Annotated in this window: 49 protein-coding genes and 3 tRNA genes (2 of these 52 only partly in view); 24 read left to right on the plus strand and 28 right to left on the minus strand. The window is 70.8% G+C overall.

From position 1 onward, the window contains the following. The 6 genes from ACWD4G_RS10910 to ACWD4G_RS10935 form a co-directional block, all read right to left on the minus strand. A protein-coding gene (locus tag ACWD4G_RS10910) for an ArnT family glycosyltransferase (RefSeq protein ID WP_451292365.1) crosses the window boundary here: on the minus strand, window positions 1-220 show its beginning. It extends 2,129 nt beyond the left edge of the window; 220 of the gene's 2,349 nt are visible here — the first part of the coding sequence; it begins with the start codon at window positions 218-220; its stop codon lies beyond the left edge, outside the window. Further along, window positions 217-1,767: a glycosyltransferase gene (locus ACWD4G_RS10915; protein ID WP_451292366.1), complete on the minus strand. Its 1,551-nt coding sequence runs from the start codon at window positions 1,765-1,767 to the stop codon at window positions 217-219. Before ACWD4G_RS10915 ends, ACWD4G_RS10910 begins: the two co-directional genes overlap by 4 nt. A gap of 26 nt (window positions 1,768-1,793) precedes the next feature. Continuing rightward, window positions 1,794-3,509 carry a sensor histidine kinase gene (locus ACWD4G_RS10920; RefSeq protein WP_451292367.1) on the minus strand — a complete coding sequence of 572 codons (1,716 nt, stop codon included), beginning with the start codon at window positions 3,507-3,509 and terminating at the stop codon, window positions 1,794-1,796. Beyond that, window positions 3,506-4,246, minus strand: a complete 741-nt coding sequence (locus tag ACWD4G_RS10925; protein WP_257543427.1) for a response regulator transcription factor — start codon at window positions 4,244-4,246, stop codon at window positions 3,506-3,508. Before ACWD4G_RS10925 ends, ACWD4G_RS10920 begins: the two co-directional genes overlap by 4 nt. 277 nt (window positions 4,247-4,523) lie before the next feature. Then, entirely contained in the window at window positions 4,524-4,913 is a 390-nt protein-coding gene (locus ACWD4G_RS10930; RefSeq protein ID WP_451292368.1) for an antibiotic biosynthesis monooxygenase family protein, read from the minus strand. Window positions 4,914-4,940: 27 nt separating this feature from the next. Next, entirely contained in the window at window positions 4,941-5,822 is an 882-nt protein-coding gene (locus tag ACWD4G_RS10935; RefSeq protein ID WP_451292369.1) for a DUF2797 domain-containing protein, read from the minus strand. Between the two features lie 179 nt (window positions 5,823-6,001). On the opposite strand from ACWD4G_RS10935, the gene ACWD4G_RS10940 reads away from it, so the two are divergent. Together ACWD4G_RS10940 and ACWD4G_RS10945 are read left to right on the plus strand one after the other, a co-directional pair. Then, window positions 6,002-6,160 carry a hypothetical protein gene (locus tag ACWD4G_RS10940; RefSeq protein WP_451292370.1) on the plus strand — a complete coding sequence of 53 codons (159 nt, stop codon included), beginning with the start codon at window positions 6,002-6,004 and terminating at the stop codon, window positions 6,158-6,160. Between the two features lie 238 nt (window positions 6,161-6,398). Continuing rightward, window positions 6,399-7,187 (plus strand): calcium-binding protein, encoded by a 789-nt coding sequence (locus ACWD4G_RS10945; RefSeq protein WP_451292371.1) that lies wholly within the window; start codon window positions 6,399-6,401, stop codon window positions 7,185-7,187. A gap of 83 nt (window positions 7,188-7,270) precedes the next feature. On the opposite strand, the gene ACWD4G_RS10950 is transcribed toward ACWD4G_RS10945, so the two are convergent. Both ACWD4G_RS10950 and ACWD4G_RS10955 read right to left on the minus strand, forming a co-directional pair. Beyond that, a tRNA-Arg gene (locus ACWD4G_RS10950) sits at window positions 7,271-7,343 on the minus strand. A 195-nt stretch (window positions 7,344-7,538) separates the two neighbouring features. Beyond that, window positions 7,539-7,629, minus strand: a tRNA-Ser gene (locus tag ACWD4G_RS10955). A 192-nt stretch (window positions 7,630-7,821) separates the two neighbouring features. Here ACWD4G_RS10955 and ACWD4G_RS10960 point away from each other — a divergent pair. Both ACWD4G_RS10960 and ACWD4G_RS10965 read left to right on the plus strand, forming a co-directional pair. Further along, complete coding sequence (locus ACWD4G_RS10960) at window positions 7,822-8,277, plus strand: SSI family serine proteinase inhibitor (RefSeq protein WP_451292372.1); 456 nt, start codon at window positions 7,822-7,824, stop codon at window positions 8,275-8,277. A gap of 401 nt (window positions 8,278-8,678) precedes the next feature. Then, a complete protein-coding gene (locus tag ACWD4G_RS10965) occupies window positions 8,679-14,141 on the plus strand; it encodes a PAS domain-containing protein (protein ID WP_451292373.1) in 5,463 nt (1,820 codons plus the stop codon). 154 nt (window positions 14,142-14,295) lie between these two features. On the opposite strand, the gene ACWD4G_RS10970 is transcribed toward ACWD4G_RS10965, so the two are convergent. The 5 genes from ACWD4G_RS10970 to ACWD4G_RS10990 all read right to left on the minus strand — a co-directional run bounded on the left by ACWD4G_RS10970 (window position 14,296) and on the right by ACWD4G_RS10990 (window position 20,219). Continuing rightward, the gene (locus ACWD4G_RS10970; protein WP_451292374.1) at window positions 14,296-15,957 is read right to left on the minus strand and encodes a long-chain fatty acid--CoA ligase; all 1,662 of its coding nucleotides are present in this window, start codon (window positions 15,955-15,957) and stop codon (window positions 14,296-14,298) included. Window positions 15,958-16,167: 210 nt separating this feature from the next. Continuing rightward, a complete protein-coding gene (locus ACWD4G_RS10975) occupies window positions 16,168-16,764 on the minus strand; it encodes a SigE family RNA polymerase sigma factor (protein ID WP_451292375.1) in 597 nt (198 codons plus the stop codon). Window positions 16,765-16,965: 201 nt separating this feature from the next. After that, on the minus strand, window positions 16,966-18,132 hold the full coding sequence (locus ACWD4G_RS10980; protein WP_451292376.1) for a lipid-transfer protein: 1,167 nt from the start codon (window positions 18,130-18,132) through the stop codon (window positions 16,966-16,968). Continuing rightward, complete coding sequence (locus ACWD4G_RS10985; RefSeq protein ID WP_451292636.1) at window positions 18,129-19,691, minus strand: OB-fold domain-containing protein; 1,563 nt, start codon at window positions 19,689-19,691, stop codon at window positions 18,129-18,131. Before ACWD4G_RS10985 ends, ACWD4G_RS10980 begins: the two co-directional genes overlap by 4 nt. A 216-nt stretch (window positions 19,692-19,907) precedes the next feature. After that, window positions 19,908-20,219, minus strand: a complete 312-nt coding sequence (locus tag ACWD4G_RS10990) for a hypothetical protein (RefSeq protein ID WP_451292377.1) — start codon at window positions 20,217-20,219, stop codon at window positions 19,908-19,910. Between the two features lie 365 nt (window positions 20,220-20,584). On the opposite strand from ACWD4G_RS10990, the gene ACWD4G_RS10995 reads away from it, so the two are divergent. Next, on the plus strand, window positions 20,585-21,511 hold the full coding sequence (locus ACWD4G_RS10995) for a bifunctional DNA primase/polymerase (RefSeq protein WP_451292378.1): 927 nt from the start codon (window positions 20,585-20,587) through the stop codon (window positions 21,509-21,511). A gap of 57 nt (window positions 21,512-21,568) precedes the next feature. On the opposite strand, the gene ACWD4G_RS11000 is transcribed toward ACWD4G_RS10995, so the two are convergent. Then, window positions 21,569-21,784, minus strand: coding sequence for an antitoxin (locus ACWD4G_RS11000; RefSeq protein WP_451292379.1), 216 nt, complete (start codon window positions 21,782-21,784; stop codon window positions 21,569-21,571). A gap of 282 nt (window positions 21,785-22,066) precedes the next feature. Between ACWD4G_RS11000 and ACWD4G_RS11005 the strand changes: the two genes are divergently transcribed. Beyond that, the gene (locus ACWD4G_RS11005) at window positions 22,067-22,327 is read left to right on the plus strand and encodes a DUF7660 family protein (RefSeq protein WP_451292380.1); all 261 of its coding nucleotides are present in this window, start codon (window positions 22,067-22,069) and stop codon (window positions 22,325-22,327) included. Between the two features lie 168 nt (window positions 22,328-22,495). Here the strand turns inward: ACWD4G_RS11005 and ACWD4G_RS11010 are convergent. After that, a tRNA-Ser gene (locus tag ACWD4G_RS11010) sits at window positions 22,496-22,582 on the minus strand. Between the two features lie 110 nt (window positions 22,583-22,692). Continuing rightward, window positions 22,693-24,621: a S1C family serine protease gene (locus tag ACWD4G_RS11015; protein ID WP_451292381.1), complete on the minus strand. Its 1,929-nt coding sequence runs from the start codon at window positions 24,619-24,621 to the stop codon at window positions 22,693-22,695. A gap of 286 nt (window positions 24,622-24,907) precedes the next feature. Between ACWD4G_RS11015 and ACWD4G_RS11020 the strand changes: the two genes are divergently transcribed. The 3 genes from ACWD4G_RS11020 to ACWD4G_RS11030 all read left to right on the plus strand — a co-directional run bounded on the left by ACWD4G_RS11020 (window position 24,908) and on the right by ACWD4G_RS11030 (window position 27,894). Then, a complete protein-coding gene (locus ACWD4G_RS11020; protein ID WP_451292382.1) occupies window positions 24,908-25,717 on the plus strand; it encodes a glycerophosphodiester phosphodiesterase in 810 nt (269 codons plus the stop codon). A gap of 361 nt (window positions 25,718-26,078) precedes the next feature. Further along, window positions 26,079-26,621: an ATP-binding protein gene (locus ACWD4G_RS11025; RefSeq protein WP_451292383.1), complete on the plus strand. Its 543-nt coding sequence runs from the start codon at window positions 26,079-26,081 to the stop codon at window positions 26,619-26,621. Window positions 26,622-26,904: 283 nt separating this feature from the next. Then, window positions 26,905-27,894: a DUF5926 family protein gene (locus tag ACWD4G_RS11030; RefSeq protein ID WP_451292384.1), complete on the plus strand. Its 990-nt coding sequence runs from the start codon at window positions 26,905-26,907 to the stop codon at window positions 27,892-27,894. Between the two features lie 275 nt (window positions 27,895-28,169). On the opposite strand, the gene ACWD4G_RS11035 is transcribed toward ACWD4G_RS11030, so the two are convergent. Together ACWD4G_RS11035 and ACWD4G_RS11040 are read right to left on the minus strand one after the other, a co-directional pair. Continuing rightward, the gene (locus ACWD4G_RS11035; protein ID WP_451292385.1) at window positions 28,170-28,904 is read right to left on the minus strand and encodes a hypothetical protein; all 735 of its coding nucleotides are present in this window, start codon (window positions 28,902-28,904) and stop codon (window positions 28,170-28,172) included. 55 nt (window positions 28,905-28,959) lie between these two features. After that, window positions 28,960-29,625, minus strand: a complete 666-nt coding sequence (locus ACWD4G_RS11040) for a bifunctional DNA primase/polymerase (RefSeq protein WP_451292386.1) — start codon at window positions 29,623-29,625, stop codon at window positions 28,960-28,962. Window positions 29,626-30,256: 631 nt separating this feature from the next. Between ACWD4G_RS11040 and ACWD4G_RS11045 the strand changes: the two genes are divergently transcribed. Together ACWD4G_RS11045 and ACWD4G_RS11050 are read left to right on the plus strand one after the other, a co-directional pair. Then, complete coding sequence (locus tag ACWD4G_RS11045) at window positions 30,257-31,687, plus strand: PP2C family protein-serine/threonine phosphatase (RefSeq protein ID WP_451292387.1); 1,431 nt, start codon at window positions 30,257-30,259, stop codon at window positions 31,685-31,687. A 140-nt stretch (window positions 31,688-31,827) separates the two neighbouring features. Next, a complete protein-coding gene (locus tag ACWD4G_RS11050) occupies window positions 31,828-33,300 on the plus strand; it encodes an aminopeptidase P family protein (protein ID WP_451292388.1) in 1,473 nt (490 codons plus the stop codon). Window positions 33,301-33,602: 302 nt separating this feature from the next. Here the strand turns inward: ACWD4G_RS11050 and ACWD4G_RS11055 are convergent, their stop codons facing one another. From ACWD4G_RS11055 to ACWD4G_RS11075, 5 genes are all read right to left on the minus strand, one after another. After that, window positions 33,603-34,415: a triphosphoribosyl-dephospho-CoA synthase gene (locus ACWD4G_RS11055; protein WP_451292389.1), complete on the minus strand. Its 813-nt coding sequence runs from the start codon at window positions 34,413-34,415 to the stop codon at window positions 33,603-33,605. A gap of 9 nt (window positions 34,416-34,424) precedes the next feature. Then, window positions 34,425-35,390 (minus strand): intradiol ring-cleavage dioxygenase, encoded by a 966-nt coding sequence (locus tag ACWD4G_RS11060; RefSeq protein WP_451292390.1) that lies wholly within the window; start codon window positions 35,388-35,390, stop codon window positions 34,425-34,427. Between the two features lie 394 nt (window positions 35,391-35,784). Next, window positions 35,785-36,234, minus strand: coding sequence for a hypothetical protein (locus ACWD4G_RS11065; protein ID WP_451292391.1), 450 nt, complete (start codon window positions 36,232-36,234; stop codon window positions 35,785-35,787). Further along, entirely contained in the window at window positions 36,173-36,481 is a 309-nt protein-coding gene (locus ACWD4G_RS11070; RefSeq protein ID WP_451292392.1) for an alpha/beta fold hydrolase, read from the minus strand. The genes ACWD4G_RS11065 and ACWD4G_RS11070 overlap by 62 nt, the downstream gene beginning before the upstream one ends. Window positions 36,482-37,184: 703 nt before the next feature. Continuing rightward, window positions 37,185-37,628 carry an ATP-binding protein gene (locus ACWD4G_RS11075; RefSeq protein WP_451292393.1) on the minus strand — a complete coding sequence of 148 codons (444 nt, stop codon included), beginning with the start codon at window positions 37,626-37,628 and terminating at the stop codon, window positions 37,185-37,187. Between the two features lie 440 nt (window positions 37,629-38,068). On the opposite strand from ACWD4G_RS11075, the gene ACWD4G_RS11080 reads away from it, so the two are divergent. The 9 genes from ACWD4G_RS11080 (at window position 38,069) to ACWD4G_RS11120 (ending at window position 48,948) form a co-directional block, all read left to right on the plus strand. Then, window positions 38,069-38,902, plus strand: coding sequence for a hypothetical protein (locus ACWD4G_RS11080; protein ID WP_451292394.1), 834 nt, complete (start codon window positions 38,069-38,071; stop codon window positions 38,900-38,902). Window positions 38,903-39,125: 223 nt separating this feature from the next. Continuing rightward, window positions 39,126-39,899, plus strand: a complete 774-nt coding sequence (locus ACWD4G_RS11085; protein WP_451292395.1) for a YcnI family copper-binding membrane protein — start codon at window positions 39,126-39,128, stop codon at window positions 39,897-39,899. A 177-nt stretch (window positions 39,900-40,076) separates the two neighbouring features. Beyond that, entirely contained in the window at window positions 40,077-40,751 is a 675-nt protein-coding gene (locus ACWD4G_RS11090; RefSeq protein ID WP_451292396.1) for an SCO family protein, read from the plus strand. After that, window positions 40,748-41,230 (plus strand): copper chaperone PCu(A)C, encoded by a 483-nt coding sequence (locus ACWD4G_RS11095; RefSeq protein ID WP_451292397.1) that lies wholly within the window; start codon window positions 40,748-40,750, stop codon window positions 41,228-41,230. Before ACWD4G_RS11090 ends, ACWD4G_RS11095 begins: the two co-directional genes overlap by 4 nt. Before the next feature lie 50 nt (window positions 41,231-41,280). Further along, a complete protein-coding gene (locus ACWD4G_RS11100) occupies window positions 41,281-43,479 on the plus strand; it encodes a copper resistance CopC/CopD family protein (RefSeq protein WP_451292637.1) in 2,199 nt (732 codons plus the stop codon). Between the two features lie 80 nt (window positions 43,480-43,559). After that, window positions 43,560-44,945 carry an iron uptake transporter deferrochelatase/peroxidase subunit gene (efeB, locus tag ACWD4G_RS11105; RefSeq protein ID WP_451292398.1) on the plus strand — a complete coding sequence of 462 codons (1,386 nt, stop codon included), beginning with the start codon at window positions 43,560-43,562 and terminating at the stop codon, window positions 44,943-44,945. A 199-nt stretch (window positions 44,946-45,144) separates the two neighbouring features. After that, a complete protein-coding gene (gene pheA, locus ACWD4G_RS11110) occupies window positions 45,145-46,080 on the plus strand; it encodes a prephenate dehydratase (protein WP_451292399.1) in 936 nt (311 codons plus the stop codon). A gap of 697 nt (window positions 46,081-46,777) precedes the next feature. Next, window positions 46,778-48,106, plus strand: coding sequence for a serine--tRNA ligase (gene serS, locus ACWD4G_RS11115; RefSeq protein ID WP_451292400.1), 1,329 nt, complete (start codon window positions 46,778-46,780; stop codon window positions 48,104-48,106). Beyond that, complete coding sequence (locus ACWD4G_RS11120) at window positions 48,103-48,948, plus strand: HAD family hydrolase (protein WP_451292401.1); 846 nt, start codon at window positions 48,103-48,105, stop codon at window positions 48,946-48,948. The genes serS and ACWD4G_RS11120 overlap by 4 nt, the downstream gene beginning before the upstream one ends. A 488-nt stretch (window positions 48,949-49,436) precedes the next feature. On the opposite strand, the gene ACWD4G_RS11125 is transcribed toward ACWD4G_RS11120, so the two are convergent. The 5 genes from ACWD4G_RS11125 to ACWD4G_RS11145 all read right to left on the minus strand — a co-directional run bounded on the left by ACWD4G_RS11125 (window position 49,437) and on the right by ACWD4G_RS11145 (window position 53,424). Further along, window positions 49,437-49,712, minus strand: a complete 276-nt coding sequence (locus tag ACWD4G_RS11125) for an SGM_3592 family protein (RefSeq protein WP_451292402.1) — start codon at window positions 49,710-49,712, stop codon at window positions 49,437-49,439. A gap of 156 nt (window positions 49,713-49,868) precedes the next feature. Then, on the minus strand, window positions 49,869-50,588 hold the full coding sequence (locus ACWD4G_RS11130) for an ABC transporter permease subunit (RefSeq protein ID WP_451292403.1): 720 nt from the start codon (window positions 50,586-50,588) through the stop codon (window positions 49,869-49,871). 10 nt (window positions 50,589-50,598) lie between these two features. Further along, window positions 50,599-51,510: an ABC transporter ATP-binding protein gene (locus ACWD4G_RS11135; protein WP_451292404.1), complete on the minus strand. Its 912-nt coding sequence runs from the start codon at window positions 51,508-51,510 to the stop codon at window positions 50,599-50,601. Further along, window positions 51,507-52,445, minus strand: a complete 939-nt coding sequence (locus ACWD4G_RS11140; RefSeq protein WP_451292405.1) for an ABC transporter permease — start codon at window positions 52,443-52,445, stop codon at window positions 51,507-51,509. The genes ACWD4G_RS11135 and ACWD4G_RS11140 overlap by 4 nt, the downstream gene beginning before the upstream one ends. Further along, window positions 52,435-53,424: an ABC transporter ATP-binding protein gene (locus ACWD4G_RS11145; RefSeq protein ID WP_451292638.1), complete on the minus strand. Its 990-nt coding sequence runs from the start codon at window positions 53,422-53,424 to the stop codon at window positions 52,435-52,437. Before ACWD4G_RS11145 ends, ACWD4G_RS11140 begins: the two co-directional genes overlap by 11 nt. Before the next feature lie 388 nt (window positions 53,425-53,812). Between ACWD4G_RS11145 and ACWD4G_RS11150 the strand changes: the two genes are divergently transcribed. The 4 genes from ACWD4G_RS11150 to ACWD4G_RS11165 form a co-directional block, all read left to right on the plus strand. Then, the gene (locus ACWD4G_RS11150; protein WP_451292406.1) at window positions 53,813-55,579 is read left to right on the plus strand and encodes an SDR family oxidoreductase; all 1,767 of its coding nucleotides are present in this window, start codon (window positions 53,813-53,815) and stop codon (window positions 55,577-55,579) included. 337 nt (window positions 55,580-55,916) lie between these two features. Then, entirely contained in the window at window positions 55,917-56,465 is a 549-nt protein-coding gene (locus ACWD4G_RS11155) for an RNA 2'-phosphotransferase (RefSeq protein ID WP_451292407.1), read from the plus strand. A gap of 140 nt (window positions 56,466-56,605) precedes the next feature. After that, window positions 56,606-57,508, plus strand: a complete 903-nt coding sequence (locus ACWD4G_RS11160) for an LLM class flavin-dependent oxidoreductase (protein WP_451292408.1) — start codon at window positions 56,606-56,608, stop codon at window positions 57,506-57,508. A 115-nt stretch (window positions 57,509-57,623) separates the two neighbouring features. Then, on the plus strand, window positions 57,624-57,671 hold the start of the coding sequence (locus tag ACWD4G_RS11165; protein WP_451292409.1) for an HAD hydrolase family protein. Its footprint extends 846 nt past the window's final position; only the first 48 of its 894 coding nucleotides appear in the window; its start codon is at window positions 57,624-57,626; the stop codon falls past the right edge of the window.

Raw genomic sequence — 57,671 nt, forward strand, 5'->3', positions numbered from 1 at the left:
GCCGGGCGAAGGGCTGCTTGGGCTCACCGGAGCCGGGGGCGGTGTCGGGGGTGCCGGGGGTGCCGGGGGTGCCGGGGGTGCCGGGGGTGCCGTAACCGTCGAGGGTCTCCTGAACGACCGGCTCCTGAACGGCGGTTCTGTTGCTCGCGGGCGATCCCCCACTGGGACCCGTGGGGCTCGCACCCCCCTGATAGCTGGTCGTCTCGAACTGCGTGGTCATCGTGCGTTCCTCGAATCCTGATCGTGCGGGCGCACCGGCCGCATCCGCATGGTCGGCTCCCCCCAGGTGCGGTCCGCGACTTCACCGGCGCGGAACTGGGTCGTGGTGGCCGAAGTGGCCGTGGTGGCCGTGGTGGAGTACGGGCCCGTCGGCTGGAACCGGTCCTGGTGTCCGTACGGCCCCGGCTGTCCCGGCCGTACCGCCGCCGCGGTCGTGTAGACGGGCGAGGCGGGGTGGTGGGACGTGGGGTGGTGCGGGGCGGGGTGGTGCGAGGCGACGACGGTCGACCCCTCGGCGGGGGAGCCGTCACGCCGGTCGGGGAACACCCACGCCCGGAAGAGCAGGAACCGCAGCACCGTCGCCGCGAGGTTGGCGGCGATGAGTACCGCCAGTTCCGTGGAGTGCGCGGGGTCGGTGGTCGCCGCGTTGAGGGCGGCCAGCGAACCGCTGGTGAGGGCGAGGCCGATGCCGAACACCACCAGGCCCTGCGCCTGATGCTTGACGACTCCGCCCCGGCCCCGGACCCCGAAGGTCAGCCTCCGGTTGGCGGCCGTGTTGGCGATCGCCGAGACCAGCAGGGCGAGCGCGTTGGCGATCTGCGACCCGGCGAACGTACGGAAGCCGCTGTACAGAAGCAGGTAGAACAGCGTGGACAGGCCACCCACCACACAGAACCCGAGAAGCTGTCGGGCGAGCCCGCGCGGTACGTCCTGGATCTCGCGGTCCCTCGGATCGTCCCCGAACGGCCGTGCGAGCCGGTCGAGTGTGATCGATCCCGTGGCCAGCGCCTTCCCGACCCGCCAGACGCCCTTGAGGTCGTCCGTCGCCGTCTTCACGATGTGCACGGTCGAGTTGGGGTCGTCGACCCAGTCCACCGGCACCTCGTGAATCCTGAGCCCGGCCCGCTCGGCCAGCACCAGCATCTCGGTGTCGAAGAACCACCCGGTGTCCTCGACCAGCGGCAGCAGCACCTGGGCCACATCCCGGCGTATCGCCTTGAACCCGCACTGCGCGTCCGAGAACCGGGCCTGCAGCGAGCCCCGCAGAATCAGGTTGTAGGCCCGGCTGATGAACTCGCGCTTGGGGCCGCGCACCACCCGGGAGGACCGGGCCAGCCGGGAGCCGATCGCGAGGTCGGAGTGGCCGGAGATCAGCGGGGCCACCAGCGGCAGCAGGGCGTTCAGGTCGGTGGAGAGGTCCACGTCCATATAGGCGAGGACCGGCGCGTCGGACGCGGACCACACGGTCCTGAGCGCCCGACCGCGCCCCTTCTGCTCCAGCCGGAAGGACCTGACCTCGGGGAGTTCCGTCTCCAGCCGCCGCGCCACCTGCGGGGTGGTGTCCGTGGACGCGTTGTCCGCGATCGTGATGCGGAACGCGTACGGGAACGTGCGCGCGAGGTGCTCGTGCAGTCTGAGCACGCACGGCTGGAGGTCCTTCTCCTCGTTGTAGACGGGGATCACTACGTCCAGGACAGGCGTACCGGCGTTTCCGGCCGGGAGGTGCTCCCGCGCCGGCAGGGTGCCGGGAGAAGAGTCGGTTCGCATGACAACTACATTCGCGAGCCGCTCTGTTATGCCCGTGTGCTCACACTGTGCTGTGCCTGTGAGTCCGATTGCCAGTTTGTTGCGTCGGTTACGTCCTGGTCGACGCCGTAGTCCATGTCGTCGAGCTGCCAGTTGGCGGCGTCGTCGAGCAGGGGCACGACTCCGCCCAGAGCGGGCAGATGCACGGTGAAGACGGTCCTGCCGGGCACGCTGTCGACGGTCACGGCACCGCCGTGCGCGTCGGCGACGGCCTGCACGATGGCGAGCCCGAGCCCGGTGGACCCGGAGGCCCTGGACCGGGACGAGTCCCCTCGCGCGAACCGCTCGAACACATGCGGCAGCAACTCCGGAGGAATCCCCTGCCCGTCGTCCTCGACGTCCACACACATCCAGGCCCCGCGCCGCTGCACCCGCGCGGTGACCGTGGTCCCCGGCGGTGTGTGGGTACGGGCGTTGGCCAGCAGATTGACGAGCACCTGCTGCAGCCGCGCCGCGTCGGCCGACACCAGCGCCGGCATGTCCGGCAGATCGAGCCGCCACTGATGGTTCCGCCCGGCGGCGCGGGCGTCGCTGACGGTGTCCACGACGAGAGGGATGAGATCGGTCTGCTCGAACTGAAGCGGCCGCCCGGCATCGAGCCTCGCCAGCAGCAGCAGATCCTCGACGAGTAGCGTCATCCGCCCGGACTCGGACTCGATCCGACCCAGCGCGTGCCGCGTATCGGGCCCGATCTCCTCCCGCCCTCGACGGGTCAGCTCCGCATACCCCCTGATGGAGGCCAGCGGCGTACGCAGCTCATGACTGGCGTCCGCCACGAACTGCCGTACCCGCATCTCGCTCTCCTGCCGCGAGTGCAGGGCGCTGTGAATGTGGTCGAGCATCCGGTTGAGCGCGGCCCCGACCTGCCCCACCTCGGTGTGCTGATCGGTCTCGGCCGCGGGCACCCGCTCGTTGAGCGTCACCTCACCGGTGTGCAAGGGCAGCTCGGAGACCCGGGTGGCGGTGGCCGCCACCTTCCGCAGCGGGCGCAGGGCGACACCGACGAGCACGGACCCGGCGATCCCGGCGGCGATGAGGCCGGCGCCGGTGACGCTGAGTTCCACGACGATGAGGGTGTTGAGGGTGTTGGTGACATCGGTGGTCGGCAGGGCGACGTAGTAGTCGCCGTTGTCACCGCTGCGGTACTCCACGCGGTACTCGCCGAGCCCGGTGATGGTGATGGTGTGCGCCTTGTCGTCCCTGGGGACGTCGTTGATCTCGGCGAGCTGGGTCTTGTCGAGCGCGTAGGCGGTGGCACCGGTGACGCCGTTGTCGGACGTCGACTTCTTGCCGACCATGCCCTCGGCGGCCGTGCCGTTCTCGACCTTGGCCGCGATGGTGCCGATCATCTGCTGCGGGCCCCTGGTGACGAAGTCCTCCAGGTCCGGCGGGCCGGTGACCTTCTTGTTGGGGTCCTCCTCGCCGGGCTGGCCCTCGCCGGGCTTCGCGGTCGCCGGGGGCGCGTCGTTGGGACCCTTGCCCGCGGCACGCCCCAGCACCTCGCTCACCGAGTCGTCGAGCTGCTCATACAGATGCGAGCGCAGCGCGACCGTCGTCACCGTCCCGATGACGGCACACACCACCGCGATCAACGCCACCGCGGAGACGACGAGCCGCGTACGCAGCGTGCGCGGCTGCCGCTTTCCTCGCCTCAGCTTCAGCTGGGGCTGCCTCTGCGTACGCGTCCGTCGTCGTCCGCTCATGACGCGGCGGGCTTGATCAGGTAACCGGCGCCACGCCGGGTGTGGATCATCGGCTCCCGCCCGGCGTCGATCTTCCGCCGCAGATAGGAGATGTACAGCTCGACCACGTTCGCCTGCCCACCGAAGTCGTACGACCAAACACGGTCAAGTATCTGCGCTTTGCTGAGCACCCGTCGGGGGTTTCGCATCAGAAACCGCAGCAGTTCGAACTCGGTGGCGGTGAGGTGGATGTTGTCCCCGCCCCGCGAGACCTCGTGGCTGTCCTCGTCGAGCATGAGGTCACCCACGACCAGCACGGAATCCGACCGCCGATCGGCGGCACCGGACCGTCGGATCAGCCCGCGCAGCCGCGCGACGACCTCTTCGAGGCTGAACGGCTTGGTGACGTAGTCGTCACCGCCGGCGGTGAGCCCGGCGATACGGTCCTCCACCGCGTCCTTCGCGGTCAGGAAGAGAACCGGCACATCCGGCAGCTCACGCCGCAGCCGCCCGAGGACGGTGAGGCCGTCCATGTCCGGGAGCATCATGTCCAGGACGACGGCGTCAGGGCGGAAGTCGCGGGCGGTCTGGATGGCACCCGTGCCATCGCCCGCACTCCGGATCTGCCATCCCTCATAGCGCAGGGCCATGGACAGCAGTTCGGTGATCGACAGCTCGTCGTCCACCACAAGCACTCGGACGGGGCTCCCGTCCGGCCTCAGCAGTTCGGTGCGCCCCTGGGGCGAGGTCGTGGTCATGCTGGACACCTTGTCGGGACGCCCTGAGAACACCCTTTCGGGAACCTGTGATTTTTCTAAGAAACGCACAGGCGCCTCTCAGGCAACCCCTGGGAACATCCCCGACTTCTCGGACACCAGCCTGGCTGACCAGCCCTTTTCCACGGACTTCGCCGAGGCACCGCATGGCGGGCTCACAGCTTGTGGATCACAGAAAACCCTGCCCGGCCCTCACCCTGACCCCACCCTTATACGACCCCCGTCATGATTCGCACCCCGCCGCCCACTCCCCCTGCCCCTACTCCCGCCCGCCCCTTCCCTCCTCCTCCGCCCGCCGCTCCTCCCCCTCCCGTACGAAGTCATAACTCCGCTCGACCTTGGCGACATGCAGGCTGTAGCTCTCGTACCACTCGGCCCGCCCCCGCTTCTGCGCGGCCTGATGCTCGACGTCGCTCCGCCACCGCTCGATGGCGTCGGCGTCCCGGAAGTAGGACACGGTGATGGAGAGCCCACCCGGCGTGTGTGCCTGATCCATCCCCAGATACCCCGGCACCTCCTTCACCATCGCCTCCATCCGCTCGGCGGTCTCCGCGTACCCGCTCTGATCGGCGGTCCGCAGGGCGGTGAACACCACGGCGTAGTACGGAGGTTCATATCCGGCAACAGGCGCTATCGGCTGATCACTCATGTCACCACTCTGCCGTAGGTCGCCCCCTCAGAACAGCCCGTCCTGCACACCCCGCCCTCCTTCCAACTCCCTTACGGGAACCGTCACTTCATCCCACGCATCCCCCGCCACCAGCCCGGTGAGCTCCCACCCGGCCATGAGCCGCGTATCGAGTACGACGACCCCACGCCCCGTGGCGAGATGGACATCGGGCCCGGCGACGGCGATCACCTCACCCCCCACGCCCCCACCCGCGACCAGCTCACTCACGACACCGTCGGCGACGGGCAGCCCCTCAAGCCCGAACACCCCGGCGTGGTCGACCGCCCGAAACGCCACGGCCTCAAGCGACTCGGGCCACCCGTACACCCCGAGAGCCCTCCGATGCAGCTCCTCCAACTCCCCGGCACGCTCCCCCTTCTCGGGCAGCGCGGCCCTCACCGCCCGCTTCTCGGCATACGGAATCCGATCCGGCACTTTCAGCCCGGCCCGCGCCATCTCCTCCGCCCGCCGCGCCGCCATGAGCGGCCCCCGCCCGAGCCAGGCGAAGCACACGGCCCCCTGCTCCAGCAGCCGAGCCGTCCCCCGCTCGACCGCCGTGATCCCGACCTTCACCATTCCCGGCCCGAACCAGGCGAGATACACGTGATATGCCCGCGGATCATCGGCGACCCCATCGGCGGCCACGGAGTGCGCCCGGTCCAGCCGAGCGCACTCCTCACACCGCGCCCCCGTACTCCGCCCCGACACCTCGGCCCGCACAGCACACGCGTTCCCCCGAGCCCCCACACAGACCCGCCGCGTACCGCCCACCACCCCAAAGGCAACCGCCTTCCCCCTGCTCAACGGACTCCGCCGCCCGCCCTCCCACCCCAGCGAGGCCCCGTCCACACCCCACCGCAGCCCCGTACATCTCCATGCCCGTGCCATCCCTCACGACATTAGAGGACCCCACTGACAACGGCGCTGACCTGCGAAAACAGGAAGGACGGCAGAAGCCACCACCACGCAAGCGATTTGAACCCGTTCAATTCCATGCCAAGATGTCTCACGCCGTTGCCACTGCCTGCCGTTGCCGTTCGATCCAACAGGTGCCGAAGGAGCGGAAGATGGCCCTCATTCCGGTGGCGTTCGCCCTCTACGCCGCCCTGATGGCACCCCTGTGCGTAAAAGCCGGCGACGCCTCGTCCTGGAAGGTCGGCTGGGCACTGGCCACGGCGTTGATCTTCATGCCCCTGACCTTGATGATGGCCGCCTTCATCCCCTGACCCTTCCAGCGACAGTCCCCACGGGACCCCCTCCTCTCCCCCTCCCACGCCTCCCCACCTGTGACGTTCGAACACCCTGATGCGCTGAACACTGCGAGCAGCCTGTGTGAAGGCTGTGCCCGAGTCATCGCAATGTGAGCCGGGGGACGAGAACCGGGGGACGAGAGTGGCACCGAGCACGGCATGCCGGGGCAGCGGCCACCACCACCGGAACCTCATCGCCCGGCGAAGGAGATCCATGCGCAAGCGCGCCGCCTCTGCCGTGTTCATCGCCGTGGCCACACTGGCCGGCCTCGCCGCCCCCGGCGCCCAGGCGGACGAGACCGTGGGCGACATCCAGATCACGAGCCTCAAGGTCAACGGGGGCAAGAGCATCGTGATCGACACGACCGACAAGACGATCACGGTCGCGGTGACGGCCACGGACCCGTCGGGCATCTGGGACGCGGACTTCTACCTCTGGCGAGGCCCGGACGGCTCGGACCCGTACTACAGCGCCACCGACTACATCGTGCCCAACGAGGACACGACCCCGGCGGACTGCGTGGCTTCGAGCCCGACGACCTCCACCTGCTCGAAGACGTTCACCTTCGAACCGGACTGGTGGCTCACGAACGCCGACGCCGGCACCTGGAAGGTCGGATTCTGGGTGTCGGCCAATGACGACAGTTGGACGGAGCGGTGGGCCCACACCACGACCCGCCTCCAGCGGCACTCCAAGCTCACCGTCAACGCGAGCCCCGAGCCGATCGCCAAGGGCAAGACGCTGACGATCACCGGCAAGCTCACCCGGGCCAACTGGGACACCCTCGACTACCGGGGCTACACCAACCAGCCCGCGAAACTCCAGTTCCGCAAGGCCGGCACCACGACCTACACCACCATCAAGACGGTGAACACCTCCAGCACCGGCACCCTGACCACCACGGCCCCCGCCTCCACGGACGGCTACTGGCGCTGGAACTTCACCGGCACATCCACGACCCCACCCGCGAAGGCGACCGGCGACTTCGTGGACGTGCAGTAACCCGGATCAAGTCGGCGACGGAGGGGCGCCGTCAGGCAACAAACGCGAGAGGCCCCGGATCTCTCCGGGGCCTCTCGCCTGCGTGCACTCGGCAGGATTCGAACCTGCAACCTTCTGATCCGTAGTCAGATGCTCTATCCGTTAAGCTACGAGTGCTTGTTCTGCTTTGTGCTGGTCCCGGTCCTTTCGGCCCGCTCCCGGCGACAGGAAGAACATTACATGACTGCCGTCGTCATGTGAAATCCGTTTGCCGCACCCCTTGTGACCTGGGGGAATGGCTTGAGAGGCGGTCCGTGGTGGCGGGAACGACGAAGCCCCGGTCCAGTGGACCGGGGCTTCGGTGATCATGCGCGGAGGCGGAGGGATTTGAACCCTCGATGGGCTTTAAGGCCCAAACCGCATTAGCAGTGCGGCGCCATAGACCGGACTAGGCGACGCCTCCAGCACAACCTCCCGCGCGCGAGCGCGAGTGGTGCGTGCAGATGATGACACAGCCTTGCGGGCCGTCACCAATCGGCTCCCACGGTACTAGGCGGAGAGGCCGCAGGGCAAAGCCGTATCGCGCGTCCGGAGTGGTCGGCGGGCGGAGGGCCCCGCCGCGCAACCGTGTGGCCCCCGTGACGTTAGTCAGGTCATGTTGCAGAGCCCTCCCCGCACCCGCCCCGCCCTCCGCCGGCTCCTCCTCGGCGTCGCCTCCCTCACCGCCGCCACCGTCGGCAGCCTCGCCCCCGCGCTCCCCGGTGCCGCGTACGCCGCCGAAGGCGGTGATCGGCTGGTCCTCACCGTGCGAGGGGCCGGGGGCGGCGCCGACGGGACGTTCGAATTGCGGTGCCATCCCGAGGGGGGCAGTCATCCGCGCGTCCAGGACGCCTGCGCGCGGCTGGATCGGCGTACCACCTGGGGCAAGGACCCCTTCGCCCCGGTCCCTTCCGGCACCGTCTGCACGATGCAGTACGGGGGGCCGGCCACCGCGCACGTCACCGGCACCTGGGCCGGCCGCCGCGTCGACGCCCGTTTCGACCGCGGCAACGGCTGCGAGATCGCCCGCTGGGACGACCTCGTACCCCTCCTCCCCTCCCTCAGCGCATAGCCGCCGGCCAGTCTCCTCTTCTTGATACGTCGGCCCGTTTCCTCTTCCGATACGTATCGGCGCCGTCTCCGGCTGGACATCACGACCCGTTCCGTACAGTCACCGGAGCGACCTGCGCGGCGACCGATAAGAACGATCAGGAGGCCTCGGCGGCCGTACATATGTCCCGGTGGCCCTCGGTCATATGGCCCGCCACAGCCGTCGTTCGGCAAAACGCACGGTCACGGCGTCACCCTCCTCGCGGTCGCCGGTTCTCCGCATGATCGGTGTGCGACCTCCCTCTCATCCGGCGTCGCGAGCGCAACCTCTGCCCGTAGACTCCCTCGCGTGACACGTTGCGGGGCGGTTGGCAAGATGGCCTCGGCGGTCGGCAAGGTGCGGTAACAGGGAGGAAGCGTCTCGTGAGCAGCAGGCCATCCCGAGGCGCTGCTCGCCTCGCAGCGATACTGGACGCGCTGCCCGATGCGTTGGTGCTGGTCAACGCCAACGGCACCGTCGTCAACGCCAACACCATCGCCCTTGAGGCCTTCGAGACCCCGGGGACCGCTCTCGTCGGGCGCGGACTGCTCGATCTGCTGCCCGAGTTCGACTCCCGGCTCATCCCCGGGTCCATGCGGCGGCCCGACAGCATCGACCCGACCGGGCGGACCAAGCCGACCCGTATGACCGCCCGCCGCACCGACGGCAGTGAGTTCCCCGTCGAAGTCACAAGCGCGAATCTGGAGAACGGGCAGCAGGCGTACGACGGTTACGGGTACGCCAATGACGAGCTGCTGATGCTGGTCGTGCGTGACTTGTCGGGGACCGTCGACACCGAGGCCGAACTCGCGCGTTCGCAACGGCAGACGGAGATGATTCTGCGGGCCGCCGCCGAGGGCGTGGTGGGGACCGATACGGACGGGCGGATCGTGCTCGTCAATCCGGCCGCCGCTCAGATACTGGGGTATCGGGCCAGTGATCTCGGCGGGCGTGAACTGCACACGCTCGTGCTGCACTCGCGTGAGGACGGCTCGCCCTTCCCGTACGCCGAGTCGCCGCTCGCCGATACGTTGAAGTCGGGGCGCAAGCACCGGGTGCGCGGGCAGGTGCTGTGGTCGAAGGCCGGCGAGAAGGTGTCGGTCGATCTGACGACCGCGCCGGTGCGTGACGGGGAGCAGCTCGTCGGCGCCGTGATGACGTTCACCGACCGGCGGCCGTACGACAAGCTCGCCGAGGAGAAGGACGCCGAGGCCGAGGCGCACGCGGAGGAGCTGGAGCGGCTCGCCGAGGAACACGCGGAGAAGATCGAGAAGATCCGCGAGGAGCACACCGCCGAGCTGACCGAGCTGGCAGAGGCGCACGCCGAGGAACTCGCCGCCGGTGACGAGCGGTACGCGGCGCTCGGGGAGCGGGAGAAGGACCGGTACGAGGCGTTGGCCGCCCGGCATGAGCAGTTGCTCGCCGTGCTGGGCACCTCCCTGCGCGGTCCGCTGGAGCAGTTGCGCGGTGAGCTGGGCACCCTCGCGGCCGACGACGCCGGGCAGCTGTGGCCCGAGGCCAACCAGGTGCTGCACCACCTCACCGCCGGGTACTCGCGGATCACCACGCTCATCGACAACGTGCTCGGCTATCAGCGGATCGACGCCGGTGAGGACGATCTGGTCCGTACGGCCGTCATGCTCGACGCGGTCGTCGCGGCCGGTGTCGACGGGGCCGTGGAGCTGATCGGGCCGGGGCGGGTGCAGTTCGCGGTGCACGCGCCGCCCATCGAGGCCGAGGTGGACCAGGTCCGGCTCGCCACCGCGCTGGCCCATCTCATCGCGGACGTCGCCGGCGTCGACGCCACGGGCAACGCGCCCATGTCCGCCGGTGGCTACATGGACAACACCGTCGTCGTGGCGGCCGCCCAGCGCAGCGAGGTCGTACGCATCGAGGTGCGCGGGCCGTACGCCGGGGGAGACCCGGTGCATCAGCCGATCGTCCAGGGGATCGTGCGGGCGCACGGCGGTGTGCTCCAGACGCACGAGGTGCCGGGGATGAGCGGCAGCGCGTATGTGCTGGAGGTGCCGCTGGGCGGTGGCGCGGGGGCCGTTCCGGTCCAGGCCGCGCCCGCCGCCGGCGTCGAGGTGGATGACGGGGCCGACCATACGGCGGCGGGGGCCGAGGGCGCGCTGCCCGAGCAGGCTTCCGCTTCCGGGAGTGGGCGTCGTCGGGGGCGGCGGTCTTCCGTGGACGCGTTCCTGGAGAGCGAGGACGCGCCCGAGGCGGAGGCCGCGCCGGCCGCCGCCCCGACCGGGCGGCGTCGGCGGCGGGCCGAGGAACCGGCCGCGAGCGGCGCCCCCGTCGGCGAGGGCGCCGCGGCCGATGAGGTCGAGGGTGCCGGTGGGAGCGGGCGGCGCCGTGGGCGGACCGCCAGGGCGGAGGGTGCCGAGGGCACGGGCGAAGCGGTGGCCGCCGAGGGTGCCGTGGTGACCGCCGCCGAGCACGCGGCCGGGGCCGCTGCCGCCGCCAACGGGCTGGGCGGGACCGTACCGCCGCAGGGTGTGCCCGCGCCGAGCGGACGGCGTGCGCGGCGGGAGGCCGCGCCGCAGAACGCGTTGCCGCCCGCGCTGCCCGCCGGTCCGGCCGGGGGCCCGGGTTCGGGTTCCCATGCGGGCTCTTCTTCGGGGTCTGCCGATACGACGGCGAACGGTGCCGACGGTGGCTCCCAGGACGGTGAGGGCTCCCGGCCCACCGGGCGGCGTCGGCGGGCTCTGGCCAACGCCGAGGAGCGTGCCGCCGCGCCCGAGACCGGTGGGCGGGCGGTTTTCGCGCTGCCGCCTGCTGAGGCGGACCGCGGGCCCGAGTACGAGCAGGGCCCTGCGGCGCTGGGGCCGGTACCGGTGCCTGCGGCGGCCCAGGGCGCGGTCGGGGGGCCGGGCGCGGCTGGAGGGCAAGGCGCGGGAGGGCAAGGGGCCGTCGTAGGGCAAGGGACGGCCGTGGGGCACGGTGCGGTCGTGGGGCAGAGTGCGGTCGGTGCGCCAGGTACGGCTGGTACGCCTGCTGCGGCCGGTGCGGTCGGTGCGGTCGGTACGCCCGCTGCGGCCGGTCTGCCCGCGCTGCCCGGCGGTCCGATGCCCGCCGGGCAACCTGTGCCCGGCGCGAACCCGGTGCCTGCCGAGGGGCTCGTGCCCGCCGTCGGTGTCGCACAGCCGCAGGTCGCCCAGGGCCAGGGGGCCGCTGCCGGACAGGCCCTCGCCGCGAACCAGGCCGGTGTGGGGCAGGCTCTGCCGCCGGGCCATGCGGCCGCTGCCGGACAGGCCCTCGCCGCAGGGCAGGTGCCGGGTGCCCCCGCCGGTGGTGTGGACGACGGTCGCCATGACGCCGCGCTGCACGACCCCTCCGACGACCACACCCCGCCACAACCGCACCCGGTGGCCGCGCCTACCGGCCGCCGTCGGGCGGTACGGCCCGCCCCGCAGCAGGGTGACGCCGGGGCGACGGGTGCGCCCACGCAGGCCGGTCCGGCGCAGATTCCGCCTGGGCAGGGGATTCCGCCCGGCCAGGGGATTCCGCCGCAGGGTGGGCCGGGGCAACCGGTGCCCGCACAAGGGGTTCCCGGCCAGCTGGGGTCCGTACAGGCGCAGGGAGCACAGGGGCAGCCCGTTCCCGCGCAGGGAGTTCCCGGCCAGCCTGTTCCCGCACAGGGTCTGCCGGGGCAGCCGGTGCCCGCGCAGGGCGTACCCGGACAGCCGGTGCCCGCGCAGGGAGTTCCGGGGGCCGCCGCTCAGCCCGTTCCCGTAGGTGCGGCTCAGCCCGTGTCTGCCCAAGGGGCCGGGCAGCCGGTGCCTGCCCAGGGCGTCGGCCAGCCCGTGCCCGCGCAAGGTGTTCCGGGCGCCCCGCAGCCGGTGGCAGCGCAGGGGCTCGGGGGTGGGCCTCAGGCCCTGGGCGCGCAAGCCGCCGTCCCTGGCCGGCACCCGGTGGCAACGCAGGCCGCAGCGCCCGGTCAGCAGCCGGTAGCCGCGCAGGCCGCAGTTCCCGGTCAGCAGCCGGCGGCCCCGCAAGCCGCAGTCCCCGGTCAGCAACCCGTCGCCGCCGCGGTCGCGGGTCCTCAGCCCGGCGCCGCGCAAGGCGGTGCCGTACCGCCGCAGGGCGCCCCCCAGCCGACGCCCGCGCAGGGCGCCGCCCCCCAGCCCGTGCCTCCGCAGGGATCGGTCCCGGGTGGGCCCCAGCCCGGCCCGGCCCAAGGTGTGCCCGGGGCCGCGCGACCGCAGCCGCAGGCCTGGCCGGACCCCCGCCAGGACACCTCCGGCTTGGGTGTCCCCGTGGCAGCCCAGGCCGCGCAGGCCCCGCTGCCTCCGCAGTCCACTCCCTCCTCGGGCACCCCTCTCCCGCCCGAGCGTGCCGTGCGGCAACAGCCGCGTGCCGCACAGCCGTTGCCCGCCGAAGCCGTACCGGCCACACCCACGGCACCCACGGCACCCACCGCAGCCACAGCCGCAGCAGCCACCCCGGCCGCTTCCGGTGGCACCCCTTCCGCCCCCCTCGACCCCAACTCGACCCAGGGGCGGGCGTTCAGCGTGCGCACGCTCGGACAGGGCGTCCCGTTCACGCGTCAGGGTGCCCTCCAGGGGCAGCCCGGGGCGCAGAAGCAGGCCCCGGCTCAGCCGCAGCCGCAGCCCGGTTCGACCCCCGCCCCGAACCAGCCCGGTGGCTCCGGGCGGCGCCGCAAGCTGGGCACACCGCCCGAGCCGGCCGCCGAGCGCTCGGAGTCGGGCGCCCGGCCGCATCCTCAGCCCGGCCAGGCCACCGGGGGCGCCACAGGTCAGACCCCGCTCCCGGCCCAGGCGGGACAACAGCCGGGCCGACCCCAGCAGACGGCGCAGTCCTCCCTCGCTGGACAGTCCTCCCTCGCGGGGCAGGCGCCGCTCCCGGCCCAGCCCTCGCTCGCAGGCCAAGTGCCCCTCCCCGCTCAGCCGTCCCTCGCCGGGCAGGTCCCACTTCCGCCGCAACCCTCCCTCGCCGGGCAGTCCCGGCTGCTCGGGCGGACCGACGGGGCCGGGCGGTCGTACGCCATAGGGGCACCCGACGAGGACGCGGACGAGGGGCCGGAGCCGCTCGACGGTCCCGGTGGCGCGGTGGAGGTCCCCGACCGGCCTCATCCGCAGCCGATGGACGACGAGTTGCCGCCGGAGCCGCTGGACAATCCGCGTCGGCTGCTGGTGTGGCCCGCGCCGGACGTGTCGACGCAGCAGGCGCTCACCGATCGCGGCTACCGTCCCGTCATCGTGAACTCCCGCGAGGAGGTCGACGCCCAGATCGCCGCCTTCCCGGCCGCGCTGTTCGTCGATCCGCTGACCGGGCCCATCACCCGCACCGCGCTCCAGTCACTGCGTCAGGCCGCCGTGGCCGCCGAGGTCCCCGTGCTCGTCACGGCGGGGCTCGGGCAGGCGACGCGTGAGGCGGCGTACGGGGCCGACCCGGCGATCCTGCTCAAGGCGCTCGCACCGCGTGACTCCGAGCAGCACCCGCCGCGTGTGCTGCTGATCGAGGAGCACGCGGAGATCGCGCTCGCCCTGACCGCGACGCTGGAACGGCGGGGCATGCAGGTCGCCCGGGCCGCGTCCGACACCGACGCCGTCACCCTCGCCGCGCAGATGCGGCCCAACCTGGTGGTGATGGATCTGCTCCAGGTGCACCGCCGCCAGGCCGGGATCGTCGACTGGCTGCGGACGAACGGCCAGTTGAACCGCACCCCGCTCGTCGTCTACACCGCCGCCGTCGACCAGTCCGAACTGCCACGCCTGGCCTCGGGTGAGACGGTCCTGTTCCTCGCCGAGCGCTCGACCAGCGCCGAGGTCCAGACCCGGATCGTGGACCTCTTGGCACGAGTCGGTACGAACTGAGCCACCGGCCCTACCGATCCAACGCCGAGCCAAGCTCCCCTCACAACACTTGGGGCACTGTTTCACGTGAAACAGTGCCCCAAGCCGACTCTGGTGAGGTCCTACCTTCGCCAGACGGACGTCAGACGGACGTCAGACGGACGTCAGACGGACGTCAGATCTTCGTGACGTCCAGCCCGCCCTCCGCGTGCTGCTTGCGCAGCAGCTTCTTGTCCCACTTGCCGACCGTGGTCTTCGGCACCGACTCGACCAGCGTCCAGCGCTCCGGCAGCTGCCACTTGGCGATCTTGCCGTCCTCGGCGAGGAAGGAGCGGAGGGCCTCGAAGTCGGTCGTGGAGCCCTCCTTCAACACCACGATGGCGAGCGGGCGTTCGCCCCACTTCTCGTCCGGCACGGCGACGACGGCGGCCTCGACGACCTCCGGGTGGGCGATGAGGGCGTTCTCCAGCTCCACCGAGGAGATCCACTCGCCGCCGGACTTGATGACGTCCTTGGCGCGGTCGGTGAGGGTGAGGAAGCCGTCGGGGGTGATGGTGCCGACGTCGCCGGTCTTCAGCCAGCCGTCCTCGCTGAACTTGTCGTCGGGGCGGAGCGGGTCGGCGCCCGGGCCGCCGTAGTACGCACCCGCGATCCACGGTCCGCGCACCTCCAGCTCACCGGCCGACTTGCCGTCCCACGGCAGACGCTCGCCGCCCGGGCCGGTGAGGCGGGCCTCGACGGAGGCGGGGAAGCGGCCCTGGGTGAGCCGGTACGCGAACTCCTCCTCCGAGTCCGGCTCCACATGGGCCGGCGGCCGGGAGACCGTACCGAGCGGGGAGGTCTCCGTCATGCCCCAGGCGTGGCAGACGCGCATGCCCAGCTTGTCGAAGGCCGCCATGAGGGAGGCCGGACAGGCGGAGCCGCCGATGGTGACCTGGGTGAGGGAAGCGACGTCGCGCGGACGGGCGTTCAGCTCGGCGAGCAGTCCCTGCCAGATGGTGGGGACGGCGGCGGCGTACGTCGGCTTCAGCGACTCGATCATCTCGGCGAGGGGGGCGGGCTGCAGGAACCGGTCGGGCATCAGCATGTTGACGCCGGACATGAACGTGCCGTGGGGGAGGCCCCAGGCGTTCACATGGAACTGCGGGACGACCAGGAGCGCGAGGTCCGAGGCGGTCAGGGCCATGGACTCGGCCATGTTGACCTGCATGGAGTGCAGATAGATCGAGCGATGGGAGTAGACGACGCCCTTGGGGTCGCCGGTGGTGCCGGAGGTGTAGCACATGGCTGCGGCCGAGCGCTCGTCCAGCTCGGGCCAGTCGTACGTGGTCGGCTTCCCGGCGAGCAGGTCCTCGTACTCGTGCACCTGGACCCCGGTCGCGCCGGCGAGCGCCGAGCGGTCGCCCGGACCGGAGACGATGACGTGCTCCACGGTCTTGAGGTACGGCAGGAGCGGCGCGAGGAGGGGGAGCAGCGAGCCGTTGGCGATGACCACGCGGTCGGCGGCGTGGTTGGCGATCCAGGCGAGCTGCTCGGGAGGCAGACGCAGGTTCAGGGTGTGCAGGACGGCGCCCATGGAGGGGACCGCGAAGTAGGTCTCGACGTGCTCGGCGTTGTTCCACATCAGCGTCGCGACCCGCTGGCCGTTCTCGACCGCGAGGTCGTCGCGCAGCGCGTGCGCCAGCTGGGCGGCGCGGGCGCCGATCTCGGCGTAGGAACGGCGGTGGGGCTCGCCCTCGCCGGTCCAGGTGATCACCTGCGACGTCCCGTGGACCCTCGACCCATGGGTCAGAATCCTGGAGATCAACAGCGGTACGTCCTGCATGGTGCTCAGCACGGCGTCCTCCCGGGGCGGCTCTGCCTACGCGGTGGTAACGGTTGTGCTGATTCTGCGCACATACCGGGCGGTATGTCACTAGGGATCGGGATGATCGATCAGTGAGAACCCTGATCAAAACCCTAGTGGGCCCCCGGTAGATCCCCCATAAAGGTCATGCGTGGCCCCGGAGTTGATCCTCCGGGAGAACCCCGTGAGGAACGGGCGGAGTCACCTCACGGGCTCCAGCTCGGGGTCCTCGCGGAGCTTGCCGAGCGCCCGGGACACCGCCGACTTGACCGTACCCACCGAGACCCCGAGGACCTCGGCGGTCTGCACCTCGCTGAGGTCCTCGTAGTACCTGAGGACTACCATCGCCCGCTGCCGCGCCGGCAGCTTCATGATCGCCCGCCACATCGCGTCGTGCAGCGCCTGCTGCTCGGCCGGGTCGGCACTCTGCACGGCCTCCGGCTCCGGCAGTTCGTCGCACGCGAACTCGTCCACCTTGCGCTTGCGCCACTGCGACGTACGCGTGTTCAGCAGCGCGCGGCGTACATAGCCGTCGAGTGCCCGGTGGTCCTCGATGCGCTCCCAGGCGACGTACGTCTTGGCGAGCGCGGTCTGCAGCAGGTCCTCGGCGTCGTTCGGATTCGTGGTCAGCGACCGGGCGGTCCGCAGCAGCACCGGCTGGCGGGCCTTCACATACGCCGAGAACGACGGGTACGACAGGGCCGCCATGTTCGCAAGGCCCGACAGGGGCAGGGTCGGCTTGGTCCGCGTCGCCGGTGCAGCTGCGGTCGAAGCGCTGGTGCAGACGGGTGTGGTCATGGCTCCACGCTAGGAGTGAGCCCCACATCGGCGGATCGGCCGCAGGTCCCGAAGACGGCTCCCCCTCAGGTTGTAGGAGTAGGGCGAACCCCACCTACTGAAGGTGGAGGAGCGGCCCCCAGGTACTGAGGGTGAGTCCCTGAGACACCTGCCCTGGGTGTACGGGGGCCACGCGCCACCCCCGGCGGGGCCGGGCCACCCTCACCCATCCACCCCCAGCACCAACCCCGACGTAGGCACCCCCGTCCCCGCCGTGACGAGCACCCGCTCGGCCCCGGCCACCTGATTGACGGACGTCCCCCGCACCTGCCGTACCGCCTCCGCGATCCCGTTCATGCCGTGCAGATACGCCTCCCCGAGCTGCCCCCCGTGCGTATTGATCGGCAGCCGTTCCTCCGCCACGAAGTCCGCCGCCTCCCCGGCCCCGCAGAAGCCGAACTCCTCCAGCTGCATCAGCACGAACGGCGTGAAGTGGTCATACAGGATGCCCACATCGATGCCGTCCGGCCCGAGCCCCGAGGTCCGCCACAGCTGCCGGGCGACCACGCCCATCTCCGGCAGTTCCGCCAGATCCCGCGCGTAGAAACTCGTCATCTGCTCCTGCGCCCGCCCGGCCCCCTGGGCCGCCGCCACGACCACCGCCGGCGGCTTCGGCAGATCCCGCGCCCGCTCCACCGAGGTCACGACGAGCGCCTGCCCGCCGTCCGTCTCCTGGCAGCAGTCCAGCAGCCGCAGCGGCTCGACGATCCACCGCGAGGCCGCGTGCTCGGCGAGCGTGATGGGACGGCCGTGGAAGTACGCCGCCGGGTTCGTGGCCGCGTACTTGCGGTCGACCACGGCCACCTGCCCGAACGCCTCCGGGGTCAGCCCGTACGTGTGGAGGTACCGCTGGGCCGCCATCGCCACCCAGGACGCGGGCGTGAGCAGCCCGAACGGCATCACCCACCCAAGCGCCGCACCCTCCGCCGTCGGCTCCCGATGCCGTACCCCGGCCCCGAACCGCCGCCCCGACCGCTCGTTGAACGCCCGGTAGCAGACCACGACCTCCGCGACCCCGGTCGCCACGGCCAGCGCCGCCTGCTGCACGGTCGCACACGCCGCCCCGCCGCCGTAATGCACCCGCGAGAAGAACGACAACTCCCCGATCCCGGCCGCCTGCGCCACCGTGATCTCCGGGCTGGTGTCCATCGTGAACGTCACCATCCCGTCCACGTCCCCCGGCGCAAGCCCCGCGTCGTCGAGTGCCGACCGCACCGCCTCCACGGCCAGCCGCAGCTCACTGCGCCCCGAGTCCTTGGAGAACTCGGTGGCCCCGATCCCGACCACGGCCGCACGCCCACCCAGGCTGTCTTTCGAACGGACGCTCACCGGTGGCTCCCTTCGGACGAGGTGACGGGGCCGGGCGCGACTGTCTGTCGGCCGGCGGCCAAGGTCGGAGATGGCGGTGGCTGTGGCGGTGGCCCGGGCAGGGTGACGGTGACCGTTCCTGTCACATGCCGGCCGATGCCGTTCTCCCCGACGACTTTCACGGTGACCGTGTCCCCGTCGGCCTCCTCGACCGCGCCGGTCAACACCATCGTGTCCCCCGGGTAGTTGGGGGCGCCGAGCCGGATGGCGACCTTGCGGAGCACGGCACCCGGCCCGAAGTGATCGGTGATGTACCGCCCCACCAGCCCGTTCGTGGTCAGGATGTTCATGAAGACATCGGGCGACCCGCGCCGCCGGGCCAACTCCGGATCATGATGCACGTCCTGGAAGTCACGCGAAGCGATAGCCCCGGCGACAACGAGCGTGCGCGTGACCGGAATCCGCAACGGAGCGAGCCGCCCCCCGGCCGCCCCACCCTCGTCCGCCCGGAAGACCGGCAGCTCCAACTCCTCGTCGTACCGCGCGAACTCAAGCCGTACGCCCATCCCGATCCGCACCTTGTCATACGGCACCCCGATGACATTGCTGACGATCCGGACGCCCTCCACGAGTTCGATCAACGCGACGGCGTACGGCCCCGCCCGACCGGAGCCGACTCCCGCTCCGGTTCCGGCTCCGGTTCCCGTGCCGGCGCCGACTCCGGAGCCGGCTGCACCGCCGGAACCGCCACCGCCCCCGTCACCGGCGCGCTCGGGCGCGGTGAACGCGGGAAAGGGCGGGTGATGCATCACGACATACGAGTGGACCACTCCTTCGCCGCTCGCCCGCACGGTGTCCCAGTCGAGTGAGCCGCACGCGTTGCACCCCGGCAGCCAGGGAAAACGGAGGGCGGCGCAGTCGGCACACCGCTGGATGAGGAGCTGATGGCGCGCGACACCGTCCCAGAACCCGGCGTTGTCGCGGTTGACGACGGGCCGGGGCCGAAGGGGCCTCGGCTCCCCACCACCGGAAGCGACGCCCTTGCTCGTCTCCCTCCCCTTCCCCTTGCCCGGCGCGTACTTGAAGATCCGGAAGCGATGGGTGCCGACGAGCGCATCCCCAACTCGCACATCCATGCGGGTCGTCACGAAGTACCCGATCCCGAGCTTGGTGGTCTTCCGCCCCGACACCGACTCCACGACCGAGTCGAACACGATCTCGTCCCCCGGCCGCAGCGGCCGTAGGTACTCCTGCTCGCAGTCGGTGGCGACAACCGAGGTGCAGCCGACATCGTCGAGCAGCGCGAGCAACTCCTCGTACGCCGCCGAGCGCCCCGAAGCGCCCCTGTCATGCCCGCTGAGGCCGCCCATCGTCCACACCTGGAGCATGGTGGGCGGAGCGACGGCGTCCGGTCCGGCGTACGCGGGGTCGGTGTCGCCCATGGCCTCGCACCAGTGCCGGATCATGGGCAGGTTGACGGGGTCCTTGCCCACCCCGCCGCCCACGGCGACGCACCCTTCGAACGCCTTGAGCCGCACGGACAGTTCACCGGGATCACTCGGCTCGCCCTCGGTCACGATGCCCCCAACTCACCATTTCTGACTATCCGTCAGATTGAAGGAACCGTCACGGGAACTGTCAAGGCCATGGACCGGCACGAAAACACCTGCGCGGCGGCACCGAAGTACCGCCGCGCAGGCGCTGTCACACCCCACTGCATGTCCCACACCCGGGGGTTCGGGGCCGTACGGGAGTGTCCTCATCCCCATCCCGGCCGGCCCCGGCCCCGGCTCGACTCACCAGATGTTGACGAAGGTGAGGTCCGTGTTGTCGTTGTCCTGGTCGATGGCCGTGAAGCCGGAGCCGTTGACCTGGGCGGTGTTGTTCTGGTTCGAGGCGCCGGAACCGACCGCCTGCTGCTGCGTGGTCGACGAGTTGCCGTTGTTGTCGCCGCCGACGCCGCTGCCGTTGATGTTGGCGTTGGCCGCGTTCGATCCGTTGTCCGCGAAGGAGCCGTTGTCGGCTGCGGCAACGCCGGTGAACAGGGCGGCGGCGAGCGGCAGGGCCGAGACGGCGGCCAGAACGCGGGCAGTACGGATGCTTGCCATGTGTGTTTCCTCCAGAGCCTTTCCCACAAGTACGAAGTGCGCCGGGGTGGTTGGCCGACCGCCTCGGTGCTGGTCATCGACGTCGCGAGATCAGAGTTGCCCACCGAATCCCCGGCGAACCACCCCGGAAGCCCCGATTCCCCCTGAAGCGTGATGACATGTCGATAAACCCCCTGCGATCAATCAATGGATCAAGGGACGCCCAGCTCAGACAGGACGGACACTTCAAGCCGCCCAAGATCAAGCAGGACAAGGGCTGAAGCGTTACGGCACATTTCCAGCCAATCTCCGACACGCCGCTCCGCCACCCGAAACCCCGCCCGAACCCTCTTCCCTTTATCGAACATGTGTACGAACATGGAAGCATGGCCACCTTGGACCGGCAGGCCAGCACCCTGGCCCTGGCACACGCCCTCTCCGCCGCCGAACGCGGGCTGGCGGTGATCCCCCTCTCCCGCCACAAACTCCCGGCCCTACGCTCCCCCCACCGCGACGCCCCGCCCCCGCCGTCCGCCACCGCGCGCCCCTCTCCCGGCGCCGCCCCGTCACCCGTCCCGTCCCCCGTCCCGCCCTGCCACGGCGAGTGCGGCCGCTTCGGCCACGGCGTGTACGACGCCTCCTCGGACCCCGCGCGCGTCCGCGAACTCTTCGCCGCCGCACCCTGGGCCACCGGTTACGGCATCGCCTGTGGCCGCCACCCCCACCATCTGATCGGCGTCGACCTCGACACCAAGTCCGGCACGGACTCCTCGACGGCCCTGCGCGAACTGGCCCTGCGCCACCTCTTCACGATCCCCGACACGGTCGTGGTGCTGACCCCCAGCGGAGGCCGCCACCTCTGGCTCACCGGCCCGCCCGACGTCGTCGTCCCCAACTCCGCGAGCCGCCTCGCCCCCGGCATAGACATCCGAGGCGCCGGCGGCTACCTGGTCGGCCCCGGCTCCCGCACGGACCACGGCGTCTACGCCACGGCCCCCGGCACCGCACACCTCCCGCCGGCCCCCTGCCCACCGGAACTCCTCCGCCTGCTGCTCCCGCCACCACCGCGCACCCCCCACACTTCGGGTGGCACCGGCAACGGCCACGGCCTGATCAACTTCGTCCTCACCGCCCATGAGGGCCAACGCAACACCCGCCTCTTCTGGGCGGCCTGCCGCGCCTACGAGAACGGTCTCGGCCCGGAACTCACCCACGCCCTGATCCAAGCCGCCGTCCACACGGGCCTCACGGAACGGGAGGCGAGATCGACGATCGCGTCGGCGGCCCGCATGTCGGGCGGCCGACGCCGGTGAAGGCCGGGGCGGGGCGGATGGTTGCCGACAGGAGGAAGGGGTGTGCGCCCGCCTCACTCACGACTGCGGCGGCGGACCTTCCCGCCCTTGCTCGCCCTCACCCGGCTGGTCCGCGCCCAGCTGCTGCCTGAGCCTCTCCTGAGCGGTGTCGACCTGGCCGCTGTACTTCCCCTGCGTCCTGTCGTCGACATAGTCACCGGACTTGTCCACACCCTTGCCGGCCTGCTCCTCGTGCCCCTTCAGCATCTGCTTGAGCTTGTCCATCACAGACATCGCGACTCCTTCCACTGGTCACCATCCCCTCCAGAATCAGCTCCGCCACCGCACCCCGCATCCCGAGCGACAGCCTCAAGTCACTGGCTCGGCGGGGCGAGGTACGCCCTTGAGGGATCGGAGTCCCTCCGGCGACCGCCACCGCGTAGACCTCGTCAACCAGCAACACGAAGTGGCCGGTAAGAAGCCCCCGGAGCGAGACGCGCGGCTCCGGCCGGGGAACGGAGGCCCTGGCCGGGACGGAGGCTCCCTCCATGTGCATGCGGCTCCTAGGCTCACCTCATGCCGTCCCCGCTGACCTCGAATCAGTTCATCCCCGACCACGAGGCGTTCGCCCAGTTCCTTGCGCGGCTCGCCGAGGAGTGCCGTCAGCATGGAGAGGAGTGGGAGAACGCGACCCTGCCACGGTTCCTCGAAGCGCTCACGGCTTGGGTGGAGTCCGGGCCCGTCTGGTACGAACGACACCGGGGCGAGCCCATGCCGACCGAAGGCAACTGGACGTACTTCGCGCACGCGCTGAGAGCCGCCACGATGTACGAGTGACGAGGGCCACCAAGGACCGGCCGAAAGCCGCGCCCCACCCGTGCCCCATCCGCGCCCGATCGCGCGGAAGGTCGCGGGGAGGGCGGCGGGGAACCACGGTCACCACCGGGTACCGCGCAACGCAACGGCCCCCGACCAATTCTCCTGGTCAGGGGCCGCTCGGCCATGCGGTGGGTGTGGGATTTGAACCCACGGTGACATCGCTGCCACGACGGTTTTCAAGACCGTTCCCTTAGGCCGCTCGGGCAACCCACCTGTGCCCCGGTCCACCTGGGACGGAGCGGCTACAGCCTACCGGCCGCGCGGGGCGGGCGGAGGACGTGGGCCGTACGGGGGATCGGGCGATCCCGGGTCGGGCGATGGGCTCAGCTGTCGCCCTGGCGTTCGCCCAGGGTGACCTCCGCCGTGTTGGTCTTGCCGTCGCGCGTGTACGTGAGGGTGACCTTGTCGCCGGGGAGGTGGGTCCAGATCTCGCCGATCAGGGTGGGGCCGCTGTCGATGACGTGGTCGTCGAGCTTGGTGATGACGTCCCCGGGCTTCAGACCGGCCTTGTCGGCGGGGCCGTTCGGTGTGATCGACGCCGCGCCGCCCTCGCCCGACTCCGTGATCTTCGCGCCGCCCGTGCCCTCCTCCAGGGAGACCGACGCCCCGATCACCGGGTAGACCGGCTCGCCGGTCTTGATCAGCTGCTGGGCCACGTTCTTCGCCTGGTTGATCGGGATCGCGAAGCCCAGGCCGATCGAACCCGCCTGGCCGGTGGTGAGACCGCCGTTGCTGGCGGACTGGATCGCCGAGTTGATGCCGATGACATTGCCCTGCGCGTCCAGCAGCGGACCACCGGAGTTGCCCGGGTTGATCGACGCGTCCGTCTGCAGGGCGCTCATGTACGACGCCTTGCTGCTCGCCGAGCCGTCGCTGGAGGCCACCGGACGGTTCTTGGCGCTGATGATGCCGGTCGTCACCGTGTTCGAGAGGCCGAAGGGGGCGCCGATCGCGATCGTCGAGTCGCCCACCGCCACCTTGTCGGAGTCGCCCAGGGTCAGCGGGTTCAGATCCGACGGCGCGTTCTTCAGCTTGATGACCGCCACGTCGTAGCCCTGCGCGTGGCCGACGACCTCGGCGTCGTACTTCTTGCCGTTCGGGAAGGTGGCCGTCACCTTGCCGCCGTCGACCGCCTCCGCGACCACGTGGTTGTTGGTGACGATATGACCTTCCTTGTCGAACACGAAGCCGGTACCCGTGCCGCCCTCGCCGTCGCTGTTCGACGCCTCGATGGTGACCGTGCTCGGCAGCGCCGCGGCGGCCACGGCGGCGACCGTACCGTCGGCGCGCTTGACCGACCCACCGCTCTGCGAGGCGGAAACCGTCGTGGAACCCGTCGAGTTGTCGTTCCGGTCGGCCAGCGAGTAGCCGATGCCACCGCCGACGCCGCCCGCCACCAGCGCGGCCACCAGGATCGCCGCGATCAGACCGCCACGCCTGCCGCCCGCCGGCTTGGGCGCGGGCTGCGCCCCCTGCTGCCACGACGAGCCCCAGCCGCCACCGGCACCACCAGGGCCACCGGGCATGGCAGGACCACCGGGAACATCGGCGGCGCCCGCACCACCACCGCCGTCCGCGTAGGCACCACCCTGCGCGCCGTGCACGCCCTGCCCGCCCTGCCCGCCCTGAGCGCTCTGGGCGTACGCGCCACCGTCCGCGTACGACGGAACCGCGGGCGGAGCCGGAGGCGGCCACGAGGCATCGGGCGCGGAGGACCCGCCGCCCATCCCGCCCGGCGCCTGCCCATAGCCGCCCGGACCGCCGACGCCAGGACCACCCGCCGCCGGAGGCTGACCATGTCCCTGCCCGGCCGCTGCCGCCGCGTACCCGGGCGCCCCGGAGCTCACCAGCTCCGGCTGCGGCTCCGCGGCGACCGGCTGCACCGCGGTCGGCCGCTCGGAGGCCATCGGCTGTGCGGCCGCACCCGGCTGTCCCGCCGCCGGCCCGTCCGCGACCGTCGGCTGCACCGCCGTGGGCGCCTCCGGCGCGACCGTCGGGACCGGTGGGATCTGCGGGATCGGTGCCGTGGGCGCGTGGTCGGCGGTATCGCCCGCCCCAACGTCACGGACCCCCACGTCGCGCACCCCCACCTCACCCGCCGCCGTGCCGTCGGCCGCCTTGTCGCCGGCCGGAGTCTCCGCAGGAGTGCCTTCCGAGGCCGTGGCCGGCGCGGAAGCAGCGGGAGTTTCCACCGGCACGGGAGGCGCGGACGGGGCGGGAGGTACCTCGTTGCCCTCGTTCTCGGTGCTCACAGCTCTTCTCCTCGGTCCACGGCGGTCACCTGTCGACGGTCGACTGTTCTTGATCGCACACAAACCTGTGCGCGAGTTTTGTATGTGGTCAGCTTTTCCCACGGGCCGTCAGGGCACCATAAGCGGTCTCTGTGGGTCCGGGACCATCCTTTATAAGGGAGAGAACGGGATCAATCCGACCAATAATTCATATTGCCAGGCCGCACACATCCCCGCTCCAGCCCCACCACGGTCGTACGACGGCACCGCCCCCACGCCTACCCCGCCGCAGTGGCACCATGACGCGGTGACCCACGCACGACAGCTCCCGATCCAGGTCGTCGCCCATCGCGGAGCATCCGAGGACGCCCCCGAGCACACCCTGGCCGCGTACAAGAAGGCGATCGAGGACGGTGCGGACGCCCTCGAATGCGATGTCCGGCTGACCGCGGACGGCCATCTGGTCTGTGTCCACGACCGGCGCGTCAACCGTACGTCCAACGGTCGCGGCGCGGTCTCCGCCCTGGAGCTCGCCGACCTCGCCGCACTGGACTTCGGCTCGTGGAAGAACGGCGACGAGGCCCCGGACTGGGAGGTCACCCCGGAGGACCGCGCGGACACCTCCGTCCTCACTCTCGAACGCCTCCTCGAACTCGTCGCCGACGCCGGCCGCCGGGTGGAGCTGGCCATCGAGACCAAGCACCCCACGCGCTGGGCGGGGCAGGTCGAGGAGCGGCTGCTGGTCCTGCTGAAGCGGTTCGGGCTGGACGCCCCCGCCTCGGCCGCCGACTCGCCGGTACGGATCATGAGCTTCTCGGCGCGCTCGCTGCAGCGCGTACGGGCCGCCGCCCCGACGCTGCCGACCGTCTATCTGCTGCAGTTCCTCTCGCCCCGGCTGCGCGACGGGCGGCTGCCCTCCGGTGTCCGGATCGCGGGGCCCTCCATCAGGATCGTGCGCAACCATCCCCTCTACATCGAGCGCCTGAAGCGGGCCGGTCACCAGGTCCACGTCTGGACCGTCAACGAGCTTGAGGACGTCGACCTCTGCGTCGACCTCGGCATCGACGCGATCATCACCAACCGCCCCCGAGCGGTCCTCGACCACCTCGGCCGCTGACAGCGACCCGCCACCGAGCCCTGTCCGCCCCCTCCGGGACCGCCCCGAACCTCTCCGGGAGCGCTTCGAACACGCCGCTGTTCACATCTGCGAGCACTTCGGCAAGTCCGCACCCGGCCTTGTCGTCCCGGTCACACGATCGAACCCGGAGGTAAGAATTCCCCCAAGGGGCCCGAACCGGACCGGGGTTCAAGTCGCCACATTAGGGACGAATTCCAGCCATGCGCTCACAGGGAGTGCACCGGCGCGTTCGGACCGTATTCGACTGTCAAGAGTGCGTCAGGGCACTTGTGTTGGCCGGTTTCCAGTCCAGTCCAATGGGGCATTCACACCGTGGCGTGGGGCGAAGGAGGTCTCGGGGGTGGCGTTGGTGGTGGCACAGGAGGTGCCCACGTCGTCGAGCATGGCCGTACCCCATGGCCCTGCGGGCGTGGGGGAAGCAAGGCACCGTATGCGCGATCAGTTGCGCGACGGCGGCGTGACGGAATCGGTCATCGACGATGCACTACTGATCCTTTCCGAACTACTGAGCAACGCCTGCAAACACGGCAGGCCCCTCGGCGACGCCCTCGCCGGTGACGGCGATGTGCGATGTTCCTGGCGCATGGACCCCTCGGGACGACTCACGGTCGAGGTGACGGACGGCGGTGGTCCGACCCGCCCGGTCCCGTCCACGCCCTCGGTCACCGCACACGGCGGCCGCGGGCTGAACATCGTCACGGCCCTGGCCCACGACTGGGGCGTACGGGACGACGCCCACGGCGAGGTCACGGTCTGGGTAGTGGTCCAGGACGACATACGCCACACCCACCGCCGCGAAGACTTCGCCACCCGCATCACGGCCCCGTCGGTCTCCACGATCCCCGACCTGGACTTCGCGGACGCCTTCGAGGACATGGACTGAGCGACCGCTTCCGAGCACCCTGGGCTACCCGCGCCTCTTCAGCGGGCGTTCGTTCACTACGCCGCAGGGCTGGCGCCCCGATCATTGGGGCGCCAGCCCCAAAAGGGGCGCGGGGCTGCATTGAATTTGCGGCTCCGCCGCGTGGGCGCGACCGGCCACAACGAACCCGCAGCCGCCAAAATCCGCGCACCCCCGAGCCATGAGGCGCTCCCGGCCAAGCCAGCGCAGCGACTAGGCTCGCGCCCCTGAGTACGAGACCAGCCGTGATCGGGAGACACCCACAATGGCCAAGAAGCGACCCCAGACGAAGGCCAAGCGCCCGCAGAGCACCGGCGGAGGCGGTGCCGTCGGCACCGATGGGCAGATTCCGGTCGTCGGCGCGCGCGAGCAGTGCCCCTGCGGCAGCGGCCGCCGGTACAAGGCCTGCCACGGCCGGGCCGCCGCCCAGGCGGTGACCGAGCTGGTGCAGCGGCCCTTCGAGGGGCTGCCCGGCGAGTGCGACTGGATCGCGCTGCGCGAGCTGGTGCCCGCCGCCACCGTCGAGCTGAAGCTGAAGGACGCGCTCCCCGAGGGCGTTCCCTCGGTCACGCTCGCCACCGTGCTGCCGATGGCGTGGCCCGCGCTGCGCCGCGACGACGGCTCGGTCCTGCTCGGCCTGCAGAACGACACGTCGTCCGGCGACATCAGCCGCGACCTCGCCGACACCCTCCAGCGCGCCCTGGTCGCCGAACCGGGCACCCCGGTGCAGGGCCGGCGTGTCCCGGCCGACGGTCCGCGACTGCAGGATCTGCTCGATTCCGAAGGCGCGTTCGAGCCAGTTGTCCACTCGGGCTTCGAGTTCTGGGTTCCGGACACGGAGAACGCCACTCCGGATGTGACGGCGTCCCTGGAGCGGGCCAACTCCGCGGCCATTCCGACCGTGAAGCTGTCGGGCGTCGACGCGGCGTACTGGTGCGAGACCCCGGAGAAGAACCATCTGCGGTGGGTCATGCCGCACCCGGAGGAGCGGCTTCTGGACGCTCTCGCCCGGCTGCACGCGGCGGGCGGCTCCAGCCTCGGTGAGGGCACGCGTCTGGTGGGCTCCTTCCGTGCTCACGGGCTCACCGTGCCCGTCTGGGACCTCCCGAGCGGGGTCGGCGCGGACGACATCGAGAAGCCGGCCGCCGAGTTCGCCGAGCGGCTCGCCGCGGCCCTCGCCGACGACGCTCCGCTCACCGCGGACGAGCGCCGGGCGCGCGGCGGACTCACCAACCGCCAGGTCACGTTGAGCTGAGACGGGGTCCCGAGACGGTCGAGCGGCGGGTCGATCAGGACCCGCCGCCGGTCGATCAAGACCTTGCGTTTGTGGTGACTCCTGTCACAACTTCCCTACGTGACAAGCAAATCCGTGTCCGAATAGCCGAGATGGAATTTGCGAAGAGCCGATCTCTTGTTACGGTTCCATTAGCCCGGTTGCTGGTGCATCCCCCGTCGCCAGCAACCGGGTCTTTTCATGCCCGCGTTCGGGGACGGCCCGGCTGGACGGAACAGCTTTCGGCGTCAACGCCCTTACGAGCGTGCGGAGTTGCTCCCGGAGCGCAGCAGCAGCGGCCCGCTCCCGTCGGGCGCCGCGAACTCCGCGACGGCGCTGTACGCCCCCATCTCGCCCCGCGTGCGCTCCCTGGGGGTCTCGCACGCCCCCGGCTCGTCCTCCGCGCCCACGGAGCAGTGCATGCGTACGGTCCGCCCACCGGGCGCCATCATGCTGAGGACCGAGCGCAACTTCCGCCCGGTGGCGTTGCGGTAGTACGTACGGGCCCAGGTCTCCTCGCCCTGGGAGAGGACACACGTCTGCGCCTCGATGCCGTCGGGGGAGGTGAGTTCGGGCCCGCACTGGGCGGCGGTGGCGAGGCCGAGGCCCAGCACGCGGCCCGCGCCCGCGTAGTCGTCCGTACCGCCGGTGCCGTCCGTGTCGCGCCCGTCCAGGCCGCCGGGCTTCGGATCGAGGAGCCCGAGAGCGCCCTCGGCGGCCCCGCCCGCTCGGGTGTCGCCGCCGCGCCCGTCGGCGTCGTCGGCGCGCGCGGCGCCGCGCGCCGGGTCGGAAGAGGGAGCGTTTTCGGCCGTACCGGATCGCTCCGCGAGGTGTGCGTCGTCCACCGGGCCGGCGGATGCCACCAGGGGTACGGCGAGGGCGAAGGCCACGGCGACGCACAGGCCGACGAGCCGGAGTCGGGGAGACGAAGGGGGAGCGCTGTGGCGGCCGCGCGACGACGGGGCCCCGCGGCCCCCGGGAAGACGCTGCATGAGCGGAAGATAACGACCGACCGGGGGCGCCCGGCCCCGCGCGCGCCGGGCGCGCTCAGAACTCGGGCGCGCTCACACCCGTACGAGTGAGGGCGTCGACGACCGCGTCCACCACGGCCTCGACGTCGGGGACCCAGGGCGCGGCCGAGCCGGGCAGCGGTGCGCGCTCCCAGCGGATGAGGCCGTGGCCGGTCTCGGAGGGGGGCAGGGCGAGATAGCCGCCCTCGCCGTGGAAGCGGAGGGAGCCGGGGACGAAGTCCTTGGCGTAGAGCAGTTCGCCCAGCTGTTCCATGGAGTACGGCGCGACGAGGATGGCCCAGCGGTGTGGGGCGGCCACGACGGGGCCGAGGCGCATTCCGGTGCGGTCGAGCGCGGCGAGGGCGCGGGAGGCGGCGAGCGCCGGCAGGCTCACCGCGCAGGGGGCGCCGCCTCCGGTGGCCAGCACGATCGGGGCCGTCGGCCGGTTGGTCCACCACCAGCGGACCATGCGCTCGTCCGTGGTCGCGGCGAGCAGCGGGGGGTCGAAGGGGTGAGCGCCGGGCACCACGCACTCGGGGTCCGGGCAGCCGCAGCGAGCGCGCCCCTGCGGGTCCGGGGCCACACCCGGGAGTACGGGCCACTGCCATTCCGTAGCGAACGTCAGGGCCTGCTCAAGAAGCTCGGGCCTCCCGCCGCCCAGCTTGGACAGGAGCCTGCGCCGCCTTCCGGGAATCTCGCGCATGAGCGCTCGTCCTTTCCGTTGCACGCATGGCAACACCGTGGGTCACATCACAACATGTGTCGTTCACTTCACTGTGCGTACCTGCAGGCGCATCACACCCCTGTCGCGGACAAGGGGAACCCCAGTGGTTCTGACTCGGTTACGTCCGCGTCCACCGCTTGCGTCGACTTGCGTCTGTCAAAAGCATGGGCATGGCGTAGGGGTGGCGGCGCCTGGCGTTTTGCCGTCCCTCATGTGCACGCCGCCTCCGCCACGGGAGGATGGGGCTCGGTCGTCGGTGGATAGGACGCCCGGTTCCGGCGCCAGGTTCCGGGTGGCTGCTACCGCCCCTGGCCTTCACCGAGTACGTACCCATCACGACCGCTGTGACGCTCTGTTGAACAAGGCCAGTCGACCTCAATACACCGCTTCCCACAACACTTTTAAGCCAACTTCTCTTTTTCCAAAGGACTGGACAAGAACCCAACAGGGGTCCAACACAATCCCACGGACACCAGATATCCCCGCAGGACAATGCTGGACATCTCCTTACGAGTGCGTGTACATGTGGAGACATTGCCAGCGGCGCAGAATGACATGGGGGTTTTGCGATGCTTTTGAGCAATACGCACCGGTCGGAAAGCCGGACACCATGAACGCCCCTCACCTTCCGAAAGTGGCTGGAATCGATTCAACGGTTCCCTCCCCCGCACACACTGTCGCGCCGACGCCTGCCGCCCCGGGCGCCTCCTCGACCACATCCCCCACTCCCGCCACAGCGGCGAGCACATCGGATACGCCCTCCGCCCCCGGCGCCGTGCTCCAGGACCGTCTCGCGGGCTGGGTCTCCGATCTCACGACGCTGCACGAACTCACCGAGCGTCTGACCCGCACGGACTCACTCGACAGCGCACTGGAGGAAGTGCTGAGCGCCGGAGCCGCCCTCGTCGGCGCCCGGCGCGGACTCCTCGTCCTGGAGCCCGTCGACGGACTCGGCCCGGACACCACCGTCGGCCTCGGCCTCTGCCGCGCCGACCTCGGCCATATCGAGACCGTGCCGCGCAGCTCACTGGCGTACGGCCGCATCCTCGACGGACTGCCCGGCGGCGACCGCGAGATCGCCCAGCCCGATCTGCTCTCCGAGGACGAACTCGACCCCCGGCACCGCGAGGTCGCCGCCCGGCTGGGATTCGCCGCCAGTTACGCGCTCCCCCTCGCCGGCGAGCGCGCGGGCCGACTCGGCGCCGCCGTCTGGCTCTACGACGAGCCGGCCGAGCCGGTCGAACGTCAGCGCCACCTGGTCGGGCTCTACGCGCGCCACGCCGCCGAGCACCTGGCTCTGCTCGTCGAGGTGCAGCGCACGCGCGCGTGCATGGCGACCGTCTCCGAGGAACTGCTCCCGTCCCGGCTGCCCCGGGTCGCGGGTGTCCAGCTCGCCGCCCGGCATCGCACCGGGCCGCGCGGCGGCGGCGACTGGTACGACGCGCTGCCGCTGCCCGATGCCGCTCTCGGCCTCGCGGTCGGCTCGGTGACCGGGTCCGGGCCCAGCGCGATCGCCGCGATGGGCCGGCTGAGGGCCTCACTGCGGGCGTACGCGGTGATGGAAGGGGAGGACCCCGTCGCCGTCCTCTCCGACCTTGAGCTGCTGCTGCGGCTGACCGAGCCCGCCCGCTCGGCCACCGCGCTCTTCGCCCATGTCGAGCCCGCGCTGCGCAAGCTCACACTGGCCGGGGCCGGGCACAGTCCGCCGCTGGTGATCGGGGAGCGGCGCACGGAGTTCGTGGAGACCTCGCTGTCGGCGCCGCTCGGCATGCTGGCGTGCTGGGAGGCACCGAGCGTGGAGCTGACCGCAGAGCCAGGAGAAACCGTCCTGCTGTACACCGACGGCCTCCTCCAGCGCACCGGCGACACCACGGACCGGGCGTTCGCCCGACTCCACGCGGCCGCCGCGGGCGTCCCCCGGCCCCTGCGCACCGACCCCGCCGCCATCGCCGACCATGTGCTGCGCACGATGCTGCCGGACGACCTGGACGAGTCCGGCGGCACGGAGGACGTGGTGCTGCTGGCGGCGCGCTTCGAGTGACCTCCGGACCACCGGAGAGTGGTCCGCCCAGTGGTCCACAGCCCGTTGTCCACAGCCCGTGGAGCCCCTTGTCCACAGGCCCCTGGGCCCCGCCCCGTACGACCGTACGATGGACGGGGTCCAGTGCCGTATCAAGGAGGATGACCGTGGCGGACGAGCTCCCGGAGACCCCGGAGAACGAGACCACCGAAGCCGAGGAGCCGATCAAGCAGCGCAAGAACGGGCTGTACCCGGAGGTCTCCGACGAACTGGCCGAGAGCATGAAGTCGGGCTGGGCGGACACCGAGTTGCACGGTCTGGAGCCGATCCCCCAGGCCGCCCAGACGGCCGCGCGGCGCTCCGCGCTCTCGGCACGCTTCCCCGGCGACCGCCTGGTGATCCCCTCCGGGAAGCTGAAGACCCGCTCGAACGACACGGAGTACCCCTTCCGGGCCTCGGTCGAGTACGCGTACCTCACCGGCAACCAGACAGAGGACGGCGTGCTGGTCCTGGAGCCGACGGCCGACGGCCACGAGGCGACCGTCTATCTGCTGCCGCGCTCGGACCGTGAGAACGGTGAGTTCTGGCTGTCGGGTCAGGGCGAACTGTGGGTGGGGCGGCGGCATTCGCTCGCCGAGTCCGAGCAGCTGTACGGGCTGCCGGCCGCCGATGTGCGGGAGCTGGCCGACAAGCTGCGCGCGGCCACCGGCCCGGTGCGTGTCGTGCGTGGTTACGACACGGACGTCGAGGCGGCGCTGACCGACAAGGTCACCGGCGAGCGCGACGAGGAACTGCGGGTCTTCCTCTCCGAGATGCGGCTGGTCAAGGACGCGTTCGAGATCGGCGAGCTGCAGAAGGCGGTCGACTCGACGGTCCGCGGCTTCGAGGACGTCGTACGGGTGCTGGACAAGGCCGAGGCGACGTCGGAGCGGTACATCGAGGGCACGTTCTTCCTGCGCGCCCGCATCGAGGGGAACGACGTCGGCTACGGCTCCATCTGCGCCGCCGGACCGCACGCCTGCACGCTGCACTGGGTCCGCAACGACGGTCCGGTGCGCTCGGGGGACCTGCTCCTGCTGGACGCGGGCGTGGAGACGCACACGTACTACACCGCCGACGTCACGCGCACCCTGCCGATCAGCGGCACGTACAGCGAGATCCAGCGGAAGATCTACGACGCCGTGTACGACGCCCAGGAGGCCGGGATCGCGGCGGTCAAGCCCGGCGGCAAGTACCGGGACTTCCACGACGCCGCGCAGCGGGTGCTGGCCGAGCGGCTGGTGGAGTGGGGGCTGGTGGACGGGCCGGTCGAGCGGGTGCTGGAGCTGGGGCTGCAGCGGCGGTGGACGCTGCACGGGACCGGGCACATGCTCGGGATGGACGTCCACGACTGCGCTGCCGCGCGGACCGAGACGTATGTGGACGGTGTGCTGGAGCCGGGGATGGTGCTGACCGTGGAGCCCGGGTTGTACTTCCAGGCCGATGATCTGACCGTGCCGGAGGAGTACCGGGGGATCGGCGTGCGGATCGAGGACGACATCCTCGTGACGGAGTCCGGGAACCGGAACCTGAGCGCGGGGTTGCCTCGTCGGGCCGACGAGGTGGAGGGGTGGATGGCTTCGCTGCGAGGTTGAGGGGCGGGGCGGGTTGGGCGCCTCATAGCTCGGGGGGTGGGGGTTTGTGGGCGACTGCGGGTCCGTCGTGGCCGTTTCGGGCGGTTCCCCGCGCCCCTAAAAGACAAAGGCCCGGCCCTGCGGACCGAAAAGCAAGGGGCGCAGCCCCTGCTTTTCAGGGGCGCGGGGAACCGCGCGAGTAACCCCCACCCACCCACACACGCCCCACAACCCCGCCCCCGAGCTCTCCGGCGCAGGGGGTCGAAGGGGCGCAGCCCTTGGGGATGGGACGGGTAGGGGCGGCGGGGGCGAGGATCTGATCGTCAGACGGGCAGCGCGTCCACGAAGAGCGCCCCCGCCAGCAGGGAGCCGCTCCCTCGCGGGCTCCAGCCACGGCTCTGGAGGTCCGCGTCGAAGGCGGCGAGGGCCTCGCGGCCGGCGGCGGTGGCCGTACCCCCCGCTTCCAGGACGCCTCGGGCGGTGGCCTGGACATGGCGGAGGCCGTGGGGACCGGCGGTGTAGAGGAGTTCGGTGTCCTGGAGGGTCGACATGACCGTCAGGAGGGCGTCGAGGCGGGCGTCCGGCTCGGGGACACCGGCCTTGCGGGCCTTGGCCAGGGCGTCGAGTGCCCGGCGTACATGGGGGAACCCTGCGCGGGCCTCGCCCCGGGCGCCCGCCGCACCGTACTTGGCGGATACCGACGAACCCCGGGAGGGCCGCCGGGGCGCCCGGCGGTCGGGGTGGGCGGCGATCTTCTTGGCGGTGGCGGCCAGTTCGCGCCCCCGGGCGCCGGGCTCCAGGGCCGCTGCGGCGACCAGGAGCCCGAGCACCCAGGTGGCGCCGCGATGACCGCCGCCGGCGAGCTGCACCGAGTGCTCGGTGCAGCGGCCTATCGCGCCGAGTTCCGCCCGGAGTTCGGGCGTGGCGGCGCCGTTGCGGCGGGCGCAGGCCGCCATGGCCGCGAGGCCGGGCGTCAGTGCCTTGGCCGACCAGCGCAGGGCACGGTGGTCCTGCCGGGTCACCCGGGCGTCGAGATCGCGCGGGTCGGGCAGTCCGGGCTTGGGGGCTAGCTCCAACTGCCGTGTCAGCGCGGCCACCGCGGCCCGCGCGAGCGTCTCGTCCTCGCGGCTGCTCATGGGCGTACCTTACGAAGCCGTCGCGGAGTCGGAGGTACTTTCGGTCGCGGAGTCCGTCGGGGCGTCCGTGGGGGCGTCCGCCGGGGGCTCACCGGACGGGGGCGTGCCGCCCTCGCCGCCACCGCCGCTGCCGGCGCCGGTGTTCTCGGCGTCGGGGTCGATGCCGAGGGTGAGGAAGCCCTTGTAGCCGCGGGCGGGGTTGTTCTTCTTCACGGCCTTGAGGGTGAGCAGACCGCTGGAGGCGCCGCCGCCGTCGTACACCATGTCGTTGTCGAGGGTGGTGTAGCTGCCGGAGTGCTGGGAGTAGGGCTCCAGGGTGAAGATCTCCTGGGCGATCTCGTCATCGAAGAAGAACTGGCCGGTGTAGTTGACCTTGCCGCCCTCGTAGGTGCCGTCCTCCTTCTCACCGCCGGTGTGGACCTTGACGTGGATGTGGCAGGTGCGCGGGGTGTACCAACCGGGGAAGATCGTCTCGAACTTGACGACCCCGTTCGCGTTCGCGATCTGGTAACCGCGGAGGTAGGTGTTGTCGTTGGCGGTCGAGCCGTCCTCGCTCTCGGCGGGCGCCGAGCCGCCGGGGTTCGCGGTCGTGTAGCCGGAGTAGTAGCCCCAGGCGTCGCAGTGCCAGATCTCCACGGCCGCGCCGGGGACCGGGGTGCAGCCGTCGGTGGCGTCCACGACGGTCAGGCGAAGGGTGAGGGGGACACCGCTCTTGCCTTCGGTGATGTCCTTGCGGACCAGCGCGCCGTCGAGGTAGTACGGCCCCTCGGTGACGCTGGACATCAGGGTCATGCACTCGCTGGAGCCGGTGCTGGTCGCCGACGCCGTGGCCGTCGCCTCGGTGGTGGTGGTCGTCTCGTCCGCGAACGCCGACTGATAACCCGCGACCGCCAGGCCACCGGCCGCGACCGTTCCTCCGGTCACCGCGAGAGCGCGGCGCCGCGTGATCGTTTTGCTTTTGTGGTTTCCCGTCATGGCAGTGAAGTTATGGACGCAGTCCGTCAGAGGGCTGGGGTGCGGCTGTGAGAGGGCTGAGAGTGCTGAGAAGACTGAAACCTCCCCAAAAGGGCGTCAGAGCTACGCACGGTGACCTGCCGACGCGGCGTCACCCGTGAGGACGCATCGGCGCGTATCGCCCGAAGTCGAGGTGATGGGGCGGGCTTGGGCCATAGCAGACGTGGGGGGGCGGGGCGACGTTCTTGGCGGGAGCCCAGGGCTCCACTGGACCCCGGGCCTGGCGGGGGCTGACTGCGGCGGAGGCCGACCCTTGCAGGAACCGCGGGCTTCACCACACCCCAGCCCTGGCGGGGCCCGACCCTGACGGCTCCTGAGGCCGCCGAGGCGATCGGGATCGGCGCCCCAACCGCCATCAAACCTGGTTGACCGCCCAGCTCATGACGCGGGCCAGCACCCGCAGTGCACCGAAGTGGACGGCACCCTGCTCCACCTCGACCTCCACGTCCAGGATGTTCCGGCCAAGCCAACGGATGTGCCCACAGGGGCGAAGATGTCGTCCTCGCCGTGCCAGAGCTTCACCGGCGTGGTGATCCGGCCCAGGTCGTACCCACCCCATGCTGAACACCATCACGCCGTCCACCCAGCCGTCGGCCGAACTACGCGGCTTTTCCGCGAAGTTGCGGTCCAGCATGGCCTGAATACCGGCGTCCGCCACGATCCACCGGTCGGACTCCGGAAGCCCACCCTCCATCCCGGCGACGGAACCGGCCGGGTCGGCCAGGATCGACCCGGCCCGCCGGTTAAAACCGCCGACGCCAAATCGCGCGGAGGGCCGCGAGCGACGGCCAAGGGTCGCGGTCACCCGGTTCCGCCCATGTCGACGTTGACGTACTCGCGCACATCAACTCGATCACGCCTTCGATCCAGTCCAGCCCGAGCCCGCCCCGCAGCGCGAGGCTGACAAGCGCCGCCACCCGCGTCGTACGGTCCGGCAGCAGCGCGGCACAGGCCAGCGCGTGCGGGGCACCACCAGAGCGGCCGACCACGGCGAAGCGGCCGATTCCCAGGGCGTCGGCGATCTGCGCCACGTCGGCCGCGGCCGCGTTCACCTCCGGCCCTGCACCCGGTCCGAGTCTCCTTATCCCGACCGGTCGAAGGTGATCAGACGGATACGCATGCGGCACAGCAACTGCTCACGCGGCGCGGGGCCAAGACGGTGCCGGGAATGCCGTGCAGCAGGAACACCGGTCGCCCGTCCGGATCTCCGCTCTGGCTCACCGCCAGCCGCCGCCCGTCCTACGTACGCACCATCAACTGCATCGCCATCCCTTGTCGTCCCGTCCCGCCCATGTGCCCCGCCCGACCCCGCCCCCACCAATGGCCAAAGGCCAGGCCGGACATGGGCTTCGGGCTGCGCCCGGCTACGGCACGGAGCACAAGGGGAGACCACACCCAGGAGCACCGGGCACGCACCGAACGCGTCGGCCGGCCGCAACTCGGGGCGGGGTGGCATACGCCGCCACGACCATACGGCCGGGACGCCGTCGCCGTGGGGCCCGGCATCGCCCTGCGGCCCACCATGACCGTGCGGCCCTCCGTGACCGTTCAGTCGCCATCACCGTCCGGTCGCCATCGCCGTACGACGGACCGGCGGCCTTGTCATACGGCACGACAGCGCCGACCTCGTAGCGACGCCAAGTCGCTGTCGTAGCGCGCCCGCAAGGCCCGTCCACAGCCGGTCTTCACTGTGGATGCGCGGGGCCCACGCACATGCTCGCGGGGGCGTGGCCGTCGGCAGAACCAGCCGACGTGCTACACCGCCACCAGAGGTGCGTCCTCGCGCCACTTGAGGATCTTGTCGAAGCTGACGACCGCGCCGGAGCGGCCCGGCTTGTTGCCGATGTGAACGTGGTCGGCGAGTTCGCGGATGAGGCAGAGGCCGCGGCCGTTCTCGGCGTCGGAGGGGGCCGGGCGGACGGGCTGGCGGTGCGGGAACCCGGGGCCCGAGTCGGCGACCTCGATACGGCACTTCTCGCCGTCCAGATAAGCCGTGACCCGGTACGCCTCACTGGTGCCGTCCGTGGCACGGGCACCGTGTTCGACCGCGTTCGCACAGGCCTCGCTGAGCGCGACGGAGAGGTCGTAGGAGACGTCCGGGTCGACACCCGCGGTCTCCATCGTGCCGAGCAGCAGGCGCCGGGCGAGCGGCACGCTCGCAGCCTCACGCCGCAAATGGAGGGACCACCAGATGCTCATGCTCCAGCCTCCTGGCCGCGGCTCGACATACCGTTACGTATTGCCACCCGAGCCGTCCCGCAATCGCCCGGAACGGCCCCCACCGCTCGAACGGCGGATGCGAACGGATCATGATCGGTGTATGCGGGGCAGCCCTGCGGTTTGGTTTCACGTGAAACCCCCGGCTCATTGACGGAGCGCGGGGTGTGACATACGCGGCTCCGCCGCGTGGGCGCGACCGGCCACAGCGAACTCACACCCGCCAAACGTGAGAAATCCCCCACCCGGTAGGCGCACCTCCTTCGCCCGAACGCACGCCCCTCGTCCCCCATGGCCCCACCTGAACACTGCCTCCCTCCCATCCGTATCTCCCCAACAAGAAACCGGCGCCCCAGCGGGGCCCCGGCCCACAGGAACCCGACGAACCCAGCGGAGCGCCCTGGTGCGATGATGAGCCAGCCATGACTGCCCCCCACCCACGCCGATCGAGCGCCCCGCGCCGGTCGCGCGCCGGAGGCGACCGTGATCTCCGGGTACTGCGGGCCGCGGTGTTCGCCGCGGCCTGTGTCGTGCTGGCCGGGGCCGGTCACGCGCTCGCGTCGTGCGCGACGATCCCGCTGTGGAGCCTGGGCGCCGGATTCGTCGGCGTCTTCGCCGTGGCGGCCGTGCTGGCCGGCCGGGAACGCTCGCTCCTGAGCATCGCCGCACTGCTGGCGGTGGGTCAGACCGTGCTGCACACCCTCTTCGGGCTGGGCCAGCACGGTACGGGTACGGGGGTGACCGGGTCGTCGAAGGCCGCCGCGCTCATGGACGCGGCCGTCGTCGAACACGCCGCCCGGTTCGTGTGCGGTACGACCGCCGCCGCTCTGAGCCCCGATCAGGCCCGGCGAATCCTCGTCGAGGCAGGGCTCGGCACCCATGTCACACATCACCCGGCGGACGCCCTGACGACCGCCGCGGACTCCTCGACGTCGGTACTGCCGTCCCTGCCCATGCTGCTCGGCCATGTGCTCGCGGCCGTCGCCACCGGTTGGGTGCTCCGCCACGGCGACCTTGCCTTGCTGCGCCTGGTCCGGCTGTCGGAGGAGCAGCAGGGCCACGAACCGCTCGTACGGTGCCTGCGCGGGGCGCTCGCGCTGGCGAGGGCGCTGTTGTCCGGGCTCCTCGACACCCCGGACGCCGTGTCGCGCGTACCTCGCACCACGTACGCGGCGCCACCCGCGCCGCGTACGACCGCGCTCCAGCACACCGTGATCCGGCGCGGGCCGCCCGCCGAACTCTCCCTCGCCGCCTGACACGACGCGCCACTCACTCCACGTACACCCGGGGGGACGGTCGCCGTCATGCGGCGTCGGCACGCGCGTACCCGTTCGTCGCCGCCATCGGTCCGATCTCCGGTCCCGGCTCGGGCTCAGCCCCGGCCCCCGGGCGGTTCCGATCCCGGCTCCGTACACCGCGTGCGCCGGTTTCCCTCTCGTCCTCTCTCCCTCACTCACTCACCGTGGAGTGTCACCAGTCATGAAGGCTTCTCGTATCGCCGCCGTCGGCGCCCTCGCCGGTTCGGCCGTCCTCGTTCTGTCCGGTCCCGCGTTCGCGCACGTCAGCGTCGTGGCGGAGGGCACCGCGGCCAAGGGCGGATACGCGGTCGTCGACTTCAAGGTCCCCAACGAGCGCGACGACGCCTCGACCACCAAGCTGGAGGTCAACTTCCCGACCGACCACCCGCTGGCGTCGGCCCAGCCCGAGGCCATCCCCGGCTGGAAGATCGAGGTCACCAAGGCCAAGCTCGACAAGCCGGTCGAGATGCATGGCGAGCAGATCGACGAGGCGGTCTCCAAGATCACCTGGACCGCCACCGGGGACGGCATCGAAGCCGGCTTCTTCCAGAAGTTCCCGGTCTCCATCGGCCAGCTCCCCGAGGACACCGACGAACTGGTCTTCAAGGCCCTCCAGACGTACTCCAACAAGGAGGTCGTCCGCTGGATCGAGGTCCCGCAGGACGGCCAGGAGGAGCCCGACAACCCGGCACCGGTACTCGCGCTGTCCGCCGCGACCGACGACCACCACGGCTCGTCCGGGTCCTCCGACTCGACCACCGCGTCCGACACGTCGGAGGACTCCGGCGAGGACACCGAGGCCGCCTCGAACGAGACCGCCGCCGAGCCCGCCGACAGCAGCGACACCACCGCCCGTGTGCTCGGCGTCGTCGGCATCGTGGTCGGCGCCGCGGGCGTCGCGTACGGCGTCATGGCCGGCCGTCGGCGTACGGACGCCCCGGGCACCGACGCCTGACGCCGGGCTCCTCCTCCCCTGAACTCCCTCCTCGGCGCGCGCGGGCGTCGTACGACACCGTCATCGTCAGACGTCGACGTCGTACGACACCGACACCGTCATCGGACCGGACCGGACCGGCCGTGACGGCGTACGACCCCGTGCGCGCCGGGGCTCGAACATCTGGGACATTTCCTTATGCGCACCAACACGAAGAAGAGGGCGTACGCGGTAGGCGCCCTGCTCGCCGCGGCCGTCCTCACCCTCTCCGCCTGCGGCAGCGGCGAAGAGTCCACGGCGTCGGTCACCGAGGTCTCCGACACCGGGCCACGGAAGGCGGGCACGGTCCTCGACCAGCCGTTCACCAAGCCGGACCTGGTCCTCACCGACACCCAGGGCAAGTCGTACGACCTCCGCGAGGAGACCAAGGGCAAGCCGACGCTGATCTACTTCGGCTACACCAACTGCCCCGACGTCTGCCCGCTGACCATGAACAACCTCGCGGTCGCGAAGAAGGAGGTGTCGAAGAAGCTGTCGAAGTCGGAGATGGCGAACCTCCGGCTGGTCTTCGTCACCACCGACCCGGAGCGGGACACCCCGACCGAGCTCGGCAAGTGGCTCAAGGGCATCGACCCCGAGATCGTCGGCCTCACCGGCGACTTCGACAAGATCCAGGCCGGCGCCCGCACCCTCGGCATCTCCATCAACCCGCCGACCAAGGACAAGAACGGCAAGACCATCTCCGAGCACGGCACCCAGGTCATCGCGTTCTCGCCGAAGACCGACGGGGGCTATGTGCTGTACGGCGAGGACGCGACCGTCCAGGACTACGAGAAGGACCTGCCGAAGCTGCTCAAGGGGCAGAACCCGTGAGGCTCGCCCCGGCCCGGCCCGGTCTGGTCGGCGTCACCGGCGCCATCACCGTCGCCGCGCTCGTCGTGAGCGGGTGCGGTGCCTCGGGGTCGTCCGATTCCTCCGCCGCCGAGCTGTCCGTGAAATCCGCGTATATGCCGCAGCCGGTCACGGACTCGCTGGCGGCCGGTTATCTCGTCATCGAGAACAAGGGCGGTACGGCGGACGAGCTGACCTCCGTGACCAGCGATGTCGCCCAGGACGTCACCGTCCACAAGACCACCGGGCAGTCGATGCGGGAGGTATCGGCCCTGAAGGTCCCCGCCGGCGGTGAACTCGTGCTCGCCAGCGGCGGAAACCATCTGATGTTCGAGAACCTGAAGCGCAAGCCGAAGGAAGGCGAGACCGTGTCCCTGCGGTTGAACTTCACCAAGTCCAAGGCCATCACGGTCGAGATGCCCGTGAAGTCGGCGACGTACCAGCCGACGACCGGGCGCTGAGGGAGGGACCCCTGTTGACCCCGTTGAGGCCCTTGAGCGGGACGAGAGCGGTGAGCCGGTCGAGGCCGTCGACACGGCGGACGCCGTCGATACGGCTGCGGCCGTTGCTGTTGTTGCTGCTCGCCACCTTCGGCACGCTGCTCGCCGGAGCCGTGCCGGTCTCCGCGCACGCCGCGCTGACCGGCAGCGATCCACAGCAGGGAGCGGTGGTCGAGGAGGCGCCGTCCCAGGTGGCGCTCACGTTCTCCGAGAAGGTCGCGATGTCCGACGGCTCGGTGCGCGTGTACGACCCCAAGGGCAAGCAGGTCGACACCGGTGACGTCACCGACCTCGGCGGCAACAGCTATGGCGTCGGCCTGCACTCCGGCCTGCCCGACGGCACGTTCACCGTCACCTACCAGGTGGTCTCGGCGGACAGCCACCCCGTCTCCGGGGCCTTCACCTTCTCTGTGGGGGCACCTTCCAAGACGGCGGCCATCGTGCCCGAGCAGACCGCCGGCGGCGGGGTCGTCGGGGGCCTCTACGGGTTCGCCCGCTACATGTCGTACGCCGGTTTCATCCTGCTGGTCGGCGGCGCGGCCTTCGTCCTGGCCTGCTGGCAGCGCGGCGCCGGGGTCCGTCCCGTGCAGCGCCTGGTGGTCACCGGCTGGCTCACGCTGACCTCCGCCACCCTCGCGATGCTGCTGCTGCGCGGCTCGTACGCCGGCTCCGGCAAGCTCGGCGACGTCTTCGATCTGGACCTCCTCGGCCAGGTCCTCCAGACGAAGACGGGCGCGGCCCTGGTCTCCCGCCTCCTCCTGCTCGCCGCGGCGGCCCTGTTCATCGCGGTGCTGTTCGGGGCGTACGCGCGGCGGGACGAGGAGCCCGAGGGGTCTGAGAGCGTCGAGGGGGCCGAAGGGTCCGAGGGCGAGGCGGGCACCGACGAGGCCTCGGAAACGTCGGGCGCCGAGGCTGCCGAGGGTGGCCGGAAGGCATCTCGCGAGGACACCGCCGAGGACGAGAACGAGAACGACGAAGACGACTACGAGGACACCTTCCGGCGGGATCTCACCTTCGGGCTGGCCATCGGCGGTGGTGTGGTCGCGATCGGCCTCGCGGCGAGCTGGGCGATGTCCGAGCACGCCTCGACCGGTATCCAGGCGGGCCTCGCCATGCCCCTCGACATCGTGCACCTGCTGGCGGTCGCCGTCTGGCTGGGCGGTCTGGCGACCCTGCTCGTGGCACTCTTCCGGGCACCGGCCGACGCCCAGATCGAGACCACGGCTGTACGACGGTTCTCGCGCGTGGCGTTCGGCAGCGTCATCGTGTTGGCCGCGACCGGGATCTACCAGTCGTGGCGGCAGGTCGGCACGTGGTCGGCGCTGACCGACACGTCGTACGGGCAACTGCTGCTGGTGAAGATCGGTCTGGTCGCCGTACTGATCGGGATCGCGTGGATCTCACGGCGGTGGACGGGCCAGTTGGCGGATGCCCCCGCCGTGGCGGACACCGAGCAGAAGATCGCGGCGCCTGTCCGGGAGAAGGAACCGGCCGCCGCCGTCGCGGAGAAGAAGTCCGGGGCCCCCGCCGAGAAGCAGGCGGCGGAGTCGGGCGGCTCCGCCGTGGGTGCGCCGGTCGCGGGTACGCCGGCCGTGCGGGATTCATCCCCGGTTGCTTCGGCCGTGGGCGATTCCGAGCGGGCCGCGCAGCTCGCGCGGCAGCGGGCCGCGATGGCGAGCGCTCGGGAGAAGCGGATACGGAACGCCGATCCGGGCCGTACGGGACTGCGCAGGTCGGTGCTGGCGGAGGCGGGCGTCGCCGTCGTCCTGCTGGCCGTGACGACAGCTCTGACGTCCGCCGAGCCGGGGCGCACGGTGGAGGAGGCCAAGGCGGCCAAGGCAGCCGTGACGCAGGAGGCGGAGCAGACCGGGGCACTGGCGCTGGACATCCCCTTCGACACCGGGGGCAAGGACGGCCAGGGCGTCGCCCGGCTGGAGATCGACCCCGCGCGAGTGGGCGCCAACGAGATGCACCTCTACGTCCAGCGCACCGACGGCAAGGCGTACGACGTCCCTGAGGTGAAGGTCTCCTTCACCCTGGAGGCCAAGGACATCGGCCCCCTGCCCGTCGTCCCCGATCACATCGCCACCGGGCACTGGACGGCCGACGGCGTGCAGATCCCCATGGCGGGCGACTGGAAGATCGAGATCACCGTGCGGACATCCGACATCGATCAGGTGACCGTAGGCAAGAACGCGAAGATCGGCTGAACCACACCATGTCTGACCTGCCCACGACGAGCCCTTCCGGCAGAGAGAACGGTGCCCCCGCAGGAGCGCGGGGCTCCGCCATGAGCGGCTCCGCCGCGAAGGCGCGAGCAACCGGTGACACCCCTCAGCCGTCGACGGACACCGCACAGTCGCCGACGGGATCATCGGCGCCACAGCGAGAAGGCGACGCCCCGTCCCCCGGCGGAACGATCTCCCGGCGCCGGCTGCTGGGCACCGCCGGGGCGACAGGGCTGGCCTTGGGTGCGGCCGGGGCCGCCACGGGCTACGCGGCGGCGTCGTCCTCCGACTCGTCCTCGAAGGTCACCCCGCTGTCCTCCCTGGGCGCGGGGGAGGTCGTGTTTCACGTGAAACATCAGCCCGGCATCACGACACCTCTCCAGGCCCGTGGCCACCTCATCGCGTTCGATCTGGCCGCCGGGGCCGGTCGCAAGGAGGCGGCGGCCCTGATGCGCCGCTGGTCCGACACGGCCCGGCGGCTGATGGCCGGGGAGCCGTCCGCCCAGGACGACACGGGTATCGCCCTCGACGCCGGGCCGTCGTCGCTGACGATCACCTTCGGCTTCGGGCACAGCTTCTTCACCCGGACCGGCCTGGAGAAACAGCGCCCGGACTCCCTGGACCCGCTGCCGGAGTTCTCCTCGGACCAGATCGACAAGGCGCGCAGCAACGGTGACCTGTGGGTCCAGATCGGCGCCGACGACGCGCTCGTCGCGTTCCACGCCCTGCGCGCGATCCATAAGGACGCGGGCAGCGCGGCCCGGGTGCGCTGGCAGATGAACGGCTTCAACCGTTCACCGGGCGCCACCTCCCACGCCATGACCGCGCGCAATCTGATGGGCCAGATCGACGGCACACGCAATCCCAAGCCGACGGAATCCGACTTCGACGAGCGGATCTTCGTACCCGCGAACGTCGGCGGGTCGGGCGAGGGCGCGTCGGACGACCCGGCGTGGATGGCGAACGGTTCGTACGCGGTCGTGCGCCGTATCCGGATGCTCCTCGACGACTGGGACGGGCTCTCGCTGAAGGAGCAGGAGGACGTCATCGGCCGCAGGAAGTCGGACGGCGCCGCGCTGAGCGGGGGCGAGAAGGCGACCGAGACGACCGAGATGGACCTGGAGAAGACGGACTCCCAGGGCAATCTGCTGGTCCCCATCAACGCACACGCGCGTATCACCCGCCCCGACCAGAACGGCGGCGCGGCCATGCTCCGCCGCCCGTTCTCCTTCCACGACGGCATCGACACGAAGGGCGTCCCGGACGCCGGTCTCCTCTTCGTCTGCTGGCAGGCCGACCCCCTCCGGGGCTTCATCCCCGTCCAGCGGAAGCTCGACCGGGGCGACGCCCTCTCCAAGTTCATCCGCCACGAGTCCAGCGGCCTCTTCGCGGTGCCCGGGGGAGCGGCCGAGGGGGAGTACGTGGGCCAGCGACTGCTGGAGAGCTAGGCGGTTTCGTTCGGGATGCGCGGGCGGACCGCCCTGACCGTGGCGGAGCAGGACATGGCGTGACGAGGCGGGTGGGGCGGAGCGGGTGAACCGTCGCATACCGGAGCGGCGGGGGCGTGGCGTGGCGAGCGTCCTGCCACGGGGCGGCGGCCGCGAGACACGTGCGCGGCCCTCGCCACAGGCCCATTAGGGTGAGGGCATGCCAGCCAGCTACGTGTACCTCGGCCCCGAGGGCACCTTCACCGAGGTCGCCCTGCGCACGCTGCCGGAGTCCGCGACCCGCGAGCTCATCCCGATGGTCTCCGTCCCCGCCGCCCTCGACGCCGTGCGGAACGGCGAAGCGGAGGCCGCCTTCGTCCCGATCGAGAACTCGGTGGAGGGCGGCATCACCACCACCCTCGACGAACTGGTCGCCGGCGCCCCGCTGATGATCTACCGCGAGGTACTCCTCTCGATCACCTTCGCGCTGCTGGTCCGCCCGGGCACGAAGCTCTCCGAGATCAAGACGGTCACCGCCCACCCGGCCGCCCAGACCCAGGTCCGCAACTGGATGAAGGCCAACCTCTCCCCGGACGTCGTCTGGGAGTCCGCCGCCTCGAACGCCGACGGCGCCCGCCTCGTCCAGGAGGGCCGCTACGATGCCGCCTTCGCCGGGGAGTTCGCGGCCTCCCGGTACGGGCTGGAGGCCCTGGAGACCGAGATCCACGACGCGGAGAACGCCCAGACCCGGTTCGTCCTGGTCGGCCGCCCCGCCCGCCCGGCCGCCCCGACCGGCGCCGACAAGACCTCCGTCGTGATCTGGCAGCGCGACGACCACCCCGGCGCCCTGCGCGACCTGCTGGGCGAGTTCGCCGCCCGTGGCGTCAACCTGATGCTGCTCCAGTCCCGTCCGACCGGCGAGGGCATCGGCAACTACTGCTTCGCCCTCGACGCCGAGGGCCATATCTCCGACCGCCGGGTCGCCGAGACACTGATGGGCCTCAAGCGGGTCTGCCTCCAGGTGCGTTTCCTCGGCTCGTACCCGCGTGCGGATGCCGCCACCGCCGAGGTCCGGCCCGCTCTGCCGGGCACCTCGGACGCCGAGTTCGTCGCGGCGTCGGACTGGGTGGCCCGCTGCCAGGACGGCCGCTTCTAACCGGCGCCGCCCCCGGCGCCGGCCTTGGCCCGGGCCCCAGCCGGGTCTCCGGCCCGGGTCCTGTCGGCCTCGGCCGACTCCGCCCCGACCTCGGCCGGGGCCGTACGACCCCGGCCACCTGACTGCGCGACCGGACGGCGGCGTCCCGGTCCAGTCCTACCTGCTTATTTTCTTTGTCCACAGAAGTTATCCACAGGTGGGCTTCTCGACCTGGGGACAAGTCGACAACATGGCGGTGCTCAGTCGACAAATCCCCTTGGTGGACCCCACTCCGTCCACACCCCCGTCGGTCACCCTTCGTCCACGCGTTTCCCTCGGTCAATCCTTTAGAGCGAGCCATTTCCGAGCGAATCCACTCGAAAGTGGGCGTGCAGGTGGTTTGAGTCGGGAATCCTCGACTCGTTGCCCGTCGCCGGAAATGATCACCGGCGAAGTCCACAGATCTTCCACACAGCCTGTGGATAACTTTTCGCGGCTGTGGATTCCTGTGGACGACTTCCCCCAAGTCCCGCACTCCACAAGGGAGTCGAGTCAACCAGAGGCCGCTTCGGTGCACCCTTCCAGGGAATCAGCACCCAATTCATTGACCCAGCCCGGTCCCGCCACAGCGGGCAGACATTTCTCTTGAACCACCACAGAACCCCCGTCCCGCAATTCCGGGTCGTGGGGCGCAACCACTCCCCGGTAGCCTTGCGGTGTGATTGACCTTCGCCTGCTCCGTGAGGACCCCGACCGTGTGCGCGCGTCCCAGCGCGCCCGTGGAGAGGACGTCGCGCTCGTCGACGCCCTCCTGTCTGCCGACGAGCGGCGCAGGTCCTCCGGCGTCCGCTTCGACGAGCTCCGCGCCGAGCAGAAGCAGCTCGGCAAGCTCATCCCCAAGGCCTCCGGCGACGAGAAGGCGGAGCTGCTGAAGCAGGCGAGCCGGCTTGCCGCCGACGTCAAGGCGGCCGACGCCGAGCGCGACGCGGCCGACAGCGAGACCCAGGAACTCCTCCTCCAACTCGGCAACCTCGTCCACCCGGACGTCCCGGTCGGCGGCGAGGAGGACTTCGTCACGCTGGAGACGCACGGCGAGATCCGCGACTTCGCGGCCGAGGGCTTCGAACCGAAGGACCACCTGGAGCTCGGCACGATCCTCGGCGCCATCGACGTCGAGCGCGGTGCCAAGGTCTCCGGCTCGCGCTTCTACTTCCTGACCGGCGTCGGCGCCCTGCTCGAACTCGCCCTGGTCAACGCGGCGATGGCCCAGGCCACCGCCGCCGGCTTCGTCCCGATGCTCACCCCGGCGCTGGTCCGCCCGCAGGCGATGGCCGGCACCGGCTTCCTCGGCCAGGCCGCCCAGGACGTCTATCACCTCGACAAGGACGACCTGTACCTGGTCGGCACCTCCGAGGTCGCGCTCGCCTCGTACCACATGGACGAGATCCTCGACGCCGACCGCCTCCCCCTGCGCTACGCGGGCTTCTCCCCGTGCTTCCGCCGCGAGGCCGGCTCGCACGGCAAGGACACCCGAGGCATCTTCCGCGTCCACCAGTTCGACAAGGTCGAGATGTTCTCGTACGTCGCCCCGGAGGACTCCCAGGCCGAGCACCAGCGTCTGCTGGAGTGGGAGAAGCAGTGGCTGACGTCGCTGGAGCTGCCGTTCCGCGTCATCGACGTCGCCTCCGCCGACCTCGGCGCCTCGGCCTCGCGCAAGTTCGACTGCGAGGCGTGGGTCCCGACCCAGGGCAAGTACCGCGAGCTGACCTCGACCTCGGACTGCACCGAGTTCCAGTCCCGGCGTCTTTCGATCCGTGTCCGTGAGAAGTCCAGCGGGAGCGAAGCGACCTCCGGCCGGGGTGGTGGTCGGGTGACGGGCGGGCAGGTCAAGCCGCTGGCCACGCTCAACGGCACGCTGTGCGCCGTCCCGCGCACCATCGTCGCCATCCTGGAGAACCACCAGCAGGCCGACGGCTCCGTCCGCGTCCCCGAGGTACTGCGTCCCTACCTGGGCGGCCGCGAGATCCTGGAGCCGGTCACCAAGTGAGCGACACGGCGAAGCCCGAGGACTCCGAGCAGCCGGGGAAGCCCTCGGGCTTCCCCTACAAGCTGATCGCGACCGACCTCGACGGAACACTTCTGCGCTCCGACGAGTCGATCTCCGAACGCACCCGTGAGGCGCTCGCGGCGGCCACCGCCGCGGGCGCCGCCCACATCGTCGTCACCGGCCGCGCCGTCCCCTGGACGCGGCACATCCTCGACGACCTCGGCTACACGGGCCTCGCGGTCTGCGGCCAGGGCGCACAGGTGTACGACGCCGGAGAGCACCGTCTGCTGACGTCGGTGACCCTGGACCGGCAGCTCGCCGCCGTGGCCCTCGCCAAGATCGAGGCGGAGGTCGGCCCGCTCTTCCTGGCCGCCAGCCGCGCGGGTCTGGAGGGCGAGATCCTGATCGGCCAGGGCTACTCCCTGCACGGCTCGCTGCCCACCACACCGCTCAAGGACGTCTCCGACCTCTGGGCGGCCCCGCTCAACAAGATCTACATCCAGCACCCCACCCTGACCGCCGACGAACTCACCGAAGCCTCCCGCCAAGCCGCCGGCGGCTTCGTCACGGTCGCCATGGCCGGCGAGGACATCGTCGAACTCCTCCCCCTCGGCCTCACCAAGGCCACCGGTCTCTCCCTCGCCGCCCGCCGCCTCGGTGCCAAGCGCGCCGACACCATCGCCTTCGGTGACATGCCGAACGACATCCTCATGCTCACCTGGTCCAGCTACGGCGTGGCCATGTCCAACGCCCACTCCACCCTCAAGGCCATCGCCGATGAGGTGACCTCCTCCAACGAGGAGGACGGCATCGCCGAGGTGCTGGAGCGTCTGCTGGGCTGAGGCCGGGGATGCGCCGCAGGGTCGGTCGGGTCCCACTGTGCCGATTCGGCCCGGCATCGGTCGGCCGCAGGTGCAGTCGACCCGGAGGGTCGGCTGCCCATCCGGCGTCAACTGTCAGGGCTGTCATGGCCTTTCGCCGATGCCGGCCAACATGGCGCGGGAGCGACGGGGTTCATCGTTCGAGCGGGTCCGAGAGCGGGGCGGCCCACGCGAATGCGATTCCGCGTGCTCGAAGCGGCCGCCCCGGACAGCCACCTTGCGGCGGCGGACTCGACGGAGGTGCGACATCTCCGGAAACCACCGCGGGCTGCCCCGTCGGGAACTCCGGTTGCCTCACCTGATGAGCGGCAGAGCCGAGTCCCTCTCCCGGAACTTGGCGCCGGTCCGACCCGGCGACCCGAACATCAACCACTCTGCCCGCAAGCCCAGTTGACCGCCACCGAATATGCCCGGCCCGGCCGCCCGGTCCCGCCCGGCCCGTAGGACGGTCACCGGCGGCTCCACCTGCGCCGCCGCGCCTTGCTGAAGAACCATCCGGCAGGCGGCTCGTCCGACCGCCACGGCTGGGGAGCCGGTGCCTGCTCCCGCCAGCGCGCCGCGAGCATCCGAGCCCGCGCCGACGGCTCGGACGACTCGGCGGACCGTATGAAGTCCTCGTCCAACACGATCTCGTCCCAACCGTCGGCATCCGGGCCCGCCTTCGCCGGGCCTCCGGTCGTCGCGCCCCGCGCCTCACCGTCGTTGGGCGATACCTCCGTCGCCATCCCCGCTCCTCCTGCCTCCTGGCCGCCTTTCATGGCCGTGTATGCCCGTTCGTTCCCTTCTCGCCCAGTGTGCCCGGACGGGCGTGAAGCCCCTGTCAAGACCGTCAGGGGCCGGTCCTCCGAGGCCGGACAGGCCCCGGAGGGTGCCGTCACTCCTCACTCCTCCCCGGCCAGCTTCAGCGTCCGGAGCTTCTGTCCGGCGTACCACGTCGCGCCCACCGTGACGGCGGTCAGCAGGATCACCGCGGCCGGCAGTCCGACGTCGGAGGTGATCAGGTCGCCGTCGGTGACCTTGCGGGCCACGGCCAGCGCCCACTGCTGCACACTGAGCGTGCGCGCCCCGTCCACCAGCGATCCGAACAGGGCCTCCCAGACGAGCGCGTAGACCAGTCCGAAGACGACCGCGTGCCGGGTCACCGTGCCGAGGAGCAGGAACATCGCCGCGTACGCGATCGAGGCGACCAGCGCCGCCACCGTGTAGGCGACCGCGATCTGCTGGCCGTTGCCGTTCAGGATCAGGCCCGCGATCAGCGTGGGTATCGCGGAGAACGCCATGGTCACCGCGATCGCCACGATCAGCTTCGTGAAGATGATCGTCGGCCGCTTCACCGGCTTGGCCAGCAGATACACCACCGAGCCGTCGTCGATCTCCGGCCCGATCGCGCCCGTTCCCGCGATGACACCGATGATCGGCACCATCGTGGCGAGCGCGAATCCGCCCAGCAGATCCGCGGCCACCTGGTCGTCGGGACCGCTCAGGGCACGCACGGCAACGGAGATCGCGATCAGCAGCAGGGGCAGCGCGCCCAGGATGAGGGCACGGCGCCGGCCGAGCAGGGCCCGGTAGGTGAGCCGGGCGACTGTGGGGTCGTACATCTTCGGCCTCCTACGCCGCGACCAGATACGAGAAGACGGACTCGAGGGACTCGTCCGACGGCGACACCGTGAGCAGACGTATGCCGTGCTCCTTGGCCATCTTCGGCAACAGCACCGTGAACCTGCCGAAGTCGACGGCCTGGATACGCAACGCGCCCTCGGCGAGGTCCACTTCGATCCCCGCGGTCGACGGGTCGGCGATCAGCGCGGCGGCCAGGGCCCGGTCGTCGCTGGAGCGCACCAGATAGCGGTGCGGGCGGTCGGTCATCAGTCGGCGGATGCGCCGGAAGTCACCGCTCGCCGCATGCCGTCCGGCGACGATCACCTCGATATGGGCGGCCAGTTGCTCCACCTCTTCGAGGATGTGGGACGAGAACAGCACCGTGCGGCCCTCGTCGCCCATGCGTCGCAGCAGATCCATGAGCTGCATGCGCTGGCGCGGGTCCATGCCGTTGAACGGCTCGTCCAGCAGGAGCAGCGACGGCTCGTGGACCAGTGCGGACGCCATTTTCACGCGCTGCCGCATGCCCTTGGAGTACGTCGAGATCTTGCGGTCCTGCGCGTACTCCATCTCCACCGTGGCGAGCGCCTTCTGGGCTGCCACCGCCCCGAGACCGTGCAACTCGGCGTTGGCGACGACGAATTCGCGGCCCGTGAGGAAGTCGTACATCGCCTCCCGCTCGGGGACGATGCCGATCTGCTTGTAGATCTGTTCGTTGCGCCAGACCGGTTGGCCGTCGAGGGTGACGGTGCCGGTGGAGGGGGCGAAGAAGCCGCCCATCATGTTGATCAGGGTGGACTTCCCGGCTCCGTTGGGGCCGAGCAGGCCGGTGACACCAGGGCCGATCGTCATCGTGATGTCGTTGACCGCCACCACGTTGCCGAACCAGCGCGAGACATGATCGATGTTGAGCGTGGTCACAGCCCGGCCTTTCGGTAGCGGCGCATCAGCAGGCCGTAGCAGCCGGCGATGAGGCCCAGAACGACGAGGAGATAGACGACGCCCTGCCCACTGGAGGGGCCGTGGCCGCCGGGGGAGGCGGAGGGGGCACCCAGGAAGGCCGTCTGCACACCGTCTATGAGCGTGATGGGCGAGAAGAGCCCGAGCCAGGGCACCGCCCCGGCGCTGGACTGCTCGTTGGCGATGGCCTGGACGACGGACACGGCGCCGTAGGAGATGGTCAGAAAGGCGATGACGGCCGCGATACCGAAACCGCGGCGGGGAGTGACCGCCGAGATCACCAGGCCGATGCCGGCGAAGAGAAGCGACAGCAGTGCGACGGACACCAGTCCCTGCCCGAACCCCTTGGTCTGGTCGGTGAAGTCGAGCTTGGCCAGCAGCGCGCCCACATAGAGCACGATCAGGGGCACGGTGGTGAGGATGAAGAGCGCCGAGGCCAGCGCCACGAACTTCGCCCGCACATAGTCGGCGGTCTCGATCGGGCGCGAGAAGTACAGCGGCACCGTCTTGAAGCGCAGATCACGCGAGACGGACTGGGGTGCCTGGGAGGCGACGTACAGGCCGATGACAGCCTGCATGATGACCGCGTACTCGGTGTACTTGATGGGCAGGTCGTTGGCCTGGGTGGCGACGGCGACCGCCACCATGATGGCCGCCGGTACGCACATCACCGCGAAGAGCAGCATCGGCAGCACCTTGGACTTGGCCGAGCGGCCGAGGCCGTAGGCGCCGCGCAGGGACTGCGAGTACAGCGAGCGGCGGGCGTAGGCGCGGCCCAGGCGGGGGCCGTCGTAGTTGCGATAGCCGATGTTGTGGATGCGGCTCTGTTCGCCCGCGTGTGTGGGCTGGTCACCGGTGTGGGCCGGGGCCTTCGCCCGGGTCTGCTCAACCGCCATGGCCGACCGCCTCCTTCCAGGCATCCTTCGTGCGGAGGGAGATCGCCTGCTCGTCGTTGTCCGTGAACACCTCGGCGATGTGGTGCCTGCGCTGCTCCATGCGGACCAGACCGAGGCCCAGATCGGCGACGACATCGCGGATCAGGTCGTAGGTCTCCTCGCCCTGGGCGGTGAGCAGCAGGATGTGCCCGGCGCCGGGGAGGCCACTGCCGTCCGAGACGGTCACCCCGCGCGCGTGGAGCGCCTCGCGCAGCGCGCGGGTGCCGTCGGGGTGCTCGTCGGAGTCCGTGACCTCGATCGCGAGGGTGGCCGTGCTCTGGGTGAAGTCCCGGGTGGAGCTGGAGCGGAGCAGCTTGCCGCCGTCGACCACGACGACGTGGTCGCAGGTCCGCTCCAACTCACCGAGCAGATGGGAGGTGACCAGGACGGAGATGCCGAAGTCCGTGTGGATGCGGCGGATCAGGCCGAGCATCTCGTCACGGCCGACCGGGTCCAGGCCGTTCGTCGGCTCGTCCAGGAAGACCAGCTGCGGGTCGTGCACCAGGGCCTGGGCGAGCTTCACTCGCTGCTTCATGCCCGTGGAGTAGCCGCCTATGGGGCGGTACCGCTCCTCGTACAGGCCGACATGGCGCAGGGTGTCCGCGGTGCGCTCGCGCGCGGCGGTCGGCGGGAGCCCCGACATACGGGCCATGTGCACGACGAACTCGGTGGCCGAGACGTCGGGCGGCAGGCAGTCGTGCTCCGGCATGTATCCCACGCGCTCCCGGATGGCTCCGCCCTTGGTCGCGACGTCGAGTCCGAGCACCTCGGCACGGCCCTCCGACGCGGGGGACAGACCCAGCAGGATCTTGATCAGCGTGGACTTGCCGGCGCCATTGGCACCGACGAGTCCCGTCACACCGGCTCCGATGTCCATGGAGAGCCGGTCAAGAGCGGTCACCCTCGGGAACCGCTTGCTCAGGCTTTCGGTCGCGATCACAGTCACGACATCGACGGTAGGGCCGCTGGACGTGGCGGTCGTCACCCCGCAGAGCTGTCTGCGTATCACTCTCGAGTCGTACGGGCCCGTAAGGGGCATCCACCCTCGGGTCCCCTAGGGGTCGCCCCTAGGTCGAACAACAGTGGGCCCGAATCGAACAACAGCGGCCGATACGGAGGGAACGATCAGCCGCGCCGTCGCGTTCCCGCGGAGTTTTCCACAGCCCGGCAGACCCTCATTGACGCAGTCCCCGATCACTGTCACATTCATGCATGTCACGTGATGAACACGGACCGTAGTCAATGGGGACAGGTGGGGGTGACGGCATGACGTCTGCGGTGTCGGGTGAACGCTCGGCGGAGCTGCGGGGGTTCCGGCGGGGGGACACATGACGGACGCGGTACGGCTCGACGGTGCGCGACGGCGGCGGGTGCGCTCGGCCGGAGTCGAGTTGGCGGTCGCCGAGCTGGGCGATCCCCGGCAGCCGACCGTGCTGCTCGTGCACGGCTATCCGGACTCCAAAGAGGTCTGGTCCGAGGTCGCCGAACGGCTCGCCGAGCGGTTCCACGTGGTGCTGTACGACGTGCGCGGCCACGGGGGTTCCACTGCCCCGACCCCACTGCGCGGCGGGTTCACCCTGGAGAAGCTGACGGACGACTTCCTCGCGGTCGCGGACGCGGTGAGCCCCGATCGGCCGGTGCATCTGGTGGGGCACGACTGGGGTTCGGTGCAGTGCTGGGAGTTCGCGACGGTCGAGCGCACCGAGGGCCGCGTCGCGTCCTTCACCTCGATGTCCGGCCCCTCCCTGGACCACCTCGGCCACTGGATCAAGCGGCGAATGCGGCGCCCGACCCCGCGCCGGATCGGTCAACTCCTCGGGCAGGGCGCCAAGTCCTGGTACATCTACGTGCTGCACACGCCCGCTCTGCCCGAACTCGCCTGGCGCGGCCCCCTAGGCAGGGTCTGGCCCCGCATGCTCCGCCGCGCCGAAAAACTGCCCCAGGGCGACTACCCCGCCTCCACCCTGCCCACGGACGCGGCGCACGGCGTCTGGCTGTACCGGGACAACATCCGGGCCCGCCTGGCCAGACCTCGTGAGGACGCGTACGCGCACGCCCCCGTGCAGCTCATCACACCCCAGGGAGACCCGTTTCTCTCCGAGCGGCTCTACGACGACCTGGACTCGTGGGCGCCGCGGCTGACCCGCCGTACGCTGCCCGACGGGCACTGGATTCCCCGCACCCGTCCCGACCAGTTGGCTTCCTGGATAACCGAGTTCGTCACCGCAGTCGAAGGCGGAGACCCCACGCCGACGCCGAGCGGGAGGTACGCGGACCGGTTCGGCGGACAGCTGGTGCTGGTCACCGGTGCGGCGTCCGGTATCGGGCGGGCCACCGCCTTCGCGTTCGCCGGGGCAGGCGCGCGGGTGATCGCCGTCGACCGGGACGCGGAGGGTGCCGCGCGCACCGCGGAGCGGTCCCGGCTGATCGGCGCCCCCGAGGCATGGGCCGAGGCGGTGGACGTCTCGGACGAGCAGGCCATGGAGAAGCTCGCCGAGCGGGTCGCCGCCGACTACGGCGTGGTGGACGTGCTGGTGAACAACGCGGGCATCGGGCTCTCCGGGTCCTTCCTCGACACCACCGCCGAGGACTGGCGGAAGGTCCTCGACGTCAACCTGTGGGGTGTCATCCACGGCTGTCGGCTCTTCGGCAGACAGATGGCGGAACGAGGGCAGGGCGGCCACATCGTCAACACGGCCTCGGCGGCGGCGTATCTGCCCTCTCGGACCCTGCCCGCGTACAGCACCTCCAAGGCGGCCGTGCTGATGCTCAGCGAGTGTCTGCGCGCGGAGTTGGCGGGTCAGGGCATCGGAGTGTCGGCGATCTGCCCCGGCATCGTCAACACCGGCATCACCTCGACCGCGCGGTTCGCCGGTGCCGACGCCGAGGAGGAGAAGCGCCGACAGCAGAAGGCCGCACGGTTGTACGGATTGCGGAACTATCCGCCGGAGAAGGTCGCCGACGCCATCCTGCGCGCGGTCGTACGCGACCAGGCGGTCGTCCCCGTCACCCCGGAGGCCCGCGGCGGCCGGCTGATGTCCCGCTTCGCCCCGAGAGCACTGCGCGCCCTCGCCCGACTGGAGCCGCCGTTGTGAGCCCCCGAGGAACACGACATATCCGGGGCCGCGCCGGTCGCCGGGGGAGGTCGACGCGGCCGAGGTGGCGGCCCTCGTACGACGACTGCGACCGCTCGCCGAGCATGTCCCGGCCTTCGAGGCGGCGGCGGCCGAACGGGAGGTACAGTCACGCTCCTCGGACACGCTCACAACAAACGGCCGTGAAGCGAAGGATGTTCGCCAACCACCCTGAACCGGCCACGGAGTTGTCCACAGAAACCCCAATTCCCCTGTGGATAACTACACTTAGTTGTGGATCAAACATCCTGAGCAAAATCAGATGCGTGACGTGTGTCTCGCCGGGCACTCTGGCCGAATGGATGAAAGACGCACCATAAGGGTGTCGAAGTACCTCTCGAAGCACCTGCGGCATCAGCCAGAGCGCATCGGACTCACGCTCGACGAGGCCGGCTGGGTCGAGATCGACACGCTCCTCGCGGCAGCCGCCGCCCATGGTTTCCGCATCACCAGGGCCGAACTCGACCACGTGGTCGAGGCCAACGACAAGCGCCGCTACGCCGTCGAAGGCAACCGCATCCGTGCCAATCAGGGCCACACCGTCGAGGTCGACCTCGGCCTGGCCCCGGCGACCCCGCCGCCGTACCTCTACCACGGGACCATCGCGGCCTACCTCGGCGCGATCCGGGCCGAGGGCCTGCGCCCCATGAGCAGGCACGACGTACATCTCTCGCCCGACCGCGAGACCGCCACCCGCGTCGGCGCGCGCCGTGGCCGCCCGGTCGTACTCTCCGTGGACTCCGGCGCCATGCACCGCGACGGCCATGTCTTCCGCGTCAGCGACAACGGAGTGTGGCTGACGGAGGCCGTACCACCGAAGTACCTGCGCTTCCCCGAGTCCCACTGAGCCCGCCCCTCGGCGGATCGTCCCGGCCCGACGCCGGCCCCGACCTGGTCATTCGGCAGGCCCCGGCGCGATGTGCTCCCTCCGGTTGCCCCCTCCCTCCCCCGTTCGGAGCAGTCACCCGTTCCGCTTACGCTCGAAACATGAGTCTGCGTCTGAGCACCGTGATCCTTCCGTACGTCCGCTGGCACGAAGGCGGTCGTGCCATGTGGCAGCGGGCCGAGCAGCTCGGGTTCCACACCGCGTTCACCTATGACCACCTGTCGTGGCGGACCTTCCGCGACGGACCGTGGTTCGGCGCCGTGCCGACCCTGACCGCGGCAGCCGCCACCACCGATCATCTGCGCCTCGGCACCCTGGTGACCTCGCCGAACTTCCGGCACCCGGTGACCCTCGCCAAGGAACTGATCTCCCTGGACGACATCTCCGGCGGCCGGATCACCCTCGGCGTCGGCGCCGGCGGCAACGGCTTCGACGCCACCGTGCTCGGCAAGGAGCCCTGGACACCCCGCGAGCGGGCCGACCGCTTCGCCGAGTTCGTCCCCCTGCTCGACCGGCTGCTCACCGAGAACTCCGTGTCCTACGAGGGCGACCACTACTCGGCCCATGAGGCCCGCAACATCCCCGGCTGCGTCCAGCGCCCGCGGCTGCCCTTCGCGGTGGCCGCCACCGGCCCGCGCGGGATGCGGCTGGCGGCACGGCACGGCCAGGCGTGGGTGACCACGGGCGACCCCAAGCTGTACGAGACCGGCACACCGGAACAGCCGATTCAGGCCTTGCGCCGGCAGATGGAGAAGCTGGCCGACGAGGCCGCCGCGATCGGCCGGGACACGGCGAAGATCGACAAGATCCTGCTCACCGGCTTCACCCCGGACCGCACCCGGCCATTGGAGTCGCTGGACGCGTTCGTGGACTTCGCGGGGCGCCACGCGGAGCTGGGATTCACCGACCTCGTGATCCACTGGCCCATCCCGGACTCCGACTTCGCGACGGACGAGAAGGTCTTCGAGCGCATCGCCATGGACGCCCCGGCCCAGCTGTCCTGACCGGACCGCCCGGCACATGTGCGCCGGCGCACCCCCGCCCCCGCACAGGAGAGGAATCACTCACCTGTGCGGACGCCCGCACAGCCGTGGGCGCATATGCGCGACAATGGGGTCCGTGACCTCAGCGACGAGACAGCCCGAGACCCCGGCCCCGACCGTCCCG

It is taken from the genome of Streptomyces sp. NPDC002643 (assembly GCF_053592555.1).

Coding starts and splice junctions, on each gene's coding strand:
- ACWD4G_RS11055 (WP_451292389.1), bottom strand. CDS start 34,415: ATGAGCAGCCGCGAGGACGAGACGCTCGCGCGGGCCGCGGTGGCCGCG.
- ACWD4G_RS10940 (WP_451292370.1), top strand. CDS start 6,002: ATGGCCCTCATTCCGGTGGCGTTCGCCCTCTACGCCGCCCTGATGGCA.
- ACWD4G_RS11150 (WP_451292406.1), top strand. CDS start 53,813: ATGACGGACGCGGTACGGCTCGACGGTGCGCGACGGCGGCGGGTGCGC.
- ACWD4G_RS11050 (WP_451292388.1), top strand. CDS start 31,828: ATGACCGTGGCGGACGAGCTCCCGGAGACCCCGGAGAACGAGACCACC.
- ACWD4G_RS11080 (WP_451292394.1), top strand. CDS start 38,069: ATGACTGCCCCCCACCCACGCCGATCGAGCGCCCCGCGCCGGTCGCGC.
- ACWD4G_RS11160 (WP_451292408.1), top strand. CDS start 56,606: ATGAGTCTGCGTCTGAGCACCGTGATCCTTCCGTACGTCCGCTGGCAC.
- ACWD4G_RS11040 (WP_451292386.1), bottom strand. CDS start 29,625: ATGCGCGAGATTCCCGGAAGGCGGCGCAGGCTCCTGTCCAAGCTGGGC.
- ACWD4G_RS11045 (WP_451292387.1), top strand. CDS start 30,257: ATGAACGCCCCTCACCTTCCGAAAGTGGCTGGAATCGATTCAACGGTT.
- pheA (WP_451292399.1), top strand. CDS start 45,145: ATGCCAGCCAGCTACGTGTACCTCGGCCCCGAGGGCACCTTCACCGAG.
- ACWD4G_RS11030 (WP_451292384.1), top strand. CDS start 26,905: ATGGCCAAGAAGCGACCCCAGACGAAGGCCAAGCGCCCGCAGAGCACC.
- ACWD4G_RS11085 (WP_451292395.1), top strand. CDS start 39,126: ATGAAGGCTTCTCGTATCGCCGCCGTCGGCGCCCTCGCCGGTTCGGCC.
- ACWD4G_RS10995 (WP_451292378.1), top strand. CDS start 20,585: ATGGCCACCTTGGACCGGCAGGCCAGCACCCTGGCCCTGGCACACGCC.
- ACWD4G_RS11125 (WP_451292402.1), bottom strand. CDS start 49,712: ATGGCGACGGAGGTATCGCCCAACGACGGTGAGGCGCGGGGCGCGACG.
- ACWD4G_RS10915 (WP_451292366.1), bottom strand. CDS start 1,767: ATGCGAACCGACTCTTCTCCCGGCACCCTGCCGGCGCGGGAGCACCTC.
- ACWD4G_RS11140 (WP_451292405.1), bottom strand. CDS start 52,445: ATGGCGGTTGAGCAGACCCGGGCGAAGGCCCCGGCCCACACCGGTGAC.
- ACWD4G_RS10975 (WP_451292375.1), bottom strand. CDS start 16,764: ATGACCACACCCGTCTGCACCAGCGCTTCGACCGCAGCTGCACCGGCG.
- ACWD4G_RS10935 (WP_451292369.1), bottom strand. CDS start 5,822: ATGGCACGGGCATGGAGATGTACGGGGCTGCGGTGGGGTGTGGACGGG.
- ACWD4G_RS10925 (WP_257543427.1), bottom strand. CDS start 4,246: ATGACCACGACCTCGCCCCAGGGGCGCACCGAACTGCTGAGGCCGGAC.
- ACWD4G_RS11005 (WP_451292380.1), top strand. CDS start 22,067: ATGCCGTCCCCGCTGACCTCGAATCAGTTCATCCCCGACCACGAGGCG.
- ACWD4G_RS11060 (WP_451292390.1), bottom strand. CDS start 35,390: ATGACGGGAAACCACAAAAGCAAAACGATCACGCGGCGCCGCGCTCTC.
- efeB (WP_451292398.1), top strand. CDS start 43,560: ATGAGCGGCTCCGCCGCGAAGGCGCGAGCAACCGGTGACACCCCTCAG.
- ACWD4G_RS10990 (WP_451292377.1), bottom strand. CDS start 20,219: ATGGCAAGCATCCGTACTGCCCGCGTTCTGGCCGCCGTCTCGGCCCTG.
- ACWD4G_RS10930 (WP_451292368.1), bottom strand. CDS start 4,913: ATGAGTGATCAGCCGATAGCGCCTGTTGCCGGATATGAACCTCCGTAC.
- ACWD4G_RS10945 (WP_451292371.1), top strand. CDS start 6,399: ATGCGCAAGCGCGCCGCCTCTGCCGTGTTCATCGCCGTGGCCACACTG.
- ACWD4G_RS10920 (WP_451292367.1), bottom strand. CDS start 3,509: ATGAGCGGACGACGACGGACGCGTACGCAGAGGCAGCCCCAGCTGAAG.
- ACWD4G_RS10960 (WP_451292372.1), top strand. CDS start 7,822: ATGTTGCAGAGCCCTCCCCGCACCCGCCCCGCCCTCCGCCGGCTCCTC.
- ACWD4G_RS11155 (WP_451292407.1), top strand. CDS start 55,917: ATGGATGAAAGACGCACCATAAGGGTGTCGAAGTACCTCTCGAAGCAC.
- ACWD4G_RS11090 (WP_451292396.1), top strand. CDS start 40,077: ATGCGCACCAACACGAAGAAGAGGGCGTACGCGGTAGGCGCCCTGCTC.
- ACWD4G_RS11075 (WP_451292393.1), bottom strand. CDS start 37,628: ATGAGCATCTGGTGGTCCCTCCATTTGCGGCGTGAGGCTGCGAGCGTG.
- ACWD4G_RS11130 (WP_451292403.1), bottom strand. CDS start 50,588: ATGTACGACCCCACAGTCGCCCGGCTCACCTACCGGGCCCTGCTCGGC.
- ACWD4G_RS11000 (WP_451292379.1), bottom strand. CDS start 21,784: ATGTCTGTGATGGACAAGCTCAAGCAGATGCTGAAGGGGCACGAGGAG.
- ACWD4G_RS11035 (WP_451292385.1), bottom strand. CDS start 28,904: ATGCAGCGTCTTCCCGGGGGCCGCGGGGCCCCGTCGTCGCGCGGCCGC.